Origin of the sequence: Streptomyces sp. NPDC059008, from assembly GCF_042749045.1 — a bacterium.
GTDB lineage: Bacteria > Actinomycetota > Actinomycetes > Streptomycetales > Streptomycetaceae > Streptomyces.
On record NZ_JBHYJC010000017.1, the window covers coordinates 96,268 to 149,800 of the forward strand.

The 53,533-nt window shown below is 70.5% G+C and carries 67 protein-coding genes and 1 riboswitch (1 of these 68 cut by a window edge); of the genes, 49 read left to right on the forward strand and 18 right to left on the reverse strand.

Going from position 1 to position 53,533, the window contains the following annotated elements; genetic code table 11:
• Positions 1-134 precede the first annotated feature (134 nt).
• The 5 genes from ACFWZH_RS21270 to ACFWZH_RS21290 form a co-directional block, all read right to left on the reverse strand.
• Positions 135-1,445, reverse strand: coding sequence for a class I SAM-dependent methyltransferase (locus tag ACFWZH_RS21270; protein ID WP_384433220.1), 1,311 nt, complete (start codon positions 1,443-1,445; stop codon positions 135-137).
• 199 nt (positions 1,446-1,644) lie between these two features.
• Positions 1,645-3,033 (reverse strand): NAD(P)/FAD-dependent oxidoreductase, encoded by a 1,389-nt coding sequence (locus ACFWZH_RS21275; RefSeq protein ID WP_384433223.1) that lies wholly within the window; start codon positions 3,031-3,033, stop codon positions 1,645-1,647.
• Between the two features lie 464 nt (positions 3,034-3,497).
• Positions 3,498-5,297 (reverse strand): recombinase family protein, encoded by a 1,800-nt coding sequence (locus ACFWZH_RS21280; protein WP_384433226.1) that lies wholly within the window; start codon positions 5,295-5,297, stop codon positions 3,498-3,500.
• 153 nt (positions 5,298-5,450) lie between these two features.
• Positions 5,451-5,711, reverse strand: coding sequence for a hypothetical protein (locus ACFWZH_RS21285; protein ID WP_384433229.1), 261 nt, complete (start codon positions 5,709-5,711; stop codon positions 5,451-5,453).
• 232 nt (positions 5,712-5,943) lie between these two features.
• A complete protein-coding gene (locus ACFWZH_RS21290) occupies positions 5,944-6,387 on the reverse strand; it encodes an XRE family transcriptional regulator (protein WP_384433232.1) in 444 nt (147 codons plus the stop codon).
• A 266-nt stretch (positions 6,388-6,653) separates the two neighbouring features.
• Between ACFWZH_RS21290 and ACFWZH_RS21295 the strand changes: the two genes are divergently transcribed.
• From ACFWZH_RS21295 to ACFWZH_RS21365, 15 genes are all read left to right on the forward strand, one after another.
• A complete protein-coding gene (locus ACFWZH_RS21295; protein ID WP_384433235.1) occupies positions 6,654-6,860 on the forward strand; it encodes a helix-turn-helix domain-containing protein in 207 nt (68 codons plus the stop codon).
• Positions 6,857-7,087 carry a hypothetical protein gene (locus ACFWZH_RS21300; RefSeq protein WP_384433238.1) on the forward strand — a complete coding sequence of 77 codons (231 nt, stop codon included), beginning with the start codon at positions 6,857-6,859 and terminating at the stop codon, positions 7,085-7,087. The genes ACFWZH_RS21295 and ACFWZH_RS21300 overlap by 4 nt, the downstream gene beginning before the upstream one ends.
• Before the next feature lie 76 nt (positions 7,088-7,163).
• Positions 7,164-7,496, forward strand: a complete 333-nt coding sequence (locus tag ACFWZH_RS21305) for a hypothetical protein (protein ID WP_384433240.1) — start codon at positions 7,164-7,166, stop codon at positions 7,494-7,496.
• Positions 7,493-7,729 (forward strand): hypothetical protein, encoded by a 237-nt coding sequence (locus ACFWZH_RS21310; RefSeq protein ID WP_384433243.1) that lies wholly within the window; start codon positions 7,493-7,495, stop codon positions 7,727-7,729. The genes ACFWZH_RS21305 and ACFWZH_RS21310 overlap by 4 nt, the downstream gene beginning before the upstream one ends.
• The gene (locus tag ACFWZH_RS21315) at positions 7,726-8,790 is read left to right on the forward strand and encodes a YqaJ viral recombinase family protein (RefSeq protein ID WP_384433246.1); all 1,065 of its coding nucleotides are present in this window, start codon (positions 7,726-7,728) and stop codon (positions 8,788-8,790) included. Before ACFWZH_RS21310 ends, ACFWZH_RS21315 begins: the two co-directional genes overlap by 4 nt.
• A complete protein-coding gene (locus ACFWZH_RS21320) occupies positions 8,790-9,629 on the forward strand; it encodes a recombinase RecT (RefSeq protein WP_384433249.1) in 840 nt (279 codons plus the stop codon). Before ACFWZH_RS21315 ends, ACFWZH_RS21320 begins: the two co-directional genes overlap by 1 nt.
• A 180-nt stretch (positions 9,630-9,809) precedes the next feature.
• Positions 9,810-10,703, forward strand: coding sequence for a hypothetical protein (locus ACFWZH_RS21325; RefSeq protein ID WP_384433252.1), 894 nt, complete (start codon positions 9,810-9,812; stop codon positions 10,701-10,703).
• Positions 10,703-11,410, forward strand: a complete 708-nt coding sequence (locus ACFWZH_RS21330; RefSeq protein ID WP_384433254.1) for a hypothetical protein — start codon at positions 10,703-10,705, stop codon at positions 11,408-11,410. The genes ACFWZH_RS21325 and ACFWZH_RS21330 overlap by 1 nt, the downstream gene beginning before the upstream one ends.
• Positions 11,407-11,802, forward strand: coding sequence for a hypothetical protein (locus ACFWZH_RS21335; protein ID WP_384433257.1), 396 nt, complete (start codon positions 11,407-11,409; stop codon positions 11,800-11,802). The genes ACFWZH_RS21330 and ACFWZH_RS21335 overlap by 4 nt, the downstream gene beginning before the upstream one ends.
• Before the next feature lie 38 nt (positions 11,803-11,840).
• Entirely contained in the window at positions 11,841-12,077 is a 237-nt protein-coding gene (locus ACFWZH_RS21340) for a hypothetical protein (RefSeq protein WP_384433260.1), read from the forward strand.
• Positions 12,050-12,508 carry a single-stranded DNA-binding protein gene (locus ACFWZH_RS21345; RefSeq protein ID WP_384433263.1) on the forward strand — a complete coding sequence of 153 codons (459 nt, stop codon included), beginning with the start codon at positions 12,050-12,052 and terminating at the stop codon, positions 12,506-12,508. The genes ACFWZH_RS21340 and ACFWZH_RS21345 overlap by 28 nt, the downstream gene beginning before the upstream one ends.
• 77 nt (positions 12,509-12,585) lie before the next feature.
• Positions 12,586-12,819, forward strand: a complete 234-nt coding sequence (locus ACFWZH_RS21350) for a hypothetical protein (RefSeq protein WP_384433266.1) — start codon at positions 12,586-12,588, stop codon at positions 12,817-12,819.
• Positions 12,816-13,424, forward strand: a complete 609-nt coding sequence (locus tag ACFWZH_RS21355) for a hypothetical protein (protein WP_384433269.1) — start codon at positions 12,816-12,818, stop codon at positions 13,422-13,424. Before ACFWZH_RS21350 ends, ACFWZH_RS21355 begins: the two co-directional genes overlap by 4 nt.
• Positions 13,421-13,810, forward strand: a complete 390-nt coding sequence (locus ACFWZH_RS21360; protein ID WP_384433271.1) for a hypothetical protein — start codon at positions 13,421-13,423, stop codon at positions 13,808-13,810. Before ACFWZH_RS21355 ends, ACFWZH_RS21360 begins: the two co-directional genes overlap by 4 nt.
• Before the next feature lie 26 nt (positions 13,811-13,836).
• Positions 13,837-14,616 (forward strand): hypothetical protein, encoded by a 780-nt coding sequence (locus ACFWZH_RS21365; RefSeq protein WP_384433273.1) that lies wholly within the window; start codon positions 13,837-13,839, stop codon positions 14,614-14,616.
• A gap of 36 nt (positions 14,617-14,652) precedes the next feature.
• Here the strand turns inward: ACFWZH_RS21365 and ACFWZH_RS21370 are convergent, their stop codons facing one another.
• Positions 14,653-14,946: a hypothetical protein gene (locus ACFWZH_RS21370; protein ID WP_384433276.1), complete on the reverse strand. Its 294-nt coding sequence runs from the start codon at positions 14,944-14,946 to the stop codon at positions 14,653-14,655.
• Between the two features lie 130 nt (positions 14,947-15,076).
• Between ACFWZH_RS21370 and ACFWZH_RS21375 the strand changes: the two genes are divergently transcribed.
• The 24 genes from ACFWZH_RS21375 (at position 15,077) to ACFWZH_RS21490 (ending at position 34,490) form a co-directional block, all read left to right on the forward strand.
• The gene (locus ACFWZH_RS21375; protein WP_384433279.1) at positions 15,077-15,445 is read left to right on the forward strand and encodes a hypothetical protein; all 369 of its coding nucleotides are present in this window, start codon (positions 15,077-15,079) and stop codon (positions 15,443-15,445) included.
• An 82-nt stretch (positions 15,446-15,527) separates the two neighbouring features.
• Positions 15,528-16,265: a hypothetical protein gene (locus tag ACFWZH_RS21380; protein WP_384433282.1), complete on the forward strand. Its 738-nt coding sequence runs from the start codon at positions 15,528-15,530 to the stop codon at positions 16,263-16,265.
• 98 nt (positions 16,266-16,363) lie between these two features.
• Positions 16,364-16,990, forward strand: a complete 627-nt coding sequence (locus ACFWZH_RS21385; RefSeq protein ID WP_384433285.1) for a hypothetical protein — start codon at positions 16,364-16,366, stop codon at positions 16,988-16,990.
• 216 nt (positions 16,991-17,206) lie between these two features.
• Complete coding sequence (locus tag ACFWZH_RS21390; protein ID WP_384433288.1) at positions 17,207-18,109, forward strand: DUF2637 domain-containing protein; 903 nt, start codon at positions 17,207-17,209, stop codon at positions 18,107-18,109.
• 133 nt (positions 18,110-18,242) lie between these two features.
• Positions 18,243-18,764 (forward strand): helix-turn-helix domain-containing protein, encoded by a 522-nt coding sequence (locus ACFWZH_RS21395; protein ID WP_384433291.1) that lies wholly within the window; start codon positions 18,243-18,245, stop codon positions 18,762-18,764.
• A 4-nt stretch (positions 18,765-18,768) separates the two neighbouring features.
• Positions 18,769-20,016: a PBSX family phage terminase large subunit gene (locus tag ACFWZH_RS21400; RefSeq protein ID WP_384433294.1), complete on the forward strand. Its 1,248-nt coding sequence runs from the start codon at positions 18,769-18,771 to the stop codon at positions 20,014-20,016.
• Positions 20,017-20,080: 64 nt separating this feature from the next.
• On the forward strand, positions 20,081-21,535 hold the full coding sequence (locus ACFWZH_RS21405; protein WP_384433297.1) for a phage portal protein: 1,455 nt from the start codon (positions 20,081-20,083) through the stop codon (positions 21,533-21,535).
• A gap of 19 nt (positions 21,536-21,554) precedes the next feature.
• Complete coding sequence (locus ACFWZH_RS21410) at positions 21,555-23,792, forward strand: phage minor capsid protein (RefSeq protein ID WP_384433300.1); 2,238 nt, start codon at positions 21,555-21,557, stop codon at positions 23,790-23,792.
• A 16-nt stretch (positions 23,793-23,808) separates the two neighbouring features.
• On the forward strand, positions 23,809-23,982 hold the full coding sequence (locus tag ACFWZH_RS21415; RefSeq protein WP_384433303.1) for an Rmf/CrpP fold protein: 174 nt from the start codon (positions 23,809-23,811) through the stop codon (positions 23,980-23,982).
• 93 nt (positions 23,983-24,075) lie between these two features.
• Positions 24,076-24,696: a hypothetical protein gene (locus ACFWZH_RS21420; RefSeq protein ID WP_384433306.1), complete on the forward strand. Its 621-nt coding sequence runs from the start codon at positions 24,076-24,078 to the stop codon at positions 24,694-24,696.
• Between the two features lie 15 nt (positions 24,697-24,711).
• The gene (locus ACFWZH_RS21425; RefSeq protein ID WP_384433309.1) at positions 24,712-25,722 is read left to right on the forward strand and encodes a major capsid protein; all 1,011 of its coding nucleotides are present in this window, start codon (positions 24,712-24,714) and stop codon (positions 25,720-25,722) included.
• A gap of 12 nt (positions 25,723-25,734) precedes the next feature.
• Entirely contained in the window at positions 25,735-25,995 is a 261-nt protein-coding gene (locus ACFWZH_RS21430) for a hypothetical protein (protein WP_384433312.1), read from the forward strand.
• A 12-nt stretch (positions 25,996-26,007) separates the two neighbouring features.
• Positions 26,008-26,388 carry a hypothetical protein gene (locus ACFWZH_RS21435; protein WP_384433455.1) on the forward strand — a complete coding sequence of 127 codons (381 nt, stop codon included), beginning with the start codon at positions 26,008-26,010 and terminating at the stop codon, positions 26,386-26,388.
• On the forward strand, positions 26,382-26,702 hold the full coding sequence (locus ACFWZH_RS21440; RefSeq protein WP_384433315.1) for a hypothetical protein: 321 nt from the start codon (positions 26,382-26,384) through the stop codon (positions 26,700-26,702). The genes ACFWZH_RS21435 and ACFWZH_RS21440 overlap by 7 nt, the downstream gene beginning before the upstream one ends.
• Positions 26,699-27,052 carry a minor capsid protein gene (locus ACFWZH_RS21445; RefSeq protein ID WP_384433317.1) on the forward strand — a complete coding sequence of 118 codons (354 nt, stop codon included), beginning with the start codon at positions 26,699-26,701 and terminating at the stop codon, positions 27,050-27,052. The genes ACFWZH_RS21440 and ACFWZH_RS21445 overlap by 4 nt, the downstream gene beginning before the upstream one ends.
• Positions 27,045-27,476, forward strand: a complete 432-nt coding sequence (locus tag ACFWZH_RS21450; RefSeq protein ID WP_384433320.1) for a minor capsid protein — start codon at positions 27,045-27,047, stop codon at positions 27,474-27,476. Before ACFWZH_RS21445 ends, ACFWZH_RS21450 begins: the two co-directional genes overlap by 8 nt.
• Before the next feature lie 21 nt (positions 27,477-27,497).
• Positions 27,498-27,983 carry a phage tail tube protein gene (locus ACFWZH_RS21455; protein WP_384433323.1) on the forward strand — a complete coding sequence of 162 codons (486 nt, stop codon included), beginning with the start codon at positions 27,498-27,500 and terminating at the stop codon, positions 27,981-27,983.
• Entirely contained in the window at positions 27,980-28,420 is a 441-nt protein-coding gene (locus ACFWZH_RS21460) for a hypothetical protein (RefSeq protein WP_384433326.1), read from the forward strand. The genes ACFWZH_RS21455 and ACFWZH_RS21460 overlap by 4 nt, the downstream gene beginning before the upstream one ends.
• A gap of 253 nt (positions 28,421-28,673) precedes the next feature.
• A complete protein-coding gene (locus tag ACFWZH_RS21465) occupies positions 28,674-31,040 on the forward strand; it encodes a hypothetical protein (protein ID WP_384433329.1) in 2,367 nt (788 codons plus the stop codon).
• Between the two features lie 5 nt (positions 31,041-31,045).
• Positions 31,046-31,957 carry a phage distal tail protein gene (locus ACFWZH_RS21470; protein ID WP_384433332.1) on the forward strand — a complete coding sequence of 304 codons (912 nt, stop codon included), beginning with the start codon at positions 31,046-31,048 and terminating at the stop codon, positions 31,955-31,957.
• A 17-nt stretch (positions 31,958-31,974) separates the two neighbouring features.
• The gene (locus ACFWZH_RS21475) at positions 31,975-33,093 is read left to right on the forward strand and encodes a hypothetical protein (protein WP_384433335.1); all 1,119 of its coding nucleotides are present in this window, start codon (positions 31,975-31,977) and stop codon (positions 33,091-33,093) included.
• Complete coding sequence (locus tag ACFWZH_RS21480) at positions 33,074-33,940, forward strand: hypothetical protein (RefSeq protein WP_384433338.1); 867 nt, start codon at positions 33,074-33,076, stop codon at positions 33,938-33,940. The genes ACFWZH_RS21475 and ACFWZH_RS21480 overlap by 20 nt, the downstream gene beginning before the upstream one ends.
• A gap of 14 nt (positions 33,941-33,954) precedes the next feature.
• A complete protein-coding gene (locus tag ACFWZH_RS21485) occupies positions 33,955-34,242 on the forward strand; it encodes a hypothetical protein (RefSeq protein WP_384433341.1) in 288 nt (95 codons plus the stop codon).
• Positions 34,239-34,490 (forward strand): hypothetical protein, encoded by a 252-nt coding sequence (locus ACFWZH_RS21490; RefSeq protein WP_384433344.1) that lies wholly within the window; start codon positions 34,239-34,241, stop codon positions 34,488-34,490. Before ACFWZH_RS21485 ends, ACFWZH_RS21490 begins: the two co-directional genes overlap by 4 nt.
• Before the next feature lie 71 nt (positions 34,491-34,561).
• Here the strand turns inward: ACFWZH_RS21490 and ACFWZH_RS21495 are convergent, their stop codons facing one another.
• Positions 34,562-34,744 (reverse strand): DUF397 domain-containing protein, encoded by a 183-nt coding sequence (locus ACFWZH_RS21495; RefSeq protein WP_384433347.1) that lies wholly within the window; start codon positions 34,742-34,744, stop codon positions 34,562-34,564.
• Positions 34,656-35,591, reverse strand: coding sequence for a Scr1 family TA system antitoxin-like transcriptional regulator (locus ACFWZH_RS21500; RefSeq protein ID WP_384433350.1), 936 nt, complete (start codon positions 35,589-35,591; stop codon positions 34,656-34,658). The genes ACFWZH_RS21495 and ACFWZH_RS21500 overlap by 89 nt, the downstream gene beginning before the upstream one ends.
• Before the next feature lie 115 nt (positions 35,592-35,706).
• Between ACFWZH_RS21500 and ACFWZH_RS21505 the strand changes: the two genes are divergently transcribed.
• The 6 genes from ACFWZH_RS21505 to ACFWZH_RS21530 all read left to right on the forward strand — a co-directional run bounded on the left by ACFWZH_RS21505 (position 35,707) and on the right by ACFWZH_RS21530 (position 39,670).
• Positions 35,707-35,922, forward strand: coding sequence for a hypothetical protein (locus tag ACFWZH_RS21505; RefSeq protein WP_384433353.1), 216 nt, complete (start codon positions 35,707-35,709; stop codon positions 35,920-35,922).
• Between the two features lie 107 nt (positions 35,923-36,029).
• Positions 36,030-36,218 (forward strand): hypothetical protein, encoded by a 189-nt coding sequence (locus ACFWZH_RS21510; protein WP_384433356.1) that lies wholly within the window; start codon positions 36,030-36,032, stop codon positions 36,216-36,218.
• 426 nt (positions 36,219-36,644) lie between these two features.
• Positions 36,645-36,782 (forward strand): hypothetical protein, encoded by a 138-nt coding sequence (locus ACFWZH_RS21515; RefSeq protein ID WP_384433358.1) that lies wholly within the window; start codon positions 36,645-36,647, stop codon positions 36,780-36,782.
• Positions 36,783-36,793: 11 nt separating this feature from the next.
• Positions 36,794-37,981, forward strand: coding sequence for a cupin domain-containing protein (locus ACFWZH_RS21520; protein ID WP_384433361.1), 1,188 nt, complete (start codon positions 36,794-36,796; stop codon positions 37,979-37,981).
• A complete protein-coding gene (locus tag ACFWZH_RS21525; protein ID WP_384433364.1) occupies positions 37,978-38,874 on the forward strand; it encodes an aldo/keto reductase in 897 nt (298 codons plus the stop codon). The genes ACFWZH_RS21520 and ACFWZH_RS21525 overlap by 4 nt, the downstream gene beginning before the upstream one ends.
• Positions 38,875-39,262: 388 nt before the next feature.
• Complete coding sequence (locus ACFWZH_RS21530) at positions 39,263-39,670, forward strand: hypothetical protein (RefSeq protein WP_384433367.1); 408 nt, start codon at positions 39,263-39,265, stop codon at positions 39,668-39,670.
• 169 nt (positions 39,671-39,839) lie between these two features.
• Here the strand turns inward: ACFWZH_RS21530 and ACFWZH_RS21535 are convergent, their stop codons facing one another.
• Positions 39,840-40,103: a GntR family transcriptional regulator gene (locus ACFWZH_RS21535; RefSeq protein ID WP_384433370.1), complete on the reverse strand. Its 264-nt coding sequence runs from the start codon at positions 40,101-40,103 to the stop codon at positions 39,840-39,842.
• 187 nt (positions 40,104-40,290) lie between these two features.
• On the opposite strand from ACFWZH_RS21535, the gene ACFWZH_RS21540 reads away from it, so the two are divergent.
• The 3 genes from ACFWZH_RS21540 to ACFWZH_RS21550 all read left to right on the forward strand — a co-directional run bounded on the left by ACFWZH_RS21540 (position 40,291) and on the right by ACFWZH_RS21550 (position 41,725).
• Entirely contained in the window at positions 40,291-40,611 is a 321-nt protein-coding gene (locus ACFWZH_RS21540) for a hypothetical protein (RefSeq protein WP_384433373.1), read from the forward strand.
• Positions 40,608-40,778, forward strand: a complete 171-nt coding sequence (locus ACFWZH_RS21545; RefSeq protein ID WP_384433376.1) for a hypothetical protein — start codon at positions 40,608-40,610, stop codon at positions 40,776-40,778. Before ACFWZH_RS21540 ends, ACFWZH_RS21545 begins: the two co-directional genes overlap by 4 nt.
• A gap of 146 nt (positions 40,779-40,924) precedes the next feature.
• Positions 40,925-41,725 (forward strand): aminoglycoside phosphotransferase, encoded by an 801-nt coding sequence (locus ACFWZH_RS21550; protein WP_384433458.1) that lies wholly within the window; start codon positions 40,925-40,927, stop codon positions 41,723-41,725.
• A gap of 418 nt (positions 41,726-42,143) precedes the next feature.
• On the opposite strand, the gene ACFWZH_RS21555 is transcribed toward ACFWZH_RS21550, so the two are convergent.
• The 8 genes from ACFWZH_RS21555 to ACFWZH_RS21590 all read right to left on the reverse strand — a co-directional run bounded on the left by ACFWZH_RS21555 (position 42,144) and on the right by ACFWZH_RS21590 (position 50,698).
• Entirely contained in the window at positions 42,144-43,136 is a 993-nt protein-coding gene (locus ACFWZH_RS21555; protein ID WP_384433379.1) for an exopolyphosphatase, read from the reverse strand.
• Positions 43,133-43,675, reverse strand: a complete 543-nt coding sequence (locus ACFWZH_RS21560; protein WP_384433382.1) for a DUF501 domain-containing protein — start codon at positions 43,673-43,675, stop codon at positions 43,133-43,135. Before ACFWZH_RS21560 ends, ACFWZH_RS21555 begins: the two co-directional genes overlap by 4 nt.
• Before the next feature lie 117 nt (positions 43,676-43,792).
• A complete protein-coding gene (locus ACFWZH_RS21565; protein ID WP_384433385.1) occupies positions 43,793-44,245 on the reverse strand; it encodes a septum formation initiator family protein in 453 nt (150 codons plus the stop codon).
• A gap of 141 nt (positions 44,246-44,386) precedes the next feature.
• The gene (eno, locus tag ACFWZH_RS21570) at positions 44,387-45,673 is read right to left on the reverse strand and encodes a phosphopyruvate hydratase (RefSeq protein ID WP_384433388.1); all 1,287 of its coding nucleotides are present in this window, start codon (positions 45,671-45,673) and stop codon (positions 44,387-44,389) included.
• Between the two features lie 307 nt (positions 45,674-45,980).
• Positions 45,981-46,634, reverse strand: a complete 654-nt coding sequence (locus tag ACFWZH_RS21575; protein WP_384433391.1) for a transglycosylase family protein — start codon at positions 46,632-46,634, stop codon at positions 45,981-45,983.
• Between the two features lie 7 nt (positions 46,635-46,641).
• Positions 46,642-46,852, reverse strand: a riboswitch (cyclic di-AMP (ydaO/yuaA leader).
• A 209-nt stretch (positions 46,853-47,061) separates the two neighbouring features.
• Positions 47,062-48,168 (reverse strand): transglycosylase family protein, encoded by a 1,107-nt coding sequence (locus tag ACFWZH_RS21580; protein WP_384433394.1) that lies wholly within the window; start codon positions 48,166-48,168, stop codon positions 47,062-47,064.
• A gap of 220 nt (positions 48,169-48,388) precedes the next feature.
• Positions 48,389-49,663, reverse strand: a complete 1,275-nt coding sequence (locus tag ACFWZH_RS21585; protein ID WP_384433461.1) for a cytochrome P450 — start codon at positions 49,661-49,663, stop codon at positions 48,389-48,391.
• A gap of 159 nt (positions 49,664-49,822) precedes the next feature.
• Entirely contained in the window at positions 49,823-50,698 is an 876-nt protein-coding gene (locus tag ACFWZH_RS21590; protein ID WP_384433397.1) for a LysR family transcriptional regulator, read from the reverse strand.
• A 144-nt stretch (positions 50,699-50,842) separates the two neighbouring features.
• Between ACFWZH_RS21590 and ACFWZH_RS21595 the strand changes: the two genes are divergently transcribed.
• Positions 50,843-52,105: an MFS transporter gene (locus tag ACFWZH_RS21595; protein WP_384433400.1), complete on the forward strand. Its 1,263-nt coding sequence runs from the start codon at positions 50,843-50,845 to the stop codon at positions 52,103-52,105.
• On the opposite strand, the gene ACFWZH_RS21600 is transcribed toward ACFWZH_RS21595, so the two are convergent.
• On the reverse strand, positions 52,095-53,533 hold the 3' portion of the coding sequence (locus tag ACFWZH_RS21600) for a tetratricopeptide repeat protein (RefSeq protein WP_384433403.1). 823 nt of this gene lie beyond the right edge of the window; the window shows 1,439 of its 2,262 coding nt (coding positions 824-2,262); its start codon lies beyond the right edge, outside the window; its stop codon occupies positions 52,095-52,097. The two genes, ACFWZH_RS21595 and ACFWZH_RS21600, sit on opposite strands and share 11 nt — an antisense overlap.

Genomic DNA, 53,533 nt, shown 5'->3' on the forward strand with positions numbered 1-53,533 from the left:
GCCCCCCCGGGGGGGGTTCGGGGGGGGGGGGGGCGGGCCGCGGGGGGGGCCCATCACCACCGGGGGGGCGCCTCACCGGGGGTTGGGGGGGGGGGGGGGGCGCGGGCCCCGCCCGCCCCCGCCCCACCGGCGTGTCAGCCCTTCCACACCCGCGTCCGCAACGGCACCCCGGAGGCTCCGCTCTCCGGTGTCCGGACGGCCAGGACCTGGTTGACTCCTATCCGGTTCCGCTCGAAGGACAGGGCCGACGCGGCCATGTACAGCCGCCAGACCCGGGCCCGCCCCTCGGAGGTCAGGCGCACCGCCTCGTCCCAGCGCTCCTCCAGGTTGGTGACCCAGCTGCGCAGCGTCAGCGCGTAGTGCTCCCGGATCGCCTCCACGTCCCGTACCTCGAACCCGGCCTCCTCCAGTTGGCCGGCCGTCCGGCCGACCGGCGCCAGCTCCCCGTCCGGGAAGACATAGCGGTCGATGAACTCATCGACCCGGTAGGTCTCCTCGTCCGCCAGCGGACGCCGGGCGATCTGGTGGTTCAGCAGCCGTCCGCCGGGCCTGAGCAGGGAGTACAGCGCGCTCGCGTACTCCGCGTACTGGGCCCGCCCGACGTGCTCGGCCATCCCGATCGAGGAGATCGCGTCGAACGGCTCGTCCTTGATCTCGCGGTAGTCCTGCACCCGGATCTCGATCCGGTCGGCGAGCCCGGCGTCGGCGATCCGCTTGCGGGCGAAGGTGGCCTGCTCCTCGGAGAGGGTGATGCCGACCGCCCGTACGCCGTACTCGCGGGCCGCGTGCAGCACCATCGAGCCCCAGCCGCAGCCCACGTCCAGCAGCCGCTGGCCCTCCTTGAGGCCGAGCTTGCGGCAGATCAGGTCGAGCTTGTCGCGCTGGGCGTCCTCCAAGGTGGCGTCCGGTCCGTCCCAGTAGGCGCAGGAGTAGACCATGGACGGGCCGAGCACCAGCGCGTAGAAGTCGTTTCCGACGTCGTAGTGGTGGCTGATGGCTTCCTTGTCGCGCCGCAAAGTGTGCAGCGGTCCGCGGCGGCGCCGTACCTCCTCGGCCGGCGGCGTGGGCGGCACCGGGGCGCCGGCCAGGGTGAGCAGCTCCCGGGCGGCGGAGCGGATCTCCGGCCGGGCCAGCGCGCGCAGTACGGCGGCGCGCTGCGGCCCGGAGGCATCGCCGCCGCGCTCCCAGATCATCCCGGCGAGCAGATCGAGCGCTTCGTAGAGGTCCCCGTCGATGTCGATGTCGCCGGCGACCCAGGCGCGGGCCAGGCCCAGTTCGCCGGGCTTGAACAGCAGCCGGCGCAGCGCACGGCGGTTGCGGATGACGAGTACGGGTGCCCCCGGCGGGCCGGACTCGCTGCGGTCCCAGGCGCGGATGCGCACCGGGAGCGGGCTCCCCAGCACCTCCTCGGCGAGCTTGGTGAGCCGTCCAGCGGCGTCGGCCATGTCGCACACCTCCGTGTTGACGAGTCGGGCAAAGAAGTTTCACCCACCACGTAAACGCCAATGGGGCGCCCGGATAGTCCCGTTCACACGCAAGAGAACCGCAAACAGCCCGCTTTTCGCCAGAGCGGACACGCCGAAGGGCGCCCGCCCCACGGATGGCGGACGCCCTTCGGGCTGGTCGGAGTAGCCGACCGGGGTTTCAGGAAGCCTTGGCCTTCGGCTTGTCGCCGGCGCCGGCCGCGGCCGGCGCGGGGGCCGGCTTGGCCGCCTCGTAGAACTCCTCGCGGGGGTTCTCCATGGCGCCGAGCGAGACGACCTCGCGCTTGAGGAACATGGCCAGCGTCCAGTCGGCGAAGACCCGGATCTTGCGGTTGAACGTCGGCATCGCCATGCCGTGGTACGCGCGGTGCATGTACCAGGCGAGACGGCCCTTGAGCTTGATCTTCATCTTGCCCATGACGATCATCGCGACGCCCTTGTGCAGGCCCAGACCGGCGACCGCACCCTTGTTGGCGTGGCTGTACTCCTTCTGCGGGAAGCCCCGCATACCGGAGACCACGTTGTCGCCGAGGACCTTGGCCTGCCGCAGCGCGTGCTGCGCGTTCGGCGGGCACCAGGCGTTCTCGTTGCCGTTCTTGCGGCCGACCAGGTCCGGGACCTGGGCGTTGTCGCCCGCGGCCCAGATGTAGTCGGTGCCCTGCACCTGGAGGGTGGCGGCGGTGTCGACGTGACCGCGCGGGCCGAGCGGCAGACCGAAGCGCGACAGCGCCGGGTTGGGCTTGACGCCCGCGGTCCACACGATGGTGTTGGAGTCGACCTCGAGGCCGTTGTTGAGCTTCACATGGCCGTCGACGCAGGAGTCCATGCCGGTCTTGAGGTAGATCTCGACGCCGCGGCTCTCCAGGTGCTCCTTGCCGTAGGCACCGAGCTTGGGGCCGACCTCGGGGAGGATCTTGTCGGCGACGTCGACCAGCAGGAAGCGCATGTCCTCGCGCTTGACGTTGCTGTAGTACTTCGCGGCGTCGCGGGCCATGTCCTCGACCTCGCCGACGGTCTCCGCGCCCGCGAAGCCACCGCCGATGAAGACGAAGGTCAGGGCCTTGCGGCGGACCTCTTCGTCGGTCGTGGAGTCGGCCTTGTCCAGCTGCTCCAGGACGTGGTTGCGCAGGCCGATGGCCTCTTCCACGCCCTTCATGCCGATGCCGTTCTCGGCCAGGCCGGGAATGGGGAAGGTGCGGGAGACCGCGCCCATCGCGATGACCAGATAGTCGAAGGGCAGCTCGTACGCCTCGCCCACCAGCGGGGCGATCATGGCGACCTTGCGGTCCTGGTCGATGGTGGTGACCCGGCCGGTGAGGACCTCCGCCTTGGGAAGCACGCGTCGCAGCGGGACGACGACATGCCGCGGGGAGATGCTGCCGGCGGCGGCTTCGGGCAGGAAGGGCTGATAGGTCATGTACGACCGCGGGTCGACGACCGTGACGGTCGCCTCGCCGTAGCGCATCTTCTTGAGGATGCGCCGAGCTGCGTACAGGCCTACGTACCCACCGCCTACTACGAGGATCCTGGGACGCTCCGTGGTGCTCATGCATCGAGTATCCACCCCCACATGGGGGGTCGCTCGTGAGCCCCTTCACAAGCACCGAGGGGGCATCTGCTACACTCCGCCGGCTTCGTGACCGACGCCATAGTACGGAGTGGAACCACCGTAGGGCCCGAGGCGTTGGAGACCCCCGTTGATCAGGCCTTGTCGGGCCCCGGGCGGCTGAACCACGCCTTCCGGGAGCGCACCGCCCGCGCTCCGACACCCACGCATCCTCCGGGTCGAAGGGTCTTAGGACCTTCGAATGAGGGTCGGACGAACAGATTGTTCGCCCAACAGGAGGCTTTTTCATGTGAAGGATTTCACGAACTTTCTTCGCGGGCCCCTCCACGGAACCCTCGAAAGCCCCCGGATCGCGCTCGGACGGGCACCCCGCCCGCTCAAGACGCCGGTCGGCAGAGGCCGTTGCCGACCCCTGCCGCACCGGGGGCGCGCCCCCGGCCGGCGACTCAGCCGGCGATGCTCCAGGCGATGCCGTCGGGCATGTCTTCCAAAGTGACACTCTGGTCATCGGTCAGCGTTCCCCCTGGTGGCACCGGGTCACCGTCCTTAACGGCGGGTGTCCACATTGTCTCTTCCGACTCCCACACGGGAACGATGCGCGCCAGCGTTTCATACCGCGACGGCCGCGGGGACACGAGGATGTGCCGGATGAGCTGCTGCAAGATCGCGTTTCGGTGCTTCGGCGAGAACGTCGCCCACTCGGGGAGGACGCCGACAACCAGGGGGCGGAAGTCTTCTTGCGCGGGCAGGTCTTCCTCCTGTCCCGCTGCCTCGTCGAGCTCGTCGAGCTCGGCGAGCTGCGCGAGCGCCTTGTCGCGATCTTCCGACAGTTCCTGGCGCGCCTCGTCGTACTCGTCCTCCGGGTACCGGTCGGGGTTGAGGGCGTAGTCCTTGACGAGTCGCCTTAGCGCCGCCTTGATCTTGTCGAGCTCGGCGGACAGCTCGGCGCGTACCTCGGCGAGGTCGGGCGCGGCCGGTCGAGGCGGTATGGGCGCCTCTGTCGGTGGTGCGGTGTCGATGCCGTTCGCGACCTTGACGAGGAACTTTTGCACGAGCTCTAGCAGGTCGCCGTAGGTTGCGGAGACTCCCGGGCAGTCGCCGCCGGCGTCCGCCTTTGCGCACCGCCAGTAGACGGCTCCGCTCCCGTTCGGGTGGCCCGTCATGGCTCCCCTACATAGGGGACAGCGCACGAGGCCGGTGGTGTCGTAGGTTGCTGTCCGTGCGCGCGGGGGCATCTTGGCCACCTTTGCGCGCTTCTCGCGGTATTCGGCCCAGAGCTCTTCGGCGTCGCGTTCGATCTCCCAATTGATCAGCGGGTCGTGTGCTCCGCGGAAGTGGCGCCAGTGTCGGCAAGAGCTCTTCTTGTTCTTGGGGCAGTCGCAGGAGTCGCGGACCTGGAGCAGGCCGGCAGGGAAGCCGCTGTCCATGTAGCGCAGCAGGCTGTCTTGCCGCCATGGGTTGCCGCGGGTGGTGCGGTGCCCGTGCTGGTTGAGGTACCGGGCGAGGTCGATGAACCCGGTTCCGTCGATGTACCCGAGGTAGAGCTCGGGGAAGAGCGGGGCGAGTTTTGTGTTCGGTTCGTACCACTCCTTTTGTACGCGCCAGCCTCCCGGCTCTTCGGGGTCGGGCACGCGCCGCGGGTGCCAGATGTACCCGAAGCGAGCCCGGCCGCCCGAGGGGAGCAGCAGGCCGAGGCGGTGCGCGTGGACTTCTTTCCACTGTTCGCCGGCGCGGTCGGACTCGAACGCGGAGAGCTCAAGGATCATGCCGCGCTGAAACCGGCCGATGGCTGTACCGGCGTCGACGGGTTCGGTTGCGGACTCCAGCCGGCCGCCGACATCTTCGAGCCGGGCAAGGTTGATGGCGTTGCCGGTCCTGTTGCGGCCGAAGCGGCTGTATCGCCATACGCCGATGCCGGCGGCGAACCTCGCCTCGACGGCTTCAATGCCCCGCATGATCTTGCGCCGGAAGTTCCTTCCGGTGGCGTCAAGATCGCTGATCCAACCGATGATGCGTTTGCGGTTGTGTCGAGCCCAGTCGCGTATTGCGGTCTTCTGTAGCTCGGGCGAGATCTTCTCTTCGTTCCAGCTGCTGACCCGTATGTACCCGATGAAGGGTTCGAGCTCGTCCAGGTCGATGCCGCGGAATGCGGCCGGCACTTCTCGGCCGCGCGGTTCGATCTCATCCAGGAAGCGCAAGAGCTGCGCCCTGGAGGGTGTTGCGTATTGCAAGGTGCGTTCCTCCATTCCGGGGAGCGCCGGGCGCTACCCCCCGCGGTAGCGCCTGGTCAGCTTCGGGTGGGGGGTTTCAAGTCATCTCGTTTCTCGGCGAGTTGGTGGTCGTCTGGCCATGCGGAGCCCCCGCGCCGCACATGGGTTTGATGTGCCCTGTTGGCATGGTTAGCGGTAGAGGATTCCTTGCCGGGCGTGTTCGGCGGCGATGCGGTACCCGTCCACCTTCGCGGCGTATGTTGCTCTTTCGAGTCGCCTGCGTTCGGCGGCGAGGATAACGGCCGGTGTGGCAACGGCAGTTGCGATCAGTGCGGCTCTGGCGATCTTGCCGTACTTGCCTTTGGTGCTGGCTTTGGCCCCTATGACGGCCGCGGTGATTTGCGCCCCTGCGATTGCTGCTGCTGTCCCGATGGTGTGCGGATTAAGCACGCCGCTTACTCCCAATTCTGTGCTGTTGTCCTTGTCGCTATGTGGGACGTGTTGCCGGTTGCGACACAGAGGGGAGCTACGCGGTTAAGCGCAGGTCTGACCGTGGCGGAACGGCAATCCGTCCGGTCCCCGGGCGTGAACCAGGGGGCCCGTTTCGAGTATCCCGGGGGTGTCGGACAGTTCGTCAGTTGCTTTGTCCGACGCCGGTTTCGCCGTTCCTGCCTGGCTTTTGCTAGTTGCCCCGTTCCTGCTGATTCTGTGCCTGTTGCGCTCGTAGCCCTGCAACGAACGTCACGAAATGTTGTACGAGTTGGGGATCATGGATGCCTGCCAATTTCGCCAGCTGTTCGGGCGTTGGCGGTGAGCCACCCTCGGGGGCCCCTTGTCTCGTGGGCAGCTCTTCCTCGGTGAGGATGCCGGCGCGTACGAGCAGTTCGGGAAGCGGTACGCGGAGTACGGGCGCCATGTCGGCCAGCACTTCCGGGCTGGGGATCCTCTTCGCGGCGAGTGTGTGCGAGACGATCGTGTGGGAGATGCCGACGTCGGCGGCGAACTTGCCGATGCCGCCGCCGCGGGGTGCTGAGAGGTCGTAATCGAGCTCGACGAGCCTCGACCGGAACCAGGCCGCAAATGCTTCGCGGCGGGCTTCCGTGCGTTCGCGTTCAGTCCTTCGCATGGGTGCAAGATACCCGCTTGACGCGCCCCCGTGTACTGATTCGCACATGCGCGCATGGCGCTCGCCGCCACCGTCATCCCCCTAACTCCCGTGCGTGAGCTGGACTCTACACGCCGCATTCGAACCCGCAGGCGAATATGCCAGGGCGCGTTTTGCGTCACGTGAGAAAGATCCGGCCAGTCGGTTTAACGTGCTTGCCAGCACGCACATAAGCCTCTACGTTCGTGCCATCACGAACGAAAACACGGGGCACAGGAGGTCACGCCGTGCACTTCGACCATGCGCGTCTACTCGCGGCTTGGAAGGCTGCGGGCGACACCACAGACGCAGCCGTTGCCCGCCGGCTGGAGATCAACCCGGCAACCGCGTGGCGCCTGCGCAACGGCGTCTCGCGCCCGAGCTCGGCGACGCTCGCCCGTATCGAGCGCGCCTACGGGATCACCGCCGGCGAACTCTTCGGGGGCGCGCGATGACGAATGCCGGCGCACCGATCAGCCCCGCGGAAGCGTTCCGCAACGCGCGGGCAGCTGTCGACGCTGCCCGCCGGGCCCGCGACTCCCTGCCCATCAAAGAGGCAGCGCGCGCCGCCGCGGCCGGCAGCAACCGCACCCCCGGCGAGATCGAAATGCAGATTCGCCGCCTGCGCAAGCAGGCGCAGACCTCGCCGGCCTCGACGGGGCCGCGAGCTGCCGCTGCCTGACACGAAGTTGGGCCGCCCGGATGGTCCCCGAGCGGCCCGGCGACGACCCATCCCCACCAAAGAGAGGCAACAGGTCGTGCCCAACAACCGTACCCGCTCCCGCTCCCAGCGCGCCGCCCGCGTGATCGACCGGATCGCACCCGGCGTCGCCGCGGTGCTGATCACGCCCGTCTACATGGAAGACCTACCGCGCGGCCCGCGCATCGCTACGCACGTCTTTCTCGTCGACGCCGCCGGCCGGCCGATGCAGGCGAGCGCGGACGTGCACCGCGCCGCCTTCCGGCTGCTGCGCCGCATCTTCCCGGCCGCGGACTGGACGCGCGAGCACCGCTACGACGTACGGGCCTGCACGCTGCGCCGGCAGAACGCGCCGCAGCTGCCGCCCGGGTTCGGGGGTGCGCAGTGGTGACCCCCGAGACGGTGCTCGACGCCGTTGCCGCCGCCTTTGCCGACGAGCCGGCCGAGGTCGAGCAGCTGTTGCTCGACCTCGCCGAGGCCACCGGCCGCGCCGCCTACATGCGCGCCTACCCCTTCGCCACGGACTACGGCCGCGAGTGCGCCGTCGCCGCGGCGGACGCCGCCCGCGACGAGCTACTCGCCGCCCTTGATCTGCCCCTCGGACCGAACGGACTCGCCGCATGACGCTCGCTCCCGAACGCCCCACCACCGCCACCCCGACGGCCGTTGTCGTCGCCCCGCCCGGCCTTGAACGCGAGCAGTGGCTCGACGTACGCCGCGCCGGCGTGGGCGGCTCGGACGTTTCCGCTGTGCTCGGCATGGATCGCTACCGCGGTCCGCTTGAGGTCTACCTCGACAAGGTCGGCGAGCTGCCCGACGATCTGCCGCGGTCGCCCGAGCTCGACGAGGCCGCTTTCTGGGGCACGACCCTTGAGCCGATCGTCGCCGAGGTGTTCGCCGCGCGCACCGGCCTGCGCGTCGCCGACGGCCCCGGGACGCTCGCGCACGTCGACCGCCCGTGGATGCTCGCCAACCTTGACCGCGTCGTGCTCGACCCCAACGAGCCGAGCGTGCCCGGCCTGCTGGAGATCAAGACGCGATCGGCGTACCAGCTCGACGAGTGGGCCGAGGGAGTGCCCGACGGGCCGGCGTTGCAGACGCATTGGTATCTCGCCGTCACCGGCTACCGCCGCGCTCACGTCGCCGCCCTGGTCGGCGGTAACCGGCTGATGGTGCACCGCGTCGAGCGCGACGAGCAGCTCGTCGAGCACCTCGTGCAGCTCGTCGGCGATTTCTGGCAGCTCGTGCTCGACCGCACGCCGCCGCCGGTCGACGGCTCGGCCGCTACCGCCGAGCTGCTCGCCCATCTCTACGACGTGCAGCCGGACGCCGTGACCCTCGCCGACCCCGACGAGGTGCTGCCGCTGCTCGACCAGCTCGCCGAGATCAAGCAGCGCGAGCAGCAGCTCGCCGACGAACGGCGCGTCATTGAGAACCAGCTCAAGGCGATTGCCGGCGAGGCCGAGATCGTGCGGTGCCGCGATGAGGTCGCGTTCACGTGGAAGCAGAACGGCACCTTCGCCTCAAAGCGATTCGCCGCGGCGCACCCCGAGCTCGCCGCCCGATACGCGCATCTGACGCCGTCGCTGGACACCAAGAGGCTTGCCGCCGACCGCCCCGACCTCTACCGCGCGCACCGTGCGCGCCGTCTGCTCGTGCCCACCGCCAAGAAGGGGAAGAAGTAGTGACCACGGACCTTACGCATCGCGTCGCCAAGAAGGCCGCGGCCGGCAAGCAGGTCGCCCAGCGTCCGGCCAACGCCCCCGCGCCGACGCTCGCGCAGTTCGTCGACTCCATGCGCGGGGAGATCGCCCGCGCGCTGCCCGACCACGTCAGCCCGGACCGTATCGCCCGTATCGCGCTTACCGAGCTGCGTCGGGTGCGGCACCTGCCCGAGTGCACGCAAGCGAGCTTCGGCGGGGCGCTGATGACCTGCGCGCAGCTCGGCCTCGAACCCGGCGGCGCGACCGGCGAGGCGTACCTCGTCCCCTTCTTCAACAAGAAGCAGCGGGCGTACGAAGTGCAGTTGATCATCGGCTATCAGGGCATGATCAAGCTCTTTTGGCAGCACCCGCTCGCCGCTGGCCTCGATGCCCAAACCGTGTACGAGGCCGACGAGTTCGAGTTCGCCTACGGCCTCGACCCCGTGCTGCGGCACGTCCCGTCGCTGGCCACCGACCGCGGCCGGCCCGTGGCGTACTACGCGGTTGCGCGGCTGAAGAACGGCGGCTCGGCGTTCGTCGTGCTCTCCCCCGGCGACGTCGAGCGTGTCCGCCGGCGGTCCAAGGCAGCCGATGACGGCCCCTGGTGCACCGACTACGACGCCATGGCCAAGAAGACCGGCATTCGGCAGCTGTTCAAGCTGCTGCCGAAGTCGACCGAGCTCGCGCACGCGGTCGCCCATGACGGAACCGTGCGGCGCGATGTCTCGGCGGACGGGATCGACGCCGCCCCGGATTACATCGAGGGCGAGGCCGTCGAGGCCGACGAGGGCGCAGACGCCGACGAGAGCGACGCGCAGTGATCGACCACGCCCCCGGCACCGCCGCGTGAGGTGCGGGCACTGGGACGGCTCGGGGCGCCGCTACTGCGGCGCCCCGGGCGCCCGCCGCTACGTCATCGGGTGGCGCTGCCCCCGCCATACGCCGGCCGCCCTCGCCGGCCGCCGTGAACCCCCGTCCAACCCGCCCGTAAGGAAAGCGCGTTGACCCTGGATGCCTCGGATTGGGTTTGGGACCACTCCGAATCTCGCGGACTGGCTCGCACGGTCCTGCTCGCCATCGCCGATTGGTGCCCCGATGCGAGCTGCACCGCCTACGCCGGTACCGCCCTGCTCATCAAGCGCACTCGCGCCGCCCGCTCGTCGGTGCGGGCCGCGGTCGACAAGCTGCTCGACTCGGGCGAGCTGGAAGTCGTCGAGGGCCGGCTCGGGCCGAACGGCGAGACCGTCTACAAGCTGCCGCACGCCGTCGGGCACGTGCGCGAGCAGCCCGACATGCCCGCCTTTGAGGGGGCCGGTAACCGGCCCGGACCGGATTCCGACCCGGGCCGGTATCCGGCCCCCGGGGGACCGGTAACCGGCCCCGGGGGGAGCGGTAACCGGCCCGGGGGAGGGCCGGTAACCGGCCCGGAGGGGGGCCGGATACCGGCCTCGGGGGGAGCGGATACCGGCCCCCTAAACAACAGCAGCTCTCTACAACAACAGCAGCAGCCGCACGCGTCCGCGCGCACGAGCGGCTCGGCGGTCGTCGAGCAGCTGCGCCCCTTGGCCGACGCGCTCGACGCCGCGGGCGTGGCGGTGCACTGGTCGCTCGGCCTCGGCGAGCAACGCGACGCGCACCGGCTCGTCGAGGCGCACGGCGTCGCCGCCCTGGTCGAGCTCGCGGCGCACCGCACCGCCCCCGGGGATGCGCCCAAGTCAGCCCGGTACTGGCTCAAGGTCTGGTCCGACCTCGACCGCGCCCCCGCTGCGCCGCCCCCGGGCCGGCCCGCCGGCAACGTGGTGCCGTTTCGCGGACGTTCGGCGCCCTCCCCCGTCCCGACCCGGCAGAACCTGCTCGCCGCCCTCGACAACATCGAATCTCGGGAGAACGTCTGATGCAGCCCCGTGAAATCGCCGCCCTACTCGACCGCGTCGGTAGCCTCGACGGTCGGATCGACCGGCAGCTCGTCGACGAGCACCTCGCCGAGCGCGCCATCACCCGATGGACCGAGGCCCTCGCAGAAGTCCCCGCCACCCTGCCCGACAGTTCGTGGGACGTCGGCCGTGCAGTCCGCGGCTACTACGAGCAGCGCGGCGGCGACAACAGCGCCCGATACCGGCCCATCGAGCCGCACGACATCCTCGCCGCTTGGGCACCGCACCGCGCCGGCCTCATGCAGCGCCACACCGACCCGGCCCCGCCCGTCGACCCCGACAACGTCGCCGGCTACCTCGCCGAGCTGCGCCGCTCCCGGGCTGCCGTTGCCACGGGACGAACCGCGCCCGTCGAGCAGCACCGCGAGCTCACCGCCGGCGAAGTGGACCCCGAGCTAGCCGAACGGCTGGACAAGATCGGCTCACCCATCCCGCCGGCCGTACGGCAGCAGCTCGTCGCCTACCGGCCGATACGGGCGCAGCGCGAGGCCGCGGTCGCCGCCGGCCGCCCCGACCCGCTCGCCGTCGCCTGCACCTGGTGCGGCGCACCGATTGGTCAGCCGTGCCGCTCCCGCCGAATGAACCTCGCCGGCGAGGCCCGCGCCAACCGCCGCCGCTCCCCGCACCCGTCCCGACTGGACGCTGCCGCACAGGAGGTCGCAGCATGACCCGCCGAGCCCGTACCGACCGCACCGTCTGCGCCTTCCGCGCTGTGGCGACATGGCCACACCGCCGGCGCCGGTCGGTGTTCGACAACTCCGACCGCGCCCGGGTGCGCGCCCAGGCCCGCAAGTGGGCCGCGGCCGGCGCGACAGTGGAGTTTCAGCGCCACCTCAGCTACGGCCGTTGGAAGACCTTGCGCACCCTGGAGCCGACCGAGCAGCCCGAGGTCGTCGAGCAGGCCCCCGAGGCGCCCGTGCTGCCCGTCGCCAGCCCGACCCTGGTCGACGAGGCCGACCCGCTGTACGAGCGGCTTATGCAGCAGGCCCCCGGCGCTCCCGGACGTCACCGCGGGCGCACCGCATGCCGTCACGTCGCCGGCGGGAAGGGCATCCGGTGAGCGCCCCCTCGCCGGCCCTGGTGGGGATGCTCGCCGGCGTGCTGTACGAGCTGCGCCCGGGTCTCTACGACGCCGCCCGGCACCCGGTTGACCCCGCCGCCCGCCGGGATGCCGAGCAGCTGCTCGCCGCCCTCGATGAGCAGGGCATGGCCATCACTGATCACAACCCGCGCGCCAAGATTCACCCACACCCGCTAAGGTGCGTGACGGCACGAACAACGATCCGACGAGCACGAAAGGCCGCCCCTTGGCTGGAGAAACCGTCATCACCGTGACCGGCAACCTCGTCGACGACCCCGAGCTGCGATTCACCCCCGCCGGCGCACCGGTCGCCCGCTTCCGCATCGGCTCCACCCCCCGCACCTTCGACAAGCAGGCCAACGAATGGCGCGACGGAGAGAGCCTGTTTCTCACCTGCTCGGCATGGCGCCAACTCGCCGAGAACGTCGCCGAATCCCTCACCCGCGGCGCCCGCGTCATCGTCACCGGCCGACTCAAGCAACGCAGCTACGAAGACCACGAGGGCATCAAGCGCACCGCCTACGAGCTCGACGTCGACGAGGTCGGACCGAGCCTGAAGAACGCAACCGCCCGCATCACCAAGGCCAGCCGCACCAACACGGCGCAGCCGGCCCAACCACCCACCGCCGACCCGTGGAACAGCACCCCGCAGCCACCGCAGTACGCCGACGAGCCGCCGTTCTGATTGGCACCGAGCGACCGGTCGATGCCGCCCCCATGCGCGCGAGGGCGCGCCCGTCTTCCCTTCGGAGTGACCCGCCCATGACTGCCCCCAGGTTCCGCCACGTTCACGAGACCCGCGCCGAGCACTTCGTGCCCCTGCCGGCATCCCTGCTCGACGTCGCCGAGCTGCTCGCCGCCGCGCGGTCGAAGCTGCACGACACCGGCCGGACCTTGACCGACGCGACCGTGCACCAGGACGCCGGCGAGCTCGTCATCTCCTACCCGGTCGACCCCGAGCTCGCCGAGCTCGCCAAGGTGGTGCACCTGCGATGACCCGCACCCGAAGCAACCGCCGCGCCCGCACCGCCGAGCGCGAGCAATCCCGCACCGCCCGCCGCGACTTGCTGCTCGTCCTGCTCTCCCGTGCCGAGCGCGGCGTGCTCTCCCCCGCCGAGGCCGCACTGCTGCGCACGACCGTCGAGGCCGAGCTCGCCGAGGGCGACACCGCGCGCCGCTCCGCAGGCGGACAGCAGGCCGCGGTGCGCCGGATGCAGCAGCGCCTCGACGCCGCCGAGCAGGCCATCGTCGAGGCCGAGCAGCACGCCGCCCGGTGCGAGGCCACCCTCGGCAGCATCCGCGCCGCGCGAACCTGGGCGGACGTGTGGGCGCACCTGGGGATGTTCTACGGCCTCGCGGCCGAGCAGGCCGGCCAGGAAGCACGCGCCCGGCGTACCGAGGCCGAACGGCGCGCCGAGGAACGGTGCGCCGAGGAGGAAGCCCACGCGACCCGGTACGCGAACTGGCTTGCCGCCGCTCAACGTGCGTGCGGCGCCCCCAACTGGCCTTCGCTCGCCGAACACATAGCCGCACGACTGCACACCCCGCAGCCGGCCCTCGCCACCGCCGCCGACACGCAGCCCCGGAGCATCACACCATGACCCCGCCACCACGCAGCCACATCTCGCCGGCGCACTCCGTCGGCGAGGTCGACCTCGGCCAGTGGCGCGCAGCCTGCGAACGCTCCGAGGTACGGCGCCGCGCGCTGGTGCGAGCCATGGCCCGTATCCGGCGCGCCCGCGTCGTCGAGGCGCAGCTCGCGCGCCTGCTCGGCGAGTCCCCCGGCCCACGTCTGGTCGACGACGTCGCCGAGCGCGTCCGCGAGATGTGCGAAGAGCTCGACCTCGCCCACGACAACGCCGACGAGTACGCCGTCATGTGGGCGAACGCCTCGGCGCGCTCCGAGCTGCGGCGCCGTGCACTGGCTCGCGCCGTCGCCCGCCTGCGCCGCGGCCGACAGCCGGCCCTCGACCACACGAACGCGTGACCCACCGACGGGAGGAGACGCACCCCATGCCCACCGACGCAACTGCCCGCCGCGAGGGCGCCGCCGCGCTGCGCACCGTCCGCCAGCAGTGGGGCGAGCTGCTGCTCGCCATCGAGACCCCGCCGGCCGAGCCATGGCCACCGCGGCAGCTCGCGCACCTGCTGCGCCCCGAGGCCGACGACGAGCCGCTCGTCGAGCGCGCCCCGCTCGTGCTGCGCGAGCACCCCGCCCCGCTCAACCTCGGCGCCCTCGACGCCGGCCTCGCCGTCGAGCGGGCGCTGTTCGACCTCGCCGACACCCTCGCCGCCGCCGTGCAGCGCGCACCCCTCGACGACCCCGGCCGCTGGACGTTCCGCAGCCTGACCGATCCGGGCAGCCGGGCGCATGGGTTGCACTGGGCCGCACTGTGGGTCGAGGGCCGGCTGCTGGATGAGGACACCGAGCCCGAGCTGCTGCTCGACGGCACCCTCGCCGCGGCCCCCTACGTGCCACTGCCCGAGCACCTGCTGCACGAGGCGCACCGCGTCGCGCTCGTCGCCGAGGGGCGCGTGCTGCGTGCTGTTGGCCTCGACGCCCGTACGGTGCCCGTGCCCGAGCGTCCGTGCCCCTGGTGCACGGGCGAGCTCACGCTGCACACCGACCCCGACGCGCCGCCGCGGGTGACCTGCTCGACCGGCCCGAGCTGTACGGCCCCGGTAGACCGCGACGAGTTCGGCCGGCGCGTGTGGGAGTGGCACGCCCTTCCGGCCCTGGTGGTTGCGCTCGACGCCGCGCAGCAGCGGGCCGGCGCGCCGCAGGCAGCATGACCGGGGCCCGTGGCGAGTCTGCGCGGCCGGCTGTTGCTAGCCCTTGCCTTTGGCGATCTGGTCGACGCGCGCGACCGACAAGCCGATCAGGTCGGAGACCTCGCGCAGCTTCAACCCCCTGCGTAGTTCTTGGACGGCCGCGGACCGTACGTCCTTGACTCTCGTTCGTGCGTCGGGCAGCAGGTCGTCGGCGAGTATCCGCGCGGCGAGCTCGCGCTCGACGGGGTCGCCGATCTCGTCGAGGCAGGCGAGGGCGGCGTCGAGGTGCCCGGACATGCGGGCGCGTAGGGCGGCGCGTGCCTGCTCGGCGGGGTCGGTCGTCTCGGTCATGGGAGCAGGGTACGCGGTTGCGGAGATCGTTTTCTAGGGAGACTTGATTTCTCGTTCTAGGCACCCTATAAAGGAGGTGCACCGCCGGTCTCCACCCGGCGGCACCAAGAAGGAAAGGGAGCAACCCCCTATGCAGAACGTCGAGTTCTTCCCGGTGGTCGTCACCGAATACCCGACCGACGCCGATCACGCCCCGCTGCTGGGCGACCCCGCCGCCGCCCGCTTCGCTCGCGCCGGCGACATCGTCGAGGGCGACCTCATCCTCGGCGGCGCCTACGGCCTCGGCCGGACGGTGATCCTCGAAGAGGTCGAGTACACCAACGAGCAGTACGAGGCGCACCCCACGCCGTCCGACCCGGCGTGCTGCTCCTTCTGTGAGCGCGCGGCCGAAGAGCCCGGTGAGCACGTGGTCGTCACCAGCGGCTACCCCTGGGAGGTCTGCGACGTGTGGCCCGCCGCCGCGCCCGTGCTGATCATCCCCGCCGCCCTGCGGCGCTGAGCAGTACCGGGGCCCGCACCGCGCGGGCCCCGGCCCCTCGCCGGTCTCCACCCGGCACCCATCGATCAAGGGAGCGACCCCCATGGAAATCACGGCCCGAGTTCGGCAGTCGTACCACCCGCACCAGAGCACCGAGCAGGCCAAGCTCGCCCGGCACATCGTGCTCGACGTCCCCCTCGACGGCCGGCTGCGCCGCGAGGCCGGCGACGCGCTGTGCCGCCCCGCAACCGACTTCTACGAGCTGGAGCGCGGCGACGTCGACGGAAAGGCAACGTGCCGCAAGTGCATCGAGCGCGCGGCCCGCTACGGCGTCCGCGTCATCACGGCCGCGCCCGAGCAGCCCGTCGAGGCGCCCGAGCAGGCCAACGCCGAGGCGCAGCCGGCCGTGCACCACTTCGGCAGCACCGGCGAGGCGTACAACGCGACGCAGTGCCGCGACGACATCCTCGACGGGGACGTGCTCGTGATCGAGCGCGAGCAGGTCGTCGGGTTCCTGCGGAGCGCATGGCCGGGCGCCATCACCGCGATGCACGGCGAGCTGCACACCTTCACCGCCGACCCGCGGAAGATCGACGACGGGAAGTACGCCGCATCCGTCGACCTCGCCGAGCAGACCGCACGCGAGCTCGGCGCCCCGCTGGCCGGCGAGGACGAGCAGGCCACTGTCGAGGCCGAGCTCGCCGAGACCGTCGAGGCCATCGAGCAGGCCGAGGCCAACGACGGGACGTGGCACGGGGGCTGGATCGCCTCGACGCCGCCGGCGACCGGCGACGCGCTGTTCGACCTCGGCGAGGGCGAGCAGGGCGCGCTCTTCGGCTGACTGAACCTGGCGCGCCCGCCCCGGCATACGGTCGGGGCGGGCGTGTCAGCGGCGCACGCGACACTCAATCCACCACACGAGGTAGGAGAGCAGGAACCATGAGCCCCAGCAACGAGCAGCCCAAGGTCGCCCGCTACACCCGCATGGGAGAGACCGCGCCGAGGACGCAGGCCGCGCAGGTCGGCACCGCAGTGCGCGGCACCAGGGGAGCCACCCCCCGTGGCCATGTGCTCGACGAGATGCTCGCCATTACGGCCGAGTACGAGCTCGCCACCGCCCGCCGGCGCATGGGCTATGTCGGCGAGGCCACGCGCCGCGGCGAGGACGTGCAGCACTTCGTCGAGGAGATCTACGAGGCCATGGCCGCGGGCATGGGCGTGACGGAGATCGCCGATGAGCTGAACTGCGGCGAGGGCAAGCTGCGCGAGCTCGGGGACACGTACGGCTACCACACCTGGGCCGTTGACGTGCTGCGCGAGGGCCAATGGCAGGAAGACGACGCCGGCGAGAGCGTATGGCACCGCGAGCGGGTCGCCGAGTACGCCGCCGAGGTGCTCGACGAGACTCGCGCCCACGCCGAGTGGAGCGCGCGCACGCAGGGGCAGGTCGCGGGCCGCGTCCCGCAGGTGCATGCGCGTGTGCGGGTGTGGCGCGGCAGCAACCCCGCCCACGAGGGGCAGACGGTGCACGTTACCTACACACACGAAGAGGACGCGACGCGCTAAGTCGCCTGCGCCGGCCTCGGCTTGAGTGGTCGAGGCCGGCGCCCGGCCCCTGAAAACGCAAACGGCCCGCCGCGGTGTCTCCACCACCGATGACGGGCCTAACCACGAACGGGAGCTACCCCCGCCATGGCTACGCCCTACCCTACCGCCGCACGCCCCGCGGCCCCGCCGGCGCCGGCATCCGTCCGACGGGCACCGCTGCTCGCCTCGGGCAGCATGACCGCCGTTTTCGCTTACTGCGCCTTCCGCCTGTCGTTCGCCGCCCTCACCGATCTTGCCGTCGAGCACGGCGTCGCCGCCGACATTGTGTGGATGTTCGCCGTGTTGGTCGACGGGGGCGCGGTCGTCGGCACGGTCGGCGTGGTGGTGGCCAAGCGCACCGGCCGGCCGACGCGCGCCTACTGGGCGACGGTTGTCGGGTTCGCGGCGACGTCGCTCGGTTTCAACGTCGCTCATTCCGACGGCACCGCCGCCGGCATCGCTATTGCCGTGACGCCGCCAACGGCGCAGTTGGTCGCCACCGAGCTACTTGTGCGGATGTTGCCGGCGCCGGCCGCCGGTACGGCGACGGGTGGTGACGTGGCACCGTCGGTCGCCGCGGCCGAGGACGCCGCCGCTCGTGCGGAGAGTGCCGCCCGGACCGTCGCCGGCGCCGTGAGTGCCGCTGTCGGTGACGCCACCGCCGCCGCACGCGCCGCAGCGGATCGGGCAGAGGACGCTGCAGAACGGTTTGCGCAGGTCAGCGCGGGCGACACTGCCGCCTGCATGCCGGCCCGGCAGGTCGACCTCGCCGCCCTGGTCGCCGCCGTTGACGACGAGCCGCCGTTCACCGCCGCCGACACCGAGGCCACGCCGCCGGCACCGTTGCCCCATGCGGCGACGTTCGCCGCCCCGCCGCCGCTCGTCGACGAGACCGACGCCGCGGCGGGCGGCGCTGAGCTGCCCGGCGTCGTCGAGGTGCCGCAGGAATGGGTCGCCGCCTACCGGCGCGTGCAGCGGACGAGCGGCAAGCGACCGACGGCTGAGAGGGTCGGGGCCGAGCTCGGCCTCAAGCGCACCCGTGGCCGAGAGATTCGCGAGCTCGTCGAGGCGCACCTCGAAGAGGTTGCGATTCGATAACGACTGCCGTAATGTTGGCGGCGCTTCCGGCGTGCCCGAAAACAGGGGCGCCGCTACCAACTTCATAGCCCGAACGCCCGCCATGCATCCCCCGGCATGGCGGGCGTTCGCTGTTCGCCCGGGAGGTGACGCCATGACGCGCCGACCGGTCACCGACGACGAGCGCGACGAGATCCGCCGCCGCCACGCCGCCGGCGAATCCCGCAACACCATCGCCCGCGCCATGGGCCGCAGTGCCTCGACCGTCTCGCGTATCGCCGACGAGCTCGGGCTGCGGTTCGAGGGCGGCGCCCGCGTCGCGCCGGCCACGGCCGCGCGGCAGCTCGACCTCGCCGAGCAGCGCCGGCAGTTGGTCGCCCGCCTCTACACCCGCGCCGCCGCGAACCTCGACCGCGTCGAGGCCGGCGCGTATGTCCGCGTCGAGCTGCTGCCCGACGGCCGTACCCGCCGGATCACGACTGACGACCCGCCGGCCCAGGACGAGCGGCACCACTCCCAAGCCATCGGCTCGTACCTGACCAGCGCGGCGCGGCTCGCCGAAATCGACGCCGGCAACAGCGCCGGCGAGGTCCGTTCCATGCTCGGCGACCTCGCCCGCGGACTGCGCGAGGCGTTCGGCGACGACGAGCCCGAGGAGGACACCGGCGGGGGGTGAGCGTGTGCTCGACACCCTGCCCCTGTCCCGCAAGCAGCTGCGCAGCGTGGCGCAGGCAACCGCCCGCATCAACATTTGGCACGGCGCCGTACGGTCCGGCAAAACGATCGCCTCATTGCTCGCATGGCTGCTCGCCGTCGCCGAGGCCCCGGCCTCCGGGCTCATCCTGGTTGTGGGCCGAAGCTTGCAGACGATCGAGCGCAACGTGTTCGAACCGCTGCAAGATCCCGCGCTGTTCTGGGATGTGGCGCAGCAGGTGCGGCACACCCGCGGGGCGACGACCGCGACGGTACTTGGCCGAACGGTCCATCTCATTGGAGCCGCGGACGCTCGGGCCGAGGGCCGGCTGCGTGGTCTGACCGCGAGCCTCGCCTACGTCGACGAGGCAACGCTGCTGCCCGAGGGCTTTTGGGTGCAGCTGCTTGCCCGACTGTCCGTTCCGGGCGCCCGGCTGCTGGGGACCACAAACCCGGATTCTCCGCGTCATTGGCTCAAGACGGGGTATCTCGACCGCGCGCACGAGCTCGACCTCAAGGCGTGGCACTTCCGCCTCGACGACAACCCCAGTCTTTCCGCGGCGTACGTCGCCGCCCTCGCCGCCGAGTACGTCGGTCTGTGGAAACGGCGGATGATCGACGGCGCGTGGGTGGTGGCCGAGGGCGCCGTTTTCGACATGTACGACGAGCAGCAGCACGTCGTCGACACCCTGCCCCCGATGCGTCGGCACTGGCTCGGCATCGACTACGGCACCACCAACGCCACCAGCGCCGTACTGCTCGGCCTCGGCACCGACGACCGGCTGTACGCCTGCGCCGAGTGGCGTTGGGACTCCCGGACCGCGCACCGGCAGTTGACCGACGCGCAGTACAGCGCCCGCATCCGGGCATGGCTCGACGAGCAGGACGTCGTGCCCGAGTGGACGTTCATCGACCCGAGCGCCGCGTCGTTCACGGTGCAGATGTGGAACGACGGGCACCCCGGCATCGCCCGTGCCAATAACGACGTGCTCGACGGGATCCGCTCGACGGCGACCGCGCTCGACTCCGGGCTGCTGCGCATTCACCGCAGCTGTACCGGGCTGCTCGACGAACTGCCGGCGTACGCATGGGATCCGGCCGCCTCCGAGCGCGGAGAAGACAAGCCGATCAAGCGTGACGATCACGGCGTCGACGCGCTGCGCTACGCCGTGCACTCCGCCGCCCACGAGTGGCGCCACCTGCTACCCGTCCCAAGTGCCCAGGGGGTGAGCTGACGTGCCGTTGCCAGAGAACGGGGCCCCGTGGCCACCACCGCAGTTCGCCGCCGAGTACGCCGCCATGCGCGTCGACGACGCGTGGTACGCCGGCGACCGCAAACGACTCGCCGAGGTCTACGCCCGCGACCAACTGCGGCCCGACGGCCGCCGCCGACTGTGGGGCCGGCGCCCGCCGGCGCTCGGCCAGCGCGACGACCGGCTGCACATCCCCCTCGCCGCCGACATCGCGAACACCTCGGCCTCGCTGCTGTTCAGTGAGCCGCCGACGTTCACCGTCGACGACACCGCGACGCAGGCCCGGCTCGACGAGCTCACCGAGGCCGGCGGCGTGGCAAACACCCTGTTGGAAGCGGCCGAAGTCGCCGCCGCGCTCGGCGGGGTCTTCCTGCGCGTTACGTGGGATGCCAGCCTCGCCGCCCGCCCGCTGCTCACCGCGGTACATGCCGACAGTGCGCTGCCCGAGTTCCGATTCGGCATCCTGTCGGCCGTGACGTTCTGGCACGAGCTGCCGAGCGACAACGCGACCGTATGGCGCCACCTTGAGCGGCACGAGCCCGGCCGCATCCTGCACGGCCTCTACCAGGGCGACGCCGACCGCCTCGGCGTGCGCGTCCCCTTGGTCGAGCACCCCGAGGTCGCCGCCCTGGCGGACTCCCTCGGCGAGGCCGGCGACACCATCGAGACCGGGCTGCCCGACGCGATCACCGCCGCCTACGTACCCAACATGCGCCCCAACCGGCCGCACCGCGGCTCACCGCTCGGACGGTCCGACTTCCAGGGCGCGCACGACTTGTTCGACGCGCTCGACTCGACGTGGTCGAGCTGGATGCGCGACCTTCGGCTCGCCCGCGCCCGGCTGATCGTGCCTGACGGTTACCTGCGATCCAACGGCGCCGGAAACGGCGCGTCGTTCGATGCTGATCGGGAGATCTGGCAGACGCTCAACATTCCGCCGACCGAAACGGGCGCGGCGGGGATCACCCTGTCGCAGTTCGCTATCAGGGTGGCCGAGCACCAGCAGACCGCCGAGGCCATCGTGCGGCAAGCCGCGCAGAGCGCCGGCTACTCCGCGCAGTCCTTCGGGCTGGGGGATGCGACCGCGGCGACTGCAACCGAGGTCGTCGCCCGCGAGCGACGCAGCATGATCACCCGGGACACCAAGGCGCGTTACTGGGCGCCGGCCGTCGCCGACATGCTGCACGTGATGCTGCGCCTTGACCGTGTCCTCGGATTCTCGACGGTCGCCACGGGCGAGCGCCCGCATATCCAGTTCGGCGACGCGGTTTCGGAGGACCCGCAGAGCACCGCGCAGACCCTCGCGCTTCTGGCGCAGGCCGAGGCGGCGAGCACCGAGACCAAGGTGCGCATTCTGCGTCCGGATTGGTCCGACGAGCAGGTGCAGGCCGAGGTCGACCGCATCCGGGAGGAGAGCGGCACGGCCGTGCCCGACCCGATTACCGGTGCCCCGCCGGCGCCGGCCGCGCAGGACGAGAGCGAGCTGCCGTTCGCGGCATAGCCGGTAAGGGGGGTGCACGGTGCCCGTTGCACCCGACATGGTCGAGGACCTGTCAGCCGGCACGTACCGGCTGTACGCGGACGCCGAGGAACGGCTGCTTGGCATCGTGGCGCGGCAGCTCGCCGCCGGCTACGACGCCCCCGGGTGGGCCCAACGCAAGTTGGCGGCGATCCAGCCGCTACGCCGCGCGGCGCAGGCCGTTGTCGACGAGCTCGGCCGCGCGGTGAGTCTTGAGGTGTTCGACGTGATCGCCGAGAGCTACAACCGCGGGCATCGCGCCGCGGTTGCCGAGCTCGGCGCACTGTCGGATGCGGCGCGCCGGCTGGTGGATGAGATCACGCCCAATGCACAGGCTGTGGACAGGCTCGCGCACGAGGCGGTCGACCTGGTCACCGCAACGCACCGCGGCATCTTGCGGGCGGTCGTCGATACGTTCCGCGAGATCGTCGCGAAGGTGACTGCAACGCCCCTGTTGGGGACCGGTACGCGCCGGCAAGCGACGCAGGACGCGATGCGGCAGTTTGCCGACCGCGGGATCTCCGGTTTCACCGACCGGGCCGGCCGCCGCTGGCAGCTGACGAGCTATGCCGAGATGGCGGTGCGGACGTCGACCGCACGGGCCGCCGTCGAGGCGCACACCCGCACCCTGACCGAGGCCGGCCTCGACCTGGTCATCGTCTCCGATGCGCCGCGCGAGTGCCCGCTGTGCCGCCCGTGGGAGGGCCGGTTGCTGGCGATCGACGGGCCCGACGGACGCCGTACGGTCGAGGTCGAGCACGCCATCGAGGACGGGCGCATGCTGCGCGTGGTGGTGCAGGGCACCCTCGACGAGGCGCGCCGCGCAGGCTTTCAGCATCCGAACTGTAGGCACTCCGTCTCGGCCTATATCCCTGGTGTCTCGTCGCTCATTCCGCCGATGCGCTCGGACGGTAAGAGCTACGAGGCCGGGCAGCGACAGCGCGCCATCGAGCGGAACATCCGTAAGCACAAGAAGCGGGCCGCGGGCGCCACCACCCCCGAGGCCAAGAAGGCGGCCGAGGCCAAGGTACGCAGGTGGCAGGGAGCCATGAGGCAGCACCTTGCCGAACACCCGCAGCTGCGCCGCAACCGCACCCGCGAGCAGCTCGGCGCCGGCAACCTTCCCCCGGCCCGCACCGAGGCACCGCAGGGCGCGGTCGAGGCCGCGCGGCTGCGCGCCGGCGACGAGCACACGCCCGGGGAGATGAGCGAGCAGCAGCTCGCCGACGCCATCGGTACGGGCGTGCCCGACGAGCGCGACCTCGGCCGCGCCGCGGCCGAGCTCGACCGGCGCGACGAGCAGGCCCTGCTCGACCGCATCCGTCCCGGCGGGCAGCTCGCCGCCGACCTTTCCGCATTCAGCGACCGCGAGCTCGGCCGCGTACTGCCGCACCTGGACGACGAGCAGGTGCTGCACGCGGCTGCGGAGATGGACCGGCGCGACGTCGCCGCCCGTCTGCCCGAGGTCCGCGCCGATCTGGTCGGACTGTCCGAGGCCGATCTCGCGCACCGCGTGCGGCGTGCCACGGACCCGGCCGAGTTCGCCGCGCTCGCGGCCGAGGCCGACCGCCGGCAGCTGCTGGCCGAGGTCTTCCCCGGCGGGCAGCTCGCCGTCGACCTGGCGCCGTTGGGCGACGAGGTGCTCGGGTGGGCCGTGCGGTACGCGCGGCCGGCCGAGGCCGAGAGGATCGCCGCGGAGATTGACCGCCGGTACCCCGTCGAAGTGCCCGAGCTGCCGCGCACGAGCGACACAGTCGCCGATCAGCTCAGCGACCGGCGCCTCGTCGACGAGACCCTCGCGCCCGTGCCGGCCCCGGAGGCGTGGGCATGGCTGGCGCTCGGCGAGGACGAGCCCGACCGGTTCGCCGGCATGTCCGCTACCGAGCGATGGGTCGCCGAGCAGGAAGAGGCGCAGCAGGCCGCCCGCCACGCCTACACCCGCGAGCAGATTGGGGAGCTGTACCGCGAGCACATCTACCGGCAGTACCTCACGGCCGAGGACGCGTTGCGCGGCGAGCTGCTCAGCCGGCGCGCCGAGGCCGACGGGGTGCACCCGTTGTCTCTGTTCTCGGGGCCGGCGCACGTCGCGTATGCGCGTGCCTCGGAAGAGCTGAAACGCTGGTGGGCTGATCATCCGCGGCTTACGCTGGCAGAGTTCACCGAGCAACTCACCGGCCAGCGCAGCGAAGCGGCCGAGGCCGCCCGCAAGAACCGCGACGACCGACAAAACCGCCTGTAGCCGAGAGGGGCGAGCAGTGGCACAGCAGACCCGCGAAAGCCTGACCCGCGCCCTGAATGAGGGTGCCGAGGCCGGCCGCGCCGGACACCCGCCGACCGCGTGCCCGTACCCGGTCGATACGGCCGCATGGGCTGCATGGGTCCGCGGCTACGCCAAGCAGGCCCCGTTGCCCGACGAGGTCGACGCCTAGCAGCTCGCCCCCCACCACTCCTTTTTAAGGGTCCGCCGATCACGGCGGGCCCTTTTCTCATGCCCGAACCCGTGCCCGGAGGAACGATCCGCCATGCCGTCTGAGACCCCCAACGCCCCCGCCGCCGACACCAGCGGGCAGGGTGAGCAGTCCGCGCAGACCGGTGTCGAGGGCGCGCCGGCCGCGCCGGCGCCGGCTGGCAGTACGCCGCCGGCGGCCGACGAGCACCAGCTCGCCGAGGCCGAGCAGCGCGCGACCGAGCAGGCCGACCGTGCCGAGCAGCTACAGGCCGCGCTCGACGCCGTGCACCAGGCCCTCAACCCCGACGGGGGCGAGGGCGGGCAGGACCCCGCGCAGCTCGCCGCGGCGGTCGCCGAGCGCGACCAGCAGCTCGCCCAGGTCGCCGCCGACCTGCGTACGGCGCAGGTCGAGCTCGCCGCCCATCGTGCCGCCGGCGAGCACGGCGCGCGGGCCGACCGGCTGCTCAACTCCCGCGCGTTCGCCGACTCCGTCGCCGGCCTCGACCCGAGCGCGCCGAAGTTCGGCGAGCAGCTCGCCGCCGCCATTACCGCGGCGGTCGAGGCCGACCCCGAGCTGTACCGCGCCGCCCCCACCGGGCCGGCCAAGGGGGGCGCGGAATTCAACGGCCCGCCCTCGGCCGAGAAGCGCCCGAAGTCGCTGCACGACGCCGTCGCCGCCCACCTCGGCGGCTGAACCTAGGAGCCTGTTTTGATTACTCTCGCCGACGCGCACCTCAATGCGCTTGAAGACCTTGACCACCTGGTCATTGATGAATTCCGCAAGGCTTCTTGGCTGCTGGATAACCTGACGTTTCACGACGCGGTCAACCCGGCCGGCGGTGGTTCGACGCTGACATACACGTATCTGCGGACCATCACCGAACGCCCCGCCTCCTTCCGTCGCTATAACTCCGAATACCCCGTCGCCGAGGCGAAGCGCGCCAAGTTCGGTGTTGAACTCGCCCCGCTCGGCGGCGCCTTCGAAATCGACCGCGTGCTCGCCAACATCGGGCCGGCCGCAACCAATGAGGTCACGTTCCAGATGGAACAGACCATCAAGAGCGCCCGCGCCTTCTTCTCCGATCAGGTCGTCAACGGCATGCGGGTGCGGACCCCGAACGAAGAGGAAGGGTTCGACGGGCTCGACTTTGCCCTCGCCGGATCGGATACCGAGATGGGCCTCGGGACCGTGACCGACTGGACCGGCCCCGGCCTGGACACCAGCCGCGAGCAGCACGCCGCCCTCGACCTGCTCGACGAGTTCCTCGCGCAGCTCGACGGCGTGCCGTCCGCGATCCTCGGCAACAAGCAGACCATTGCCCGCGTGCGGTCCCTGGCGCGCCGCTCCGGTTACTACACCCGCAGCGAGGACGCTTTCGGCCGCCACATCGAGACCTACAACGGCATTCCGTTCATCGACCTGGGCGCCAAGGCCGGCAGCAACGACCCCGTAATTCCCGTCGAGACGCGACTCATTGACGCCGACGGAAACGGCGAGGGCGAGACCGTCACCGGGCTTTCGGACCTGTACGCGCTGCGGCTCGGCCTCGACGGATTTCACGGTGTGTCGACCGCGGGTGGGCAGCTCGTGCGTACCTGGATGCCGGATTTCAACACGGCCGGCGCCGTGAAGCGCGGCGAAGTCGAAATGGGGCCGATTGCCGTTGCGCTCAAGGCCACTAAGGCGGCTGCGGTTCTCAGGAACATTCGCGTCAAGTAAGGAGAGCACAGCATGCAGTACCGCATTACCGCGCCCGTTGACGGGCATTCCGGCGTCGTCGCCGGCATCACGTTTGCCGACGGCGTCGCAACGTGCTGCGACCCGCCGCTCGGCGCGCTGGAGTATTTCCGCCGGCACGGCTACGAGCTCGTGTGCCTCGACGTGCCCGAGGCCGAGGTCGCCCCGATCGGTTTCACGGCCGAGACGCCGCCGGCCGAGGACAAGCCCGCGGCGCGGTCGCGTTCCAAGCAGCGCAACGGCGACGGGAGTTAGCCCGTGGTCCGGATGTACGCCACCGTCGAGCAGTACGTCGCGCGGTGCGGACAGCCGGCCGAGGCCGAGGTCGAGGTGCTGCTCGGCCGCGCGTCCGACGACATCGCCGCCGCGCTGATCACCGCTGTCTACGACCCCGCCCTCGACGACGTCGCCGAGGCCCTCGCCGCCGCCGTGTGCGCACAGGTCGAATACTGGCTCGCCACCGGCAGCGACGGCATCACCACCGGCGAAGCATGGGACGCCGTGAGCATCGGGCCCGTGTCGCTGTCCGGCCGCAGCGCGCCGGCCGCATCCCCAGTCCTGGTGGCCGGCGTCGAGCTCGCCCCACGCGCCTACCGCGCGCTGCACCTTGCCGGCCTGCTGCCCGGGGAGGTGACGGACGCATGGTGAACCGCGTACCCGGGTGGCTGCTGCGCCACCGGGTCACCGTCGAGCCGTATCTCGGCGACTCCGCGTACGGCCCGACCTACGGCGAGCCCGTGTGCGCGCCGGCCCTGGTCGCCGCGGTGCGCAAGCAGGTCGCCGACAAGGAGGGGCGCGAGGTGCTCGCCACCGCGCAGATCATCGGCGGCCCCGAGCTGGAGTGCCCGCCCGGCAGCCGGCTGACCCTGCCCGACGGGCGCACGGCAACCGCCATCAGTACGGCGACGCACACGGCCCCCGGGCTGCCCGTTCCCGCCTGCGTGGAGGTGATGTGCCAATGACGCAGCGCACCCGCCTGCGCTGGCACGGCGGGCAGGCCCTTGCCGGTACCCAAGCCGGCGCCGCCCGCGGGCTGCGCCTGGCGGCCGAGCACGTGCTCGCCAAGTCCCGCGAGCGTGTCCCGATCGAAGAGGGAACGCTCGAACGCTCCGGGGTCGCCACCGTCGATGAGAGCGCGCTTACCGCCGCGGTGTCCTACGACACCGTGTATGCGGTCCGGCAGCACGAAGAGCTCACGTGGCGGCACGACGCCGGCCGGACCGCGAAATACCTTGAGGGGCCGCTCAATGAGCAGGCCGCCACGGTCGCCGCGCTGATCGCCGCCGCGGTGCGCAGGGCGCTTGATGGGTGAGCCGCTCGACTACGCCGACGCGCTCGCCCGCTACCTGCACGAGCTCGGCCTGCTGACCTACGACCCGCACGGCGTGTTCGGCGATTGCTTCGTCGAGTCGATGCCACCGGCCCCCGATCAGGCGGTGTGCCTGTCGCTGTACGGGGCCGGCGCCACGGATGCGCGCAACGGATGGGACGAGCGGCAGCTACAGGTGCGTGTGCGCGGCACCGCCGACCCGCGCGTCTCTCGCCGGCGCTGCGAGGCCCTCTACAGCGCGCTGCACGGCCTCGCCGGCGTGGCGCTGCCCGGCGACGTCTGGCTCGTGCTCGCCGCCGCCAACGCCGCCCCCGCCTCGATGGGGGCCGATGAGCGCGGCCGGCATGAGCACGTCGTGAATCTCCGCCTCGATATCGAGGCCCCCACCACACATCGAATCCCGTAACAGACGGAAGGAATTCACCGCATGGGCCGGCCTATTGATGCCCGCGGTTGGATTTTCGAGGTGCGCGACCAGTCGACAACTGTCGAGCGGTGGCTGCCCATTGAGAATCTGACCAAGTGGACAGCCAACGCATCCGAAAACGAAGAGACCGCCGAGACGACCAACTTTGACAGTGCGGGTTGGTTCGAGCAGGACGTTATGCAGCGTGGCGGGCAGATTGAAGTCGAAGCGCAGTACGCCCTCGACCCCAAGACCGGCAAGCAGGTCGAGGGGCAGGCGTATGTCGACCAGTTTTGGGGGCAGCGCCTCGGTATCGACTCCCGTAACGAGATTCGGTATCGCCACGACTCCCAAAACATGTGGGTCATTTGGGATGCCACTGTGACGCCCGATAAGCAAGAGGGCGAGGTCAACGACAAGACGGGTTGGAACGCGACGTTCACGCAGTGCGGGCGCCCCCGCTATGAGCCCGTTATTCCGATCCGGATGGAGTGTGACGCCGCATGACGGAGCAGACCTATAACCGCGACCAGGTCGCGGACTTCGACGCGTTTTTCGCCGAGCAGAACGAGGTGCGGTTCGGGGCGACGCTGCGCCTGTACGGGCGTGAGTACGTGCTGCCGACCAGTCTCCCGCTGCTGTTCACGCTCCAGATGGAGCGCGTACAGAACTCGACCGACCCGGACGATATCCGCCGGCTGCTGGCCTCGCTGTTTGGGCCGGCTGCGCTGGATGAGTGGGCGGATAACGGGATGACCGACCGGCAGCTCGGCGTCGTGCTGCTGTGGTCCGCGGCGAATGCCCGCGAACCCGGCTGCCTTTCCATATCCGAGGCTGTCGAGCTTTACGACGAGCAGGAGGCAGCTAAGGAAGAGGGCGGGGAGGGAAAAGCACCGCACCCGACCCCGAAGACGATCGCCAACGTTTCTGGGAAGCAGTCGTAACGAACTTTTCAGCGGTCGAGTCTGATCTCGCCCGCGAATATGGAACGACCGCCGAGCAGCTCGCCACCATGAGCACTCGGCGTTTTTTGGCGCTGATCGGCGGACTTCCTGCCGAGGCCCAATTCCCGCGCGTCTGGGCGGGAACACCGCGCGCTGTGACTGACCCGCGCGAAATCGCCGCGCTCACCGGCATGCCTGCATAGCCGGCCGCACGGCCACAACTTCATAGCGACAACTGAATAGGGGGTGACCCATGGCCCTCTCGGTCGGCGAACTCGTCGGGTATATCGACCTCGACGCATCCGGCGCCCGCCGCGGCATCGCGCAGGCCGACCTCGCCATGCAGGGGTTGCAGCGGTCGGCCGACGGCCGGCTGCGGGACATGCGCGGTCGATTCGTCGCCGCCTCCGCCGCGCTCGGCGCAGCGGTCGGCGATGGGATAGCCAACGGGACGAACCAGGCCCGCGCCGGAATCGACGAGCTCGGCAACACCCTCGCGGGCGGAGTGGCCGACGGTGCCGACCGAGCGCGCGCGAGCGTTGCCGGACTGGGAAACCAGATCGGCAACGAGGTCGGGGGTGGGGCGCAGCGGGCGCGCGCCGCCCTCGGCGCGCTCGGGCCGGCGCTTAACGCGCTCAAGCTGTCCACGGTGGCGCTGTCGGGCGGGGCGCTGGCAGCCGGCGGTGCGCTGGCCGCGGTGCCGGCTGTTTTCGCGGCGATCGGCATCAAGGCCGCGGCGTCGTCGAAGCAGGTCAAGGACGCGTTTTCGGGGCTGAAAGACCATGTCACCAGCCAAGTGCAGGGCATGGTCGGGCCGATCAAGCAGCAGCTTGTCGGCATCGCCGGGGATGCTCGGGCGACGTTCGACAAGATCGCGCCGAGCTTGCAGAAAGGTTTCTCCGCGGTCGCCCCGCAGGTGCGTTCCGTGGCGCAGGGCGTGCTCGGGATGGTCGAGAAGATCGCCCCCGCGCTGGCCCGTACGGCATCGGCCGCGACGCCTGTCATTGAGGCGATATCGGGCGGACTGGTCAAGCTCGGCTCCGGGCTGGCCGGTTTCTTCAACGGGCTCTCCGCCGGCGCGCAGGGTGCCGCGCAGGGGTTTTCTGGGCTTTTCGCTGGAATATCGCAACTTCTTCCCGCTTTGGGCAGGTTGCTCGGGCAGCTCGCCCAAGCTGGCGGCCCCTTGCTGGCGACCGTCGCCGGCACCTTCAGTCAGCTCGCGTCGCAGCTGCTCGGCGCACTCGGCCCCGCCCTGACGGCACTGGCCGGACCACTTCGAACACTTGTCCAGTCGCTGGGCGCTGCCCTGCGGCCGATCCTGGCCGCGCTCGGCCCCGTCCTGAAGCAGGCCGCGGTCGCCGTCGGCGAGCTCGTGCGCGCCGCCGCCCCCTTGCTGGTCACCGTCGGGCAGCTCGCGGGCGCCCTCCTGCCTGCGATAACGCCCCTACTGCGGGTACTCGCCGCGATCTTCCGGCAAGCGGCGCCCGTGGTACGGCAGCTCGCCAGCACCTTGCAGGCGGTACTCGCCCCGATCCTGGCTCAACTGCCGGGGCTTATCAGCCCATTTGCGTCAGTTCTGCGGGTTTTGGCCGGTACGGTCCTGTCGATCTTGGGCCAGCAGATCAAGGCCCTGTCCCCCGCCCTGATCAGCATGGGCCGATCCTTCGGCCAGATCCTGGCCGCCGCCCGGCCCCTGCTCGGCGCCCTGGCCTCGTTGATCAACTCCGGGCTACGCGCCTTGATGCCGGTCCTTACCCCGCTGATCGGTCTTGCCGGCCGGCTCGCCGCCATCCTGGCAAAGGTCTTGGCGACGCAGATCACGCTCGTTGTGATCCCGGTCCTCAAGATCCTTACCGCGCTGCTGCGCGGCGACTTCTCCGGAGCCTGGCGCCAGACAAAGGCACTCGTCGCGAACGTCGGCGCCTTCCTGCGGCAGCTGTTCGTCAAGCTCGGCGTTTGGGTGGCGGCCGGCATCGCTAAGGCCGTGGCCTGGGTCCGATCGTTCCCGGGGCGCGCCATGGCCGCACTCGCCCCGCTGGCCGGCCGGCTGTTCACCGCGGCGACCAACGCCTTTCAGCGCATGAACGCAGCGATCATCGCCAAGGGGCAGCAGGCCCTCGCGTGGCTGCGCGGGCTGCCCGGCCGGATGGCTGCCGCGCTCGGCAGCCTCGGCTCGCTACTCGTCGGCAAGGGCCGCGACCTTGTGGCCGGCCTGATGCGCGGCGTTGAAGCCATGGGCGGTTGGATCCGCTCCAAGCTGTCCGGTTGGGCCAAAGCCATGATCCCCGGGCCGATCGCCAAGGCCCTTGGCATCGCGAGCCCGAGCCGTGTCATGGCTCGGGACGTAGGCCGCTGGATCCCCGCCGGCGTCGTCGCCGGCATCACCTCCGGGCAGGGCGCCGTCGACACCGCGATGCGCCGCCTTGTCCCCACCCCAGCCGCGCCCGCCATGGCCGCGCCCGGCCTCGCCGGCGCCGCCCCCTACGGCCGCGCGGCCGGCAACGGCGCCTACGGCCAGCGGTCGGGCGCGGTGCTGCACGTCGAGCACTGGCACGCCGGCTCGGCCACTCCTGATCAGACCGCCGCCGCTCTGGCGTGGAAGATGAAAGCGAGGGGATAGCCCCCATGTCCACGGACCGCACAAGAATCGACGTCGCCCCCGCCGCGGCGTCGATGGTCGTCGGTCAGCTGCGCTACGGCGAGCTGCTACTCGGCGCCCACACTCCCTACAAGTGGCGGAAGTTGACCGGGTGGGAAGAGCTGCCCGAGCAGGACTCGGGCAACGTCCCCCGGCCAGCCGCGCACGGCGCGTATCTGGGCCGGCTGCTGTCCCAGACGCGCACGGTCGGGCTCGACGAGATGATCGTGCGCGCCTCGGCCGACGAGCTCGGCGACGTCGTCGGGCAGCTCGGCGCGGCAACCGGGCTCGTCGACGACGAGCTGCCGCTGCTGGTGCACATCGACACCCGCGGGCCGCTGCTGGTGTGGGCGCGCGTGGTGCGGCGAACCATCCCCGTCGAGCGTGGCTACTCCGTCGGCACGGTCACCGAGGCCGCCCTCGAATGGGAAGCGACCGACCCGCGCCGGTACGCGCCGGCGGTGCAGTGCGCCGAGACCGGTCTGCCCGAGCCGTGCCTGCCCTGGCACACCGACCCCGCCGACGGCAGCCCGCGCGGCGCGCCGGCCAGTACCGGCGACCTCGTCGCCTGCAACTTCGGCCGAGCACCGACGCACCCCGTCGTCGAGTTCGTCGGGCCCGTGGACACCCCGCGCCTGACCAACGTCACCACAGGGGCGGTACTTGAGTACGACGTCATCCTCGACGCAGGCGAGCAGCTCACCGTCGACACCTTCGACGGCTCGGCCACGCTCGCCGGCGGCGAGAGCCTGCTGCATGCCGCGAGCGTGGCGTGCTGGCCCGAGGCTGCGTTCACTCTCGCTCCGGGCGAGAACGTCCTGACGTTCCGGGCCGCTCCGGATGCGCCCGCCGACCCGCGCGCCGCCGCCGTTCTTCGGTGGCGCTCGGCCCACTGGTGAAAGGAGGCCGACCAACCGTGACGACCTCCCAATACCAGGTCCTGGTCTGCGATCTGCGTAGCGACCGGCTGCTCGACGTGCTGCCCCTGCAAGAGGTGACCATCGAGGACTACATCGGCAAGGCCGGCAGCTTGCAGGGCACCGTGCCGATACCCAACCGGGCCATGGCCGACCGCGCCCGCCCGATCCTCATCCCCGCGCGCACTGCCCTTTGGGTCGAGCGCGACCGCGAGATCTGGTGGGGCGGGGTGCTGTGGTCGGTCAACCCCAAGAGCGACGAGCGCGGCCGGATCTCCGTCGAGGTCCAGGCCGGCACCTTCGACACCTACCTCGATCACCGGCAGCTGCGCACCACGCACCGCGCCAAGGGCATGGATCAGCTCGACATCGCACGCGACCTCGTCGACCAGGCCCAGAACCAGCCCGGCGGCGATATCGGCATCACCTACGACACCGAGCTCTCCGGCGTCCGACGCGACCGGACGTTCAGCGCGTCCGATCAGCCGAAGATTCGCGAGCTGCTCGACAAACTCGCCTCGGCCGAGAACGGGTTCGAGTGGCGCATCCGCTGCTACCGCGACCGCGTCAGCGGCGCCCGTGTGAAGCTGCTCGACCTCGGATACCCGCGGCTCATCCGCGGCGGCGACGACATCGTGCTCACCCACCCCGGGCACATGCTGAGCTACGAATTCCCGGCCGACGGTACGACCGTGGCGAACGTCTGGCAGAGCAGGGGCGCGAGCGACAACCGCAACCAGGCCGCCGCAAGCCGGCCCATGCTGTCCGAGCTGCTCGTCGCCGAGGACGACCTCGCCGCCGGCTGGCCGCGCCTGGATGGCAGCAACGACCACCAAAGCATCGACGACCCGCAGGTGCTCGCCGAGCACGCGCGAGCCGAGGCCGCGCTCGCTCGCCGGCCGCAGGTGATCCCTGAAATCGCCGTGCACCTTGACGAGCAGATCAGCCCGGACCTGCTCGGCCGCACCGTCCGTATCCGCATCCGCGACGACTGGTTCCCCGAGGGGCTCGACGTCCGGCACCGGGTCGTCGGCATCTCCGTCACGCCGCCCGAGCGCGGCAAGTCCGAATCCGCAAAACTCACTTTGGAGACCCCTTATGGCGACAGTCCGCAATGACCTGCTGGACCGCATCCGAGAGCTTGAGCGCCAGGTGCGCGAGATCGCCGGCCGTTCCCAGACCCGGCCCCCGCTCGACCAGATCAAAAACGGCGACGTGAAGATCTCCGAGGGCGGGCAGCTCGTCGTCGTCCCGCCCGACAAGGATTTCTCGACGTTCACCGTCGGGCAGTGGCCCGACGGAGCTTTCGGCATGGTCGCGCGCCGCATGGACGGCAGCTTTGCCCTGACCGTCGAGGGCGAGGCCGAAGACCGCGGCACGGTCCGGCTGTGGTCGCGTGACCTCGCCGAGCGCGACCGGATCCTCGTCATGGACGACAAGCACAGCCCGCGCCACCTCGGCCGGCCCTGGATGCCGCTCCAGCTGCACCCGACCGCCAACCAGCGCACCACCGACACCGCATGGGGGCACGCGTGGGTCGGCATCTCCACCGTGCACAACGCCGTCGCCCACCTCCAGCTCACCACCTACGCCGAGGCCGGCGGGCGCGTCCGCGTCCGCATGCGCGTCGAGGGCGGCGAGGCCGAGGTCGTCGACGAGTGGGAGGTGCCGGCGGGGAAGTGGACCGCGCACACCGTCGAGCGCCCGCTGCACGGCTCGGCGTTCCTCGACGACGTCTCGATACAGGTCGAGCACCTCAGCGCCAAGCGTCGCAAGGCCATCGAGACCCGGCTGCTGTCCGCCTACACCCGCAACACCTTCCGCGCCACCGAGGCACCCGAGCCTGCCGCCGGCCGCGAGGGCGACACCGGCAAGCCCGACCCGACGCTGCCCGTCGAGCACGACAACGACGAGCACCAGGGCGACGGGGCCGGCAAGGCCGAGCACGCCAAGACCAAGAAGTGAGAGGAGACCTCGCCATGTCGGACGCCGCCCGCCGCACGGTCCGCACTGTGGTGCAGACCCTGCTCGGCCTCGCCGCCGCGCTCCCCCTGATCATCTCCGCCGCCGGCATTCCCCGCACCGTCGCCGGCGTCGCAACCGCCCTCGCCGTCGCGGCCGGCATCACCCGCGTTATGCAGCTCGACGCCGTGCAGCGGCTCATGCCGCGGTGGCTGCGCAGCGCCGTACCCGACCCGGGCAACGGCGCCGCCGGCGCCCCCAGCACCCCCGCCCCGAGCCGCGGCCCGAACGGGGGCGCCGTGTGACCGAGCCTGACCCGCACGACGTCGCCCTCGAACTGGAGCGGCTGCGCACCGCCGTCGAGACCGGGTTCGCCCGTATCGATGGCCGCCTCGACCTGCTCGCCCAACGCGACGACCAGACCGACAAGACCCTCGACGACCACGAACAGCGCCTTACCGCCCTCGAACGGGCACGCTGGCCTCTGCCGAGCATCGCCGTAGCCATCGGCGGCGCCGGCTGCGTGCTGTCCACATGGCAGCTCATCCGCTGAACCACAACGCCCCCGCATACGGCCTCACGGCCGTGTGCGGGGGCGTTGCTGCGTTGATGGCGACGCGGGTGTCAGGCGAGGAACTCTCCGTCCTTGACGGCGGCGACGAACGACGACCAAGCGGCAGTTTCAAAGGCGAGCGCGGGGCCGTGCGGAGCCTTGCTGTCACGAACGGGGACGACGCCGGATGCTGCGAACGCGGGGGCCCATTCGACGCACGTTCCTCCGTTGCCCTCGCTGTAGCTGGACTTCACCCAGGTTGCGCGGGTGAGGTCGGGGGTGGTGCTCATCGTTGTACGCCTCCATAAGGTGCCGAATCAGGGAGAGGGAGTCAGGGAGGGATAGAGCGTCGGCTCGCAACCGCTCATACGTTGCGACTGCCTCGGCGACTGCTTCCGGCGCGTCGTGCACTTGCCCCTGTACGTAGCTCTCTGCGTACAGGAATTCTGTCGCGTCTTGCCGCTTGAGCACAATGAACGGCGTTCGTCGTGCTGGTGTGCCACAGAGGGGGAACACCTGGACCGTGATGCGTGGGTGCTCGGCTGCCGCCGCAAGGTACTGGAGCTGTTCCCGCATGACACCTGTATCGCCCATGCCGGACCAAAGGGCAGCTTCATGAAGGATCACCCACAGCGACGGCGGGTTCGTTGCCTCGAAGATCTCGCGGCGCCGCATGCGGTCTTCTACCCGTTGTTTGATCTGCGCAGGAGACTCATCCGGCCGGGCCGCTCGGTAGACGGCTTCGGCGTACTGCGGCGTCTGCAATATGCCCGCAACCAGGCCAGGTGAGTAGTCGCAGATGCTCGCCGCCTCACGCTCCAACTGGAGGTAAGGGATCATCCATGCAGGGTTGCCGGCGTCGGCCGCCCGCTGACGCATCCTTGCGTAGGTCCCGGGGGTGCCGAACACCTTGTCGCACTGTTCGGCGAACTGGACAGATGCTAGCTGTTGCCCCCTCTCCACCTTGCTGACGTAAGGCTGTTGGCAGCAGAGCTTGACAGCAAGCACAGTTTGCGACCATCCGCGCGCCTCACGCGCGTACTTGATCTCCACGCCGAACGCCTCGGCGGGTGACTCAGGCGACTCGGGCGCCTCGCTCATGCGTTCAACTCCCAATATTCCAGCCGGGTTTGGAATGGCAGAAGCCCTGTTCAGCGTACGCCCCGCACGCCAATGTGGACCCAGAGTCGAACCGGACAAGAGGGAGGAGAAGCCCATGACCAGTCCGGGAGCGCGGACGGCACAAGCCGCGGCATCGGACATTCGTCAACGCTTGGACGCAGCCCTGAAGGGTGCTGGGTTCGAGGTTCCACCGGCGATCGTGACGGTTGACAGGGTCGATGGCATGAAGGTGAACAGGATTTCGCCCGGTCCCATGTCGCTCAGGCAGGCGGAGCGCCTGTGCCGCATTCTGGAGGCGGCGCGATCGTGAGCGGAACCACCGAGGACGTACGCAAGAAGAACGCCAGGAAGAACGAGCAGTCAGAGAGCTCCAACGGGGGCAAGAAGTCTGACCGCAGGTGGTAGAGGTAGCCAGCCGTGGATTGCCCGATCGCTGAACACGAGCTCAACCAGGTGTGCGACTGGATGTACCTCTGCGCCGAACACGGCGTGACCGTTGTGCACCACGACACCCAGTCTTCCAAGTTCATCAGTCAACTCGATCGCGTCGAGCGTCAGCTCACGGACGTGGCAGAGCGCGCCATTGAGTCCGGGTGGCCCATGTGATCAAGGCACTGTTCACTCTCCTACTTCGCCCGGCCGGCAAGCGGCTACGCCCGGTTCTCGCTGCTATCGGCCGATGGGCGGGCTTGCTCTTCATCGTCTTCCTGAGCGGGACGACGGGGGCCGTCATCGCCTTGGCCATCGTCGGCAACTCCCCTTAACCCCCGGCTTGGTCATGCCGGGCGTGCTCCTCGCGGTGGGCCCTAACAACCCCCCGTCGGCCCCCGTCCCTTCCGCAGCACGAGGGACGCAGTGGGGAGCGCGAAGCGGTCGCCTGATCACGGGTGGGTCGGGCGACCGCCAAATCCCATAAGCCCCCTGTTCGGTGACCAGAAACGAACGGCTCGGCGTCACCCGAACGGGGTAGCAAGTGCAGGTTGTACGGGGACGCTCCCCGCACGATTTCAGCAGCTCCAAGAAGGAGAAGTCATGGCTGTAACACAGGTTACCGGCACGGCCGGTAAGGGTGACGATCTGCTGGTCGCCAAGAAGAAGGTGGCCGCCGCCCGCTCCCGAATGGAGACCCCGTCCGACACCACTGCCGGTAAGTCCGACGGCAACGACTGACGGGACTCAACATGACCGCTGATACATCTGCGGTCGTCGCGCGCCTCGGCGGGGACTCGTTCCTCGCCGAGGCGTTCGGCCGCACCTACCATTTGGTACGCGGCGACGCCGGTACGGTCTCGAACCTGCTGACGTGGGACGACCTCAACTGGATTCTCGGCCGGAATCGCATGGAGGTACCGCGCCTGCGGCTCTCCAAGGACGGGGAGATGGTCCCCCAGGACGCCTACACTCACCCCTTCGTCACGCGACGCAGCACGGTATGGCACCGCCTTCACCCCGCAGCGTTCCACGAACAGATCGACCAGGGCGCGACCTTAGTAATTGATGCGATCGATGAACTCCACCCAGGAGTACAGCGGTTGGCATGTGACCTTGAACGCTGGCTTCGCACCCAGGTCCAAGTCAACCTGTACGCGTCGTGGAGCGGTCGCGAGGGTTTCGGGACGCATTGGGATGATCACGATGTTGTGGTCGTCCAGCTCGACGGATCGAAGCGGTGGAAGCTCTACGGTCCGACACGTGTAGCGCCGATGCACCGCGACGTCGAGACCCCAGAAGAGCCACCTGAAAAGCCCACTGCTGAATTCGTTCTCAACGCCGGGGACATGCTCTACCTTCCGCGCGGCTGGTGGCACAACGTCTCGGCGTCCGAGGGCGAACGGTCCCTCCATCTGACATGTGGGCTGACCACCATGACAGGCGCCGACCTGATCATCTGGCTCTCTGAGATTCTCCGTAGGGACGACGTCGTACGGAGAGATCTGCCGCGTTTCGGCACTGCGCAGGAGAAGCAGGACTTCGTAGATGCGCTCCGAGACCTGCTGACCAAGGAATTGGATAGCGGAAGCCTGATTGACCGCTATGCCGGTCATCATGACGCCACAGAGCGCATTAGGTTCCGTACCTCTCTGCCTCACATCGCGGCCATACCCGCCGAGCCTGAACAGATTGTTCAGATGCTGACGACAAGGCACACGCTCGCGTCTGATGACGAAGAGAACGTTGTGCTGACCGCAGGCGGTGAGAGCTGGACGTTCGCCAATGCTGCCCGCACGTTGCTGGAACGGCTCACTGATGGGCAGCCACATACGCTTAATGGCCTTATTGACGGTACGGACCTCACCCTGCAACAGGCCGCCAGACTGGTGGAAGAGTTGGTTAAGGGACAGGTTGCAGCGGTAGGGAGCGAACTGTGACCGCCACGCTCGCTCTGGGCACCTACCGATGCCGAGGAGTAGCCGAATCAGCGAAAGCCGCGGTGCAGGCGGACGTTGATTGGGTCGACACCGCGCCGAACTACCAGCAGGGTCAAGCCGAACGGCAGCTCGCACCGGTTTTGGCGACCTATCCAGGCATGCGGGTCTCCACGAAGGCCGGGTTTTTCACGAAGGCTCGGGCATCCGAAGCTGTGGAGGCCGGCGTCCTGACTCAGGAACAGGCAGACCGAGGGCACAGCCTTGAGCCGGCCTTCCTGAGCTGGCAAACCGCCCGCAGTAAGGAGGACCTGGGTCGCGCGGCTGACATCGTGTTTCTCCACAACCCGGAAACTGGTCACCGTACTTCCAAAGAACTGGAGCAAGACCTCCTCCCGGCATTTGAGGCTCTGGAATCGTCCTGCGCTCAGGGGCTCACAAGGGGGTACGGCGTTGCAACCTGGTCTGGTCTGCACGATGGCCTGATGACAGTCGATCGACTGTTGGCCCTTGCTCACTGGGCCGGTGGTCCGCGCCACCATTTGCGAACCATCCAGCTCCCGCTATCCCTGGTGCAGCTCTCGCCGCTCGCGGAAGCGGTTCGCGGCCGGGGCGTACTCCTGGATGCGCACGACGCCGGCCTTGAAGTCTTCGCTTCTGCTCCACTGCATGGAGGGGAGCTGATGAGCATCGTGACACCGGGCGTAGCTGAACAGCTTGTGCCGGGCATGACGCCGTTGGAAGCGGTTCTTGGCACTGTGGCCTCATCCCCTGGTGTGACGCGGATTTTGCTCTCAGCGAGTACGCCGGAACACTGGGCCGATGCCGCCGCTGCCGTCTCGCGGCCCATCACGTCGCCTCAACTCCGGAGGATTGTCGATGCCTTCAGCTCCTGATGACCTCACTGCGGGACGCCTGCAAAAGGCTCTGCGCCACGCTGCCTCTGTCCTCCGTGTAACTCTCGTTGGTCCACCAATTTGGGGATGGGAGGGGAAAGGCATCAGCGGTCCGGCTGGCGAGGATCGCTGGCTTCGGCTGAGCTGCATTCCTGCTGATCGCACGCCTTCATGGGATGGCGCAGAGGCAGCGGAAAGGGCTGTTCCCGACGGCATCCCCCGCCCTAGGCTCCATGAGGTCAGCGAGTGGAGGGCAGGCGAGTTCGCCTACCGGGCGGAGCTGTACGACCGGGTAACCCGGCAGCCGTTGAGTGACGGGGCACTACTGTCCACTTCTCCGGACCTGCCTGATACGTGGTGGAAGGATCTGCGGAACTCTCTGGACTCCTTGACCACAGTGGAGACAGATCGCGTCGCCATCCGCCAGGAGCGGCTTCACTGGGCAATGCCGAAGTTCCTCGGGACAGAGCTGGACACTGAGGTGCCGGAGTGGTCCACGGCGCACGCTGACATCCAGTGGAGCAACCTCATCAGCCCCGATCTGTGCATTCTCGACTGGGAGCGTTGGGGTAAGGCGCCTGCGGGGTACGACGCAGCGACCTTGTTCATCTCCAGCCTGACCGTCCCGGACACCGCTGCTCGTGTCCGGCAGGAGTTCGCAAGTGTCCTGGACACGCCGGCTGGACGCTTCTCTGAGCTGGTGGTGGCGTCTGAGTTCCTACAGGGCATGCAGCGCGGCAACAACCTGGAGCTGGAGACACCACTGAAGCAGCGGGTCGCCTATTTGCTCGGCTGAGGACTGATGAGGGGCGAGGCGATCACGTGACTTCCGCCATCGGCGACTGACTGGCGCGCTGACTGCGGGCTCGCCGGCGCCCTCTGTGCACGAACGGCCTCGCTGATTTCTCCGCCGCCCAGCACGCCGGGCTAACCAGCGAGGCCGTAATCGCCGATCCTAGGCGTGGTTACTCGGCCGAATCGTCTTCGCGTTCGCCGGCCACGTACGACCCGCGCCCCCACTCGGTCACGATGAGCCCGCGTTCCCGTAGCACCCGCACCGCGCGGCGGGCGGTCTCCCGCGCCACCTTGAACCGCTCACAGAGTTCTGACTCTGACGGGATGCGCTCTCCGGGCTTGATGACGCCTGCCTTGATATCGGCCGTAAGCGCCTCCAACACCTGCATGTACGGCGCACGCGCGCTCGGTGGGTGGCTCGGGCTCTCAGGCATGGGGAGAGCGTAGACAACCCGCCATTCTTAAGGCGACTTAGACGGGCAGATGAGTTAGACAGGTAGACGAGTTAGACGTGTTGTCTTACCGTCGTCTGGAACGCGAAAACAGGAACGCCCCGAGCAGGCCGATTAGGCCCGGTCTGCTCGGGGCTCGCCGAAACAGCTAGTAGGAGCTGAACGACGTATGCGCGATGCTATCGCCCGCGCCCTCATTTGGGTGCTCACCGTCCTCCCCTGGACCCGCCGCCTTGAACCGGGGCGCCACTCCATGACCTACCTTGCCCAGCAGCCCAGCCCGGAGCCCGTAAGCGCGAATCCGTGGCTCAGGCCGTGGCGGGGGCCGAGCAGTAAAGAAGTTCGCGAGATCTTCCACGCCGAAGAGGTCCAATCCCTCACGCCAGAGCAGCGCGAACGGTGGTGGGCCGCCGCATTCTTTGAGATCGGGGTCGACTACGACTTCCCCACGAACAACATCACAGGCGCTCACCGGGTGGCAGCCGCGTGAGCGCCGTCTGCCTGCACTGCCAGCGCGAGACGGTCGCCCCCGTGGCGGTGGGGCACGTCGAGCGAGTAAACGGCCCCGGAGTGACGCTGTACGCCTGCCCCGACCACGCGCCTCTTTTCATCGCCGGCCCCGTCCCCAATGAGGTGGCCCCTCCGCAGCACGGCTGACTCGCCACCGACACCCCGCCCCGTCCGGCCGCCCCGGGCGGGGCTTCGTCATGTCCCCACCCATCCCCAGGACCGGCCCGCCTGAATACCAACGCGTTGGAGGCCGTCACCCATCACCGCCCCCCTACACTCCCGCCGTGGTGACCATGAGAATGCATTGGGACGACCTACCGACCGCCACCCGCGCCGCCGTCGCCGCCCATACCGGCCCGATCTACAGAGCTACGACCGCCGGAACGGGCCTAAACAGCGAAATCGCCGCCACGCTCGATACACGCGCCGGCCACGCCTTCGTCAAGGGACTGCGCTGCGATCACCCTCGCGTATGGACACAGCAGCGCGAGGCCACCATTAACCCCCACGTCGCCCCCCTCGCCCCGCGCCTGCTGTGGGTCGTCGACGATGGCGAATGGAATTTGCTCGGCTTCGAGCACCTCGACGGCCGGCCCGCCGACTACCGCCCCGGCTCCGACGACCTACGGCTCGTCGCCGAGACGATCATCAAACTGTCCGCCGTTCACGCCCCCGCGGACGTCGAGCTGAAACATATCGAGCGGCGCCTCGCCGACTACCTCGACCACCCCGGCGACGCCGAGCTGCTGCTCGGCGACACGCTGCTGCATACCGACTGGACGCCGAGCAACGTACTGATCGTCGGCAACGTCGCCCGCGTCGTCGACTGGGCGTGGCCCACCCGCGGCCCGGCATGGGCCGACGCCGCCTGTTGGGTCGTATGGCTTATCTCCGCCGGCCACAACCCCGCAGACGCCGAACAGTGGGCCGCCAAGACCCCCGCATGGGCCACCGCGACCGCCCGCGCACTCGATGTCTTCGCAACCGCTCAACAGCGGCTATGGGCCGGCATCGCTGCGGACGCTCCCGACATCGCGTGGAAGCAGTCGCTTACCGCAGCCGCGGACCAATGGGCCACCTACCGCCGACACTGACGAGGGGAACGGTGCGCCGCGCCCGCCACGCCGCCGGGCAGCGGCGGGCGACGCAGCACCGACCTACGCCGGTCTGCCGTGCCTCGCTCGCTGGCTCGACCCTGCGGCTCACAAGCGCGGACCCCGTTTCCACCATCGAAACAATGTCCATCTGTCGAGCGCAGGTTACGAAACGAAGGTCGCCACGACTATTCCTGTGCTGATCTTGCGAAAGTCGGACATTCAACGGAATCTCAAGTTCCAAGCGACTACGGACGGGTAGTACGTTGATCACCGCCCGCGTTCGGTCAGTCCTTCGCATGACTGCCACGGAACCGGGCAAACCTACGGCCCCGCCGCCGCCGTGAAGCGACGCCGGGGCCGTAGCGTTTCACTGCCTCAACCGCCCAGAGGGTCACTCAGGCCGCATTACCGCAGGTCAGTCCTTGTCTTTCTTGTCGTCCATGTCCTCTGCCACTTTGTAGGCGATGCCGTCGAGGATGTCGTGCTCGCTGACGACGACCTCCTCGGCGCCCGTCCGCTCCATGATCGACAGCAGTACGAGCGCGCCCGCGCCGATCACATCGACCCGGCCCGGGTGCATGACGGGGATCGCCGCCCGCTCGGCGTGGGTGGCGGTCAGCAGCTGCTCGGTGATCTCGCGGACCTTCGCCAGCGAGATCCGCGCGTGGTGGATGGCCTCGGAGTCGTAGTGGTCCAGGCCCAGCGCGATACCGGCGACGGTGGTGACCGAACCGGCCAGGCCCACCAGCGTGGCGGCCTCGCTCAGCGGGACGGTCCGCTCCGCCCGGTCCAGCGCCGCGGCGATGTCCGCCTTCATGGCGGTGATCTGCCCCGGGGCCGGCGGATCGCTGATCTCTCCCCCGTGCAGCAGGTGCCGCTCGGTCATCCGCACGCAGCCGACGTCGACGGAGCACGCGGCGCGGTAGGAACTGCGCGGCGAGGCGTCCTGGGAGTCGCCGAGGACGAACTCGGTCGAGCCGCCGCCGATGTCCACCACCAGGAAGGGCTTGGCCAGGTCCGGGCGGCCCGCCAGCTCCTTGGTGGCGCCGTTGAAGGAGAACTCCGCCTCCTGGTCACCGGTGATCACCTCGGGCTCCACGCCCAGGATGTCCACGACGCCGCGGACGAAGTCCTCGCGGTTCTCCGCGTCCCGGGAAGCGGAGGTGGCCACGAAGCGGACCTGCTGCGCGCCCAGGCTGCCGATCACCGCGGCGTACTCCCGGCAGGCCGCGAAGGTCCGCTCCAGCGCCTCCGGCGACAGCCGCCCCGTACGGTCCACGCCCTGGCCCAGCCGGACGATCTGCATCCGGCGGTCGAGGTCCTTCAGTTCGCCCGTCGCCGGGTCCGCGTCCGCGACGAGCAGTCGGATGGAGTTCGTACCGCAGTCGATGGCGGCGACCCGCTTCACTGGGAACCTCCCTTGTCGTCCTCGGCGCAGGGGCTCACGCACGGCCCCTTCTTCCACCACTCCGGCAGCATCGCGAGGGCCTCGTCCCCGAGCGGGTTGACGCCGGGCCCGGCCGCCAGCGAGTGGCCGACGAGGACGTGCAGGCACTTGACCCGGTCGGGCATGCCGCCCGCGCTCGGGAAGCCCTGGAGCACCTCGATGGCGTCCCGCCGCCGGATGTAGTCCTCGTGGGCCGCGCGGTAGGCGGCGGCCAGCTCCGGGTCGGTCGCCAGCCGCTCGGACATCTCCTTCATCACGCCGTTGGCCTCCAGCGTGCCGATCGCGGAGGCCGCGCGCGGGCAGGTGAGGTAGTAGAGCGTGGGGAAGGGCGTGCCGTCCTCCAGGCGCGGCGCCGTCTCGACGACGTCCGGCTGGCCGCACGGGCAGCGGTGCGCGATGGCGCGCAGCCCGCGGGGCGGGCGGCCGAGCTGCTCCTTGAAGGCCGCGATGTCCGCGGCGGTGGGCTCGGTGGGCTCGGTCTGGGGCGGAGGGGTTTCCATGTGCGCTTTCGGTGAGGTGGGTGGTCGGGCGGCGGTGCGGACCGCCTGGTGTCGACAGTACGGGCTGCCCCGCGCCGGCGGTACGGCCCGAGGCGCACCGGCGTACGGGGCTCGGCGCTACCGCTTGTCGGCCGCGTCGACGGCGCTCCACAGATTCTCGTACCAGGGGCGCCGCGCCGCCTGCGGTCCCTTCGGGGCGGCGGCGGAACCGGAGCCGTCCTGGACGAGGTAGCCGGTCTCCCCCGGCATGACGTAGTGCAGCTGCCGGCGGGCCTGCTGGCGTACGTACTCCGGGTCCTGCCACCGGGCCCGCTGCTCGCGCAGCCGGTCCAGTTCGGCACCGGCGTCCTGGGCCTTGCGGCGCTGTTCGGCGATGTCGGAGCGCTGGGAGATGTACTGCCTTATCGGGTACGCGAGGGCGACCACCAGGGAGCACATCACCAGCGCCAGCAGGGCGGCGCGGCCGGTGAGGCGGTTGCGTCGGGGCGGGCGGGCTCGGTAGACGCGGGCGGCGGCCTGCTCGCCGAGCGCCTTGAGTCGGGTCGCGGTCGAGAACCGGTCCGCGGGCACGTCGTCTCCCCTTCACTGACTGACGCCGGACTGCAAAAGCGGGTACGTCCCCGGCAACGGTACGGGACCGTCGCCGGGGACGTACGAGGCGTTCGGCCGTGACGTCAGCCGATCAGCCGTTACGCAGGGCGCTGTGCCTCATCAGTTCCCGGAGCGAAACCGCGGGAAGGCGGAGCGGCCGGCGTAGACCGCGGCGTCGTCGAGGATCTCCTCGATGCGCAGCAGCTGGTTGTACTTGGCGACGCGCTCGGAGCGGGCCGGGGCACCGGTCTTGATCTGGCCGCAGTTGGTGGCGACGGCCAGGTCGGCGATGGTGACGTCCTCGGTCTCACCGGAGCGGTGCGACATCATGCACTTGAAGCCGTTGCGCTGGGCCAGCTCGACGGCGTCCAGGGTCTCGGTCAGCGAGCCGATCTGGTTGACCTTCACCAGCAGCGCGTTGGCGGAGCCCTCCTCGATGCCGCGGGCGAGGCGCTCGGGGTTGGTGACGAAGAGGTCGTCGCCGACCAGCTGGACCTTGGCGCCGAGCTTGTCGGTGATGACCTTCCAGCCGGCCCAGTCGTCCTCGAACAGCGGGTCCTCGATGGAGACCAGCGGGTAGGCCGCCACCAGCTCCGCGTAGTACTCGGTCATCTCGGCGGCCGAGCGGGTCTGGCCCTCGAACTGGTACGAGCCGTCCTTGTAGAACTCGGAGGCGGCGACGTCCAGCGCGAGCGCGATGTCCTGGCCGGGGGTGTAACCGGCCTGCTTGATGGCCTCAAGGATGAGGTCGAGGGCCTCGCGGTTGGAGCCCAGGTTCGGGGCGAAGCCGCCCTCGTCGCCGAGGCCGGTGGACAGACCGCGCTCCTTGAGGACCTTCTTGAGGGTGTGGTAGACCTCCGCGCCCCAGCGCAGCGCCTCGGAGAAGGACTCCGCGCCGATCGGCGCGATCATGAACTCCTGGATGTCCACGTTGGAGTCGGCGTGCGAACCGCCGTTGAGGATGTTCATCATCGGCACGGGCAGCACATGCGCGTTCGGGCCGCCGAGGTAGCGGAACAGCGGCAGGTCGCTGGCCTCGGAGGCGGCGTGCGCGACGGCCAGGGAAACGCCGAGGATGGCGTTGGCGCCGAGCGAGCCCTTGTTGTCGGTGGCGTCCAGGTCGAACATCGCCTGGTCGATCAGCCGCTGCTCGGTCGCGTCGTAGCCGACGAGCTCCGGGCCGATCTGCTCGATGACGGCCAGGACGGCCTTCTCGACGCCCTTGCCGAGGTAACGGTTCGGGTCGCCGTCGCGGAGCTCGATGGCCTCGAAGGCGCCGGTCGAGGCGCCGGACGGCACGGCGGCACGGCCCGTGCTGCCGTCGTCGAGGCCGACCTCGACCTCGACCGTGGGATTACCTCGCGAGTCGAGAATTTCGCGGGCTACGACGACGTCGATGGACGGCACGTTGTCTCCTTCATGGGTGTCTGGAGTTCTGCAGCATGAGCCTAACGGCCCCTGGCGCGTCCGCTTGCCCTCGGCCCGCTCCGTGGGACGAAAAGATACTCAAAGGCGCAGTTCACGGGAGGTTTCGGCACATTGTTCGCTGAGCGGGGAAAAATGCTCGACGGCGCTGGTCACCGGTGCTGCGCGCCCCGGTGAACGGAGAAGCCCCGCCACGGCGCACTGGGGGGGCGTGTGCGCCGGGCGGGGCAGTCTCACGGAGCGGCGGGGACCGCCGCCGGGGTCATACGGGTCCCGGTGAGGGGACGGCTCAGATGCTGAGCTGCTGACCCGGGAAGATCAGGTTCGGGTTGCCGCCGATGACCGACTTGTTGGCCGCGTAGAGCGACTTCCAGTTGGTGCCGTGGGCCTTGGCGATCTTGGCGAGGGTGTCGCCCGCCTTGACGGTGTAGTCGCCGCCGCGCTCGGACTTCTTCGGGGCCGGCTGGGCCTTCTCGGCCTTGGGGGCGGCCGGGGCCTTCTTCACCTCGGGCTTGGCCTCGTCCTGCTTGGGGGCGGACTTGGCGGAGGTGTCGAGCTCGGGGGCCGGGCCACCGGAGGTCAGACCGCCGGCACCGGCGCAGGACCAGGCGCCCGGGCCCTGGATGGCGAGGAGCTTCTCGGCGGCGGCGATCTGCTGGGCCTTGGTGGCCAGGTCGGCGCGCGGCGCGTACTGGGTGCCACCGGCGGCGGCCCAGCTGGAGTTGGAGAACTGCAGGCCACCGTAGTAGCCGTTACCGGTGTTGATCGACCAGTTGCCACCGGACTCGCACTGGGCGACCTTGTCCCAGGTGGCGACCGAGGCGGCGGAGGCGGACGTGGCGCCCATCAGCGGGACGGCGACGGCGGCACCGGCGACACCGGCGAGGGTGGCGACGCGGACGGCCTTGGAGGGACGACGGTGCTTGCCCTTGTTGATCAGCATGGTTCGTTCGTTTCCTCACCGACGCCTACGAGGTGAGCTGTCGGGTTCGGGCTGTGAGTCGCCCGGCCGGGCGCGCGTGGCGCACCTGGCTTCACCCCAAGCCGGCTGACCCGCTTTCACGGGCCGGGCCGGCGCCTACCTTGGTTCCCCCGCTCCTGCCTTCGGCGCTTGCGCGTCAACTGCCTCCGACCACCGGCAGGATTCGGCGTGTGATCGAAGGGGCTCGCTTTGGCGAGCGGTCCTGACCGTAAGCAGTAATCCCCTTGGTGTTCAAACCCCACCTTCTGAACCAAGTTGACCGTTTTTGATCACGGGTTGGTCACATATCTGCAGGTGGGGCCCGGTATGACGGCGGCGGGCGGATCTGTCCGCCCGCCGCCCAACGAGAGCCTTGTCTCACTTTCCCAAAGGGGACGAAGGCGGCGAACTAGCCTTCCTTGTGCCCGAGATCGAGCCGCTGACCCGGCTGGATCAGGTTCTCGTCGGTCCCGATGACGCCCTCGTTGCGCTCGTAGAGGGCGGGCCAGCCGCCCGGCAGCCGATGGGCCGCGGCGATGGCTGACAGGCTGTCACCCGGGCGCACGGTGTAGTCGCCGCCCGCCGGGCCCGTGCCGCGCCCGCCGTCGCCGCGCGAGGCGTGCCGGCCGCCGGGCGACCGGTCGCCGCCGTCGCCCTCGTCCGGGTCCGCGTCGCCGCGGTGCTTGCCCTTGCCGGGCGTCTGCCCGGGCGTACCGCTCGGGTCCGGGCGGTCGGCGTCGCCGGAGGGGTCGGTGGGGGAGGCGTCGTCGCCCTGGTCGCCGGGCGTGGTGGAGTCGGACGGCTCCGGGGTCTCGGAGGTGTCGCGGCCGTCGGACTCGGACGGCGCCGGTGTCTCCTGGGACGGCTCGTCGCCCGCATCGCCGCGCGCGTCGTCGGACGAGCCGTCGCGGGAACCGCCCTGGGATCCGTCGCGGGATCCGTCAGGGGATCCGTCATGGGACTTCTTCTCGGCGTCATTCTCGCGGTCGCCGTCGTGGGCCCCGGAGTCGTCCGGGCCGTCGGGCGTATCGGACGAGCCGGTCGAGGGGGACCGGTCCCACGGGGCCGGGTCGCTGTCGTCGTCGGACGGGTCGGGCAGCGGCGTGCTCGTGCCGCCCGGGTCGACCTCCGGCGCGCGGCCGTCCTTGGTGAGACCGGCGTTGACGGCGCAGCTCGGCCAGGCGTCCGGGCCGCGGTCGTCGAGGATCGATTCGGCCACGGCTATCTGCTGGGCGCGGCTGGCGAGATCGGGGCGCGAGGCGTAGGCCCCGCCGCCGTAGTCGTCCCACATCTCCTGGGTCAGCTGCAGCCCGCCGTAGAAGCCGTTGCCCGAGGCGGCGCTCCACACCCCGCCGCTCTCACATTGGGCGACCCGGTCCCAGGTCGCGGTGTCGGCGGCATGTGCCCCACTGGCGGAGAGCAGCGGCAGTGCGAGGCCCGCGCCGGTCACTCCCGCCGTGACAAAGATGGCCGGTGCTTGACGGGGGCGACGGTGTCGGCCGTTCCCGGAACGCATGCGGATGCCTTTCGCGCGGCGGTTGAGTTGTTCGACGACCGTTCGATTCCCCACCCCTTCGGACGTCCGCTGATGCGGGCGCCCGTGTGAACGAATCGTGAATCCTGTCGACCGTCGGGTCGAAAGGTAGCCGGGGTCACGGGTAGTCACAAGCCGGTGTAGTGCAGATCACGTTAAGGTCACGCGACTGACGATCTGTCACCTTTGACGGTGTCCCCGGTCAGGGCCGCTCGGGCGTGAACTCCACCGGGAGGGACCGCAGTCCGCGCATGATGAGCCCGCCCCGCCAGCGCAGATCATCAGGATCCGTGGCAAACCGGATGTCCGGGAGCCGGGTCAGCAGCGTGGCGAGCGCGGTCTGTCCTTCGAGCCGGGCGAGCGGTGCGCCCAGGCAGTAGTGGATCCCGTGTCCGTATCCCAGATGCTGATTGTCACGTCGGGTCAGATCGAGAACGTCCGGTTCGACAAAGCGTGACGGATCACGGTCCGCGGCCGCCAGCACCACCAGTACGGGGTCGCCCTCGGCGATCCGCTGCCCGCCGAGGGTCAGCTCCCGCGTCGCGAACCGCCAGGTCGCCAGCTCCACGGGACCGTCGTAGCGGAGCAGCTCCTCGATGCCGGTGGCCAGCAGCTCGGTGTCGCCCGCCGCCATCGACTTCTGCAGCAGTTCGCGCTGGGCGGGGTGGCGCAGCAGCGCGTAGGTGCCGTTGCCGATGAGGTTGACGGTGGTCTCGAAACCGGCGAAGAGCAGGATGAACGCCATCGCGGCGGCCTCGTTCTCGGTGAGGTGCTCACCGTGGTCGGAGGCGCGGATCAGACCGGATATCAGGTCCTCGTCGGCCTCCGCCGTCTCCCCCAGGGACGCGCGCTTGCGGTGGATCAGCTCGGCGAGATAGCCGCGCATCTTCTTCACGGAACGGGCGACCCCACCGCGCGGCCCCCCGCCGTGGCGGATCATCATGCCCGCCCAGTCGCGGAAGTCGTCCTGGTCCTCGCGCGGCACCCCCAGCAGGTCGCAGATCGCGTAGATGGGCAGCGGAAAGGCGAACTCATGGATCAGGTCGGCCTCGCCGCGCCCGGCGAAGCCGTCGATGAGGCGGTCGGCCAGCTCCTGGACGCGGGGGGCGAAGGCCGCGACCCGGCGCGGGGTGAACGCCTTCGACACCAGCCGGCGCAGCCGGGTGTGGTCGGGCGGATCGATGTTGAGCAGATGCGTCATCAGGTTGGCGCTGCGCTCGCCCGGGATGCCGACCTTGCCCTTGCCGTGCGCGGACTCGCTGTGGTGCACCGGGTTCTTCGACAGCCGGGCATCGGCGAGCGCCTGGCGCGCCTCGGTGTAGCGGGTCACCAGCCAGGCCTCGACACCGCTGGGCAGCGCGGTCCGGTAGACCGGCGCATGCTCGCGCAGCCAGGCGTACGCGGGGTACGGGTTCGCGGCGAACTCCCAGGTGAACAGCTCGGGGGCCGGGCCGGCGGCCGCGGCGGAGGGCGCCACGGGGCAGCCCGCGGGCGCCTCGGCCCCGGCGCCGGCCGGCGCGCTCGCGCGGGCGTCGGCCGCTGCGTCGGCGGAGGCGGTGGTATCAGGAGTGGCGTCCGGCTCGTCGTGCACCTTCCGACCGTAACCGGTGGGCGCACCACGACGCGTCCACCCGCCCTACCCCGCCTGCACCCCCAGCCCCGCAAGGAACGCCACGGCCGCCGGCGACGGGCCGAGACAGCTCCACACCACCCGCTCGGTGCGCTCCGGCGCCGGCCGCGCCCGCACGATGTGCAGCCCCGGCAGATCGGCGGCGATGGCCTCCGGGACCATGCCGATGCCCAGCCCGGCCCGCACCAGCTTCGCCAGGAACTCCACCGTGGTGACCTCGAACGCCACCTCCGAGGCCAGCCCCGCGGCCCGGAACGCCTCGTCGCGCTGCCGCCGGGCCGCCGAACCCGCCGTGAAGTCCACGAAGGTCTCCCGCGCCAGCCGCGTCAGCGTCGTCCACTCCCGCCCGGCCAGCGCATGCCCCGGCGGCACCACCGCCACCAGCTCACCGCGCGCCAGCTCCCGCTCCCGTACGCCGTCGGTGCGCGCACTGGGCACCAGCCCGACGAAGGCGACGTCCAGCGTCCCCTCCCGCACCTTCTCGATGAGCGGATCGCTCATCTCCATCTGCAGACTGATCCGCACCCGCGGATAGCGGCTGCGAAAGGCACCCAGCTCGCGGGCGAGATCGACGGCCGCGACGGTCGAGATGGCGCCCACCGCCAGCCGGCCGCGTACCTCGCCGGTCGCCGCCGCCACCTCGGCACGGGCCCGCTCGGCCGCCTCCAGCGCCTGCCGGGCGACCGGAACGAACGCCTCGCCGGCGGCCGTCAGCCGCACGCTGCGGCTGGTGCGGTCGAAGAGCCGGGCGCCGAGCTCCTTCTCCAGCCGGGCGATCTGATGGCTGAGCGCGGACTGCACCACGTGGCAGCGCTCGGCGGCCCGGGTGAATCCGCCGGTCTCGGCCACCGCGACCACGTACCTCATCTGCTGCAGCTCCATGCCCACCGATCCTAGGCGAGATCGATCTCGATCCACGATGGATGAGATGAAAACTATGTGTTGGACTCATCGATGGCGCGGGCCCCAGGCTGGGAAGTGCCCGCCGCCACCGTGGCCGCGGGCGCATCACGGGGAGGGTCATCCATGGAACCCGAACAGGGACCGGAGCAGCGCCGACTGGGCCGCGGCACCCTGCTGCTGATGTCGGTCGCCACCGGCCTGTCCGTCGCCGGCAACTACTTCGCCCAGCCGCTCCTGGGCACCATCGGCCACGATCTGCACCTCTCCGCCTCCACCGCCGCGCTGGTGGTCACCGTCGCCCAGGTCGGCTACGGCCTCGGCCTGCTCCTGCTCGTCCCCCTCGGCGACCTCCTGGAGCGCCGCCGCCTCGCGGTGACGCTCTGCGCGGCCACGGCCCTGTTCCTGACCGTCACGGCCAGCGCGCCGAACGCCGCCCTGCTGCTGACCGGTACCGCCCTGACCGGCCTGGCCTCGGTCGCCGCGCAGGTCGTCGTGCCCTACGCGGCGACCCTCGCGGCCCCCGCCGAGCGCGGCCGGACCGTCGGCACCGTCATGACCGGACTGCTGCTGGGCATCCTGCTGGCCCGTACGGCCGCCGGGCTGCTCGCCGAGCTGGGCGGCTGGCGCACCGTCTACTGGGTCAACGCCGCACTGATGCTGCTGATGGCCCTCCTGCTGCGGCTCCGGCTGCCCACCCTGCGCACCACGGCCGGACTGCGCTACCCGGCGCTGCTGCGCTCGACGCTGGCGCTGTTCACCCAGGAGCCGGTGCTCCGGTGGCGGGCCGCGCTGGGCGCGCTGACCTTCGCGGGCTTCTCCGTGCTGTGGACCGCGGTGGCGTTCTTGCTGTCCGGTCCGGCGTACGGCTGGCAGGAGTCGGCGATCGGGCTCCTGGGGCTGGTCGGGGCGGCCGGTTCGCTGTCCGCGTCGATGGCGGGGCGGCTGGCGGACCGCGGCCTGGCGCACCGCGTCGCCGGCACCGCGGCGTTCCTGCTGCTGGGCTCGTGGGGCCTGCTGGCGGCCGGTGGCACGGGCGGCACCTGGTCCCTGGTGGCGCTGCTCGCCGGGGTGGTCGTACTGGACCTGGCCGCCCAGGCGGTCCACGTCAGCAACCAGAACCTGGTCTACGGGGTCCGACCGGAGGCCCGCAACCGCCTCAACTCGGCCTATATGACCAGCTACTTCATCGGCGGGGCGGCGGGCTCGGCGCTGACCTCGGTGGTCTGGAGCGCCGGCGGCTGGGGCGGGGTGTGCGTCCTGGGGGCGGGGCTGGCCGTGGCCGCCGCGGGGGTGTGGGTCGCGGATCTGCTGCTGCGGCGTGGGCGGCCGGGCGGTGCACCGGTGGAGCGCAAGCACATACCGGCCTCCGTGCCGGTCACTCGCTGACCGCGTCCGGCTTCTCCGCCAGCGCCTGCTCGGCGCCCAGGTGGCCCAGGTCGGCGGCCTTGCGGTACCAGGCCCGGGCCTGATCGGGCTCGCCGGCCTTCTTGTGGAGCTCGGCGAGACGGAAGGCGCCGTGGGCGTCGCCCGTCTCGTACGCCTCTTGGTACCAGCGCTGAGCCTCGTCCGTGCGTCCCTGCGACTCCAGATACACGCCCAGATTGCCCGGCGCGAACTTCCTTCCTTCGTCGGCATGCCGCCGGAACTCCTGCTCGTCGGTATCCGTGGGCGCGGGGCTGTCGTAGGCGTCGTACAGCACCTCGGCAGCCCGCTTGTCGCCCGCGTCCGCGGCGCGCCGGAACCAGACCTCGGCGTACTCACGCGAGTTCCACAGGAACAGCAAGGTCGCGTAGCCCGCCACCGCCGGCGCATACCCGGCGTTGACCGCGTCCCAGTAGCAGTCGAAGGCGCCGTCGTTGTCCCCGGCACCCAGCAGCTGCTCCGCCAGCAGTTGGGTGGCCTCCAGGCTGCCGCCCTCCCGGCCCACCGTCAGCCAGCGCTGCGCCCGCTCCCGCAGCACCTTGCCCAGCAGCGTCGCCGCCTCGGCGTCCCCGGCCTCGGCGGCCTGCTCCAGATACGGCTCGGCGAGCCTGCCCTCGCCCCGCTCGGCCAGCATCCGCCCCAGCCGGCCGGCGGACTGCGCCTGTCCGGCCTCCGCCGCACGCCGGAACCACTCCTCGGCCTCCTCCCGCTCGCCGAGGGACTCCGCGAGGACGCCGAGGTTGTGCAGGGCGTGGCTGTCGCCCCCGTCGGCGGCGCGCCGGAAGGCCTCGCGCGCGCCCGCCGCGATCTTCGCGAAGTCCCGTGTCCCGTCCTCGCGGGCCGCTTCCAGGGCGGAGCCCCAGACCTGGCCGTCCACGGCCGGGAAGGTCTCGTGCCGGGCCGCGGTCTCGACGAGGAAGGGCGCGACCTGCCAGGTGTCGCCGGTGACCCGGACGAGCAGACGCAGCCCGTGCCGCAGCTCGGTCGCCCAGGCGCGGGCGTCCGCCACCGACTCGCGGTCCATCCCGGTCACGTCCGCGTAGCCCTCGTGCACCTTCAACAGCAGGTCCATGGGCAGCGGCCCGTCGAGTCCGCAGCGGGCCAGGTCGAGGGCCGCCCGTACCAGGGCGTGGCCGCGCGGGTGCCGGTCGGCCCGGCGGGCGCGCCACCACTCCTCCCACAGCAGCGGGCCCAGGCCGAGGTACGCCGCGACGCCTTCCGGGCCGCTCGAAGCCACCGCGGCGGTCAACCGGAAGTCCCCCGTGCGCCCGGCGCTCTGTGCCAGCAGCGCCCGCTCGGCCGGGCTCCACTCCCGTGCCAGCTCCACCGTCTGCGCGAGGTCGAGCACCCGGCCGTGCGGCTCATGGCGGTGCTCGTCGTACGCCTCGTCCC

Excerpts from the sequence above, each read along its gene's own strand:
- ACFWZH_RS21560 (WP_384433382.1), bottom strand. The coding sequence starts at position 43,675 with ATGGAAACCCCTCCGCCCCAGACCGAGCCCACCGAGCCCACCGCCGCG.
- ACFWZH_RS21455 (WP_384433323.1), top strand. The coding sequence starts at position 27,498 with ATGGGCCGGCCTATTGATGCCCGCGGTTGGATTTTCGAGGTGCGCGAC.
- ACFWZH_RS21335 (WP_384433257.1), top strand. The coding sequence starts at position 11,407 with ATGACCCGCCGAGCCCGTACCGACCGCACCGTCTGCGCCTTCCGCGCT.
- ACFWZH_RS21580 (WP_384433394.1), bottom strand. The coding sequence starts at position 48,168 with ATGCGTTCCGGGAACGGCCGACACCGTCGCCCCCGTCAAGCACCGGCC.
- ACFWZH_RS21355 (WP_384433269.1), top strand. The coding sequence starts at position 12,816 with ATGACCCGCACCCGAAGCAACCGCCGCGCCCGCACCGCCGAGCGCGAG.
- ACFWZH_RS21300 (WP_384433238.1), top strand. The coding sequence starts at position 6,857 with ATGACGAATGCCGGCGCACCGATCAGCCCCGCGGAAGCGTTCCGCAAC.
- ACFWZH_RS21450 (WP_384433320.1), top strand. The coding sequence starts at position 27,045 with ATGGGTGAGCCGCTCGACTACGCCGACGCGCTCGCCCGCTACCTGCAC.
- ACFWZH_RS21470 (WP_384433332.1), top strand. The coding sequence starts at position 31,046 with ATGTCCACGGACCGCACAAGAATCGACGTCGCCCCCGCCGCGGCGTCG.
- ACFWZH_RS21370 (WP_384433276.1), bottom strand. The coding sequence starts at position 14,946 with ATGACCGAGACGACCGACCCCGCCGAGCAGGCACGCGCCGCCCTACGC.
- ACFWZH_RS21500 (WP_384433350.1), bottom strand. The coding sequence starts at position 35,591 with ATGAGCGAGGCGCCCGAGTCGCCTGAGTCACCCGCCGAGGCGTTCGGC.
- ACFWZH_RS21330 (WP_384433254.1), top strand. The coding sequence starts at position 10,703 with ATGCAGCCCCGTGAAATCGCCGCCCTACTCGACCGCGTCGGTAGCCTC.
- ACFWZH_RS21540 (WP_384433373.1), top strand. The coding sequence starts at position 40,291 with ATGCGCGATGCTATCGCCCGCGCCCTCATTTGGGTGCTCACCGTCCTC.
- ACFWZH_RS21520 (WP_384433361.1), top strand. The coding sequence starts at position 36,794 with ATGACCGCTGATACATCTGCGGTCGTCGCGCGCCTCGGCGGGGACTCG.
- ACFWZH_RS21590 (WP_384433397.1), bottom strand. The coding sequence starts at position 50,698 with ATGGAGCTGCAGCAGATGAGGTACGTGGTCGCGGTGGCCGAGACCGGC.
- ACFWZH_RS21575 (WP_384433391.1), bottom strand. The coding sequence starts at position 46,634 with ATGCTGATCAACAAGGGCAAGCACCGTCGTCCCTCCAAGGCCGTCCGC.
- ACFWZH_RS21380 (WP_384433282.1), top strand. The coding sequence starts at position 15,528 with ATGGAAATCACGGCCCGAGTTCGGCAGTCGTACCACCCGCACCAGAGC.
- ACFWZH_RS21360 (WP_384433271.1), top strand. The coding sequence starts at position 13,421 with ATGACCCCGCCACCACGCAGCCACATCTCGCCGGCGCACTCCGTCGGC.
- ACFWZH_RS21445 (WP_384433317.1), top strand. The coding sequence starts at position 26,699 with ATGACGCAGCGCACCCGCCTGCGCTGGCACGGCGGGCAGGCCCTTGCC.
- ACFWZH_RS21595 (WP_384433400.1), top strand. The coding sequence starts at position 50,843 with ATGGAACCCGAACAGGGACCGGAGCAGCGCCGACTGGGCCGCGGCACC.
- ACFWZH_RS21350 (WP_384433266.1), top strand. The coding sequence starts at position 12,586 with ATGACTGCCCCCAGGTTCCGCCACGTTCACGAGACCCGCGCCGAGCAC.
- ACFWZH_RS21405 (WP_384433297.1), top strand. The coding sequence starts at position 20,081 with ATGCGCGTCGACGACGCGTGGTACGCCGGCGACCGCAAACGACTCGCC.
- ACFWZH_RS21290 (WP_384433232.1), bottom strand. The coding sequence starts at position 6,387 with ATGCGAAGGACTGAACGCGAACGCACGGAAGCCCGCCGCGAAGCATTT.
- ACFWZH_RS21375 (WP_384433279.1), top strand. The coding sequence starts at position 15,077 with ATGCAGAACGTCGAGTTCTTCCCGGTGGTCGTCACCGAATACCCGACC.
- ACFWZH_RS21275 (WP_384433223.1), bottom strand. The coding sequence starts at position 3,033 with ATGAGCACCACGGAGCGTCCCAGGATCCTCGTAGTAGGCGGTGGGTAC.
- ACFWZH_RS21505 (WP_384433353.1), top strand. The coding sequence starts at position 35,707 with ATGACCAGTCCGGGAGCGCGGACGGCACAAGCCGCGGCATCGGACATT.
- ACFWZH_RS21385 (WP_384433285.1), top strand. The coding sequence starts at position 16,364 with ATGAGCCCCAGCAACGAGCAGCCCAAGGTCGCCCGCTACACCCGCATG.
- ACFWZH_RS21280 (WP_384433226.1), bottom strand. The coding sequence starts at position 5,297 with ATGGAGGAACGCACCTTGCAATACGCAACACCCTCCAGGGCGCAGCTC.
- ACFWZH_RS21420 (WP_384433306.1), top strand. The coding sequence starts at position 24,076 with ATGCCGTCTGAGACCCCCAACGCCCCCGCCGCCGACACCAGCGGGCAG.
- ACFWZH_RS21535 (WP_384433370.1), bottom strand. The coding sequence starts at position 40,103 with ATGCCTGAGAGCCCGAGCCACCCACCGAGCGCGCGTGCGCCGTACATG.
- ACFWZH_RS21550 (WP_384433458.1), top strand. The coding sequence starts at position 40,925 with ATGAGAATGCATTGGGACGACCTACCGACCGCCACCCGCGCCGCCGTC.
- ACFWZH_RS21395 (WP_384433291.1), top strand. The coding sequence starts at position 18,243 with ATGACGCGCCGACCGGTCACCGACGACGAGCGCGACGAGATCCGCCGC.
- ACFWZH_RS21365 (WP_384433273.1), top strand. The coding sequence starts at position 13,837 with ATGCCCACCGACGCAACTGCCCGCCGCGAGGGCGCCGCCGCGCTGCGC.
- ACFWZH_RS21515 (WP_384433358.1), top strand. The coding sequence starts at position 36,645 with ATGGCTGTAACACAGGTTACCGGCACGGCCGGTAAGGGTGACGATCTG.
- ACFWZH_RS21465 (WP_384433329.1), top strand. The coding sequence starts at position 28,674 with ATGGCCCTCTCGGTCGGCGAACTCGTCGGGTATATCGACCTCGACGCA.
- ACFWZH_RS21430 (WP_384433312.1), top strand. The coding sequence starts at position 25,735 with ATGCAGTACCGCATTACCGCGCCCGTTGACGGGCATTCCGGCGTCGTC.
- ACFWZH_RS21460 (WP_384433326.1), top strand. The coding sequence starts at position 27,980 with ATGACGGAGCAGACCTATAACCGCGACCAGGTCGCGGACTTCGACGCG.
- ACFWZH_RS21480 (WP_384433338.1), top strand. The coding sequence starts at position 33,074 with ATGGCGACAGTCCGCAATGACCTGCTGGACCGCATCCGAGAGCTTGAG.
- ACFWZH_RS21435 (WP_384433455.1), top strand. The coding sequence starts at position 26,008 with ATGTACGCCACCGTCGAGCAGTACGTCGCGCGGTGCGGACAGCCGGCC.
- ACFWZH_RS21315 (WP_384433246.1), top strand. The coding sequence starts at position 7,726 with ATGACGCTCGCTCCCGAACGCCCCACCACCGCCACCCCGACGGCCGTT.
- ACFWZH_RS21270 (WP_384433220.1), bottom strand. The coding sequence starts at position 1,445 with ATGGCCGACGCCGCTGGACGGCTCACCAAGCTCGCCGAGGAGGTGCTG.
- ACFWZH_RS21440 (WP_384433315.1), top strand. The coding sequence starts at position 26,382 with ATGGTGAACCGCGTACCCGGGTGGCTGCTGCGCCACCGGGTCACCGTC.
- ACFWZH_RS21485 (WP_384433341.1), top strand. The coding sequence starts at position 33,955 with ATGTCGGACGCCGCCCGCCGCACGGTCCGCACTGTGGTGCAGACCCTG.
- ACFWZH_RS21390 (WP_384433288.1), top strand. The coding sequence starts at position 17,207 with ATGACCGCCGTTTTCGCTTACTGCGCCTTCCGCCTGTCGTTCGCCGCC.